At 46.0% G+C, this 57,671-nt stretch carries 51 protein-coding genes and 3 pseudogenes (1 of these 54 running past the window's edge); 27 read left to right on the forward strand and 27 right to left on the reverse strand.

Features of this window, described 5'->3' with window-relative positions:
* Positions 1-296: 296 nt before the first annotated feature.
* Complete coding sequence (locus QT973_RS17920) at positions 297-2,360, reverse strand: histidine phosphatase family protein (protein ID WP_333391845.1); 2,064 nt, start codon at positions 2,358-2,360, stop codon at positions 297-299.
* Positions 2,361-3,067: 707 nt separating this feature from the next.
* On the opposite strand from QT973_RS17920, the gene QT973_RS17925 reads away from it, so the two are divergent.
* From QT973_RS17925 to QT973_RS17935, 3 genes are all read left to right on the forward strand, one after another.
* Positions 3,068-5,545, forward strand: coding sequence for an ATP-dependent Clp protease ATP-binding subunit (locus QT973_RS17925; protein WP_333055947.1), 2,478 nt, complete (start codon positions 3,068-3,070; stop codon positions 5,543-5,545).
* Positions 5,546-5,950: 405 nt separating this feature from the next.
* Positions 5,951-6,544 (forward strand): signal peptidase I, encoded by a 594-nt coding sequence (gene lepB / locus QT973_RS17930; RefSeq protein ID WP_333055946.1) that lies wholly within the window; start codon positions 5,951-5,953, stop codon positions 6,542-6,544.
* A gap of 272 nt (positions 6,545-6,816) precedes the next feature.
* Positions 6,817-7,140 carry a DUF1825 family protein gene (locus QT973_RS17935; RefSeq protein WP_006632589.1) on the forward strand — a complete coding sequence of 108 codons (324 nt, stop codon included), beginning with the start codon at positions 6,817-6,819 and terminating at the stop codon, positions 7,138-7,140.
* Between the two features lie 337 nt (positions 7,141-7,477).
* Here QT973_RS17935 and QT973_RS17940 read toward each other — a convergent pair whose 3' ends face one another.
* Positions 7,478-9,397, reverse strand: coding sequence for a transglycosylase domain-containing protein (locus tag QT973_RS17940; RefSeq protein ID WP_333055945.1), 1,920 nt, complete (start codon positions 9,395-9,397; stop codon positions 7,478-7,480).
* Between the two features lie 317 nt (positions 9,398-9,714).
* Here QT973_RS17940 and tyrS point away from each other — a divergent pair, with 317 nt between their 5' ends.
* The 3 genes from tyrS (at position 9,715) to QT973_RS17955 (ending at position 12,539) form a co-directional block, all read left to right on the forward strand.
* A complete protein-coding gene (gene tyrS / locus QT973_RS17945) occupies positions 9,715-10,947 on the forward strand; it encodes a tyrosine--tRNA ligase (RefSeq protein WP_333391878.1) in 1,233 nt (410 codons plus the stop codon).
* Positions 10,948-11,062: 115 nt separating this feature from the next.
* Positions 11,063-11,773 carry an orotidine-5'-phosphate decarboxylase gene (gene pyrF, locus QT973_RS17950; RefSeq protein ID WP_333391847.1) on the forward strand — a complete coding sequence of 237 codons (711 nt, stop codon included), beginning with the start codon at positions 11,063-11,065 and terminating at the stop codon, positions 11,771-11,773.
* A gap of 166 nt (positions 11,774-11,939) precedes the next feature.
* A complete protein-coding gene (locus QT973_RS17955) occupies positions 11,940-12,539 on the forward strand; it encodes a hypothetical protein (RefSeq protein WP_333391849.1) in 600 nt (199 codons plus the stop codon).
* A gap of 256 nt (positions 12,540-12,795) precedes the next feature.
* Here QT973_RS17955 and QT973_RS17960 read toward each other — a convergent pair whose 3' ends face one another.
* Positions 12,796-13,482, reverse strand: coding sequence for a uracil-DNA glycosylase (locus tag QT973_RS17960; RefSeq protein WP_333055940.1), 687 nt, complete (start codon positions 13,480-13,482; stop codon positions 12,796-12,798).
* A gap of 193 nt (positions 13,483-13,675) precedes the next feature.
* Between QT973_RS17960 and QT973_RS17965 the strand changes: the two genes are divergently transcribed.
* Positions 13,676-14,347 carry a phosphoribosyltransferase family protein gene (locus QT973_RS17965; RefSeq protein ID WP_333391850.1) on the forward strand — a complete coding sequence of 224 codons (672 nt, stop codon included), beginning with the start codon at positions 13,676-13,678 and terminating at the stop codon, positions 14,345-14,347.
* Positions 14,348-14,410: 63 nt separating this feature from the next.
* Positions 14,411-14,680, forward strand: coding sequence for a hypothetical protein (locus QT973_RS17970; protein ID WP_445251563.1), 270 nt, complete (start codon positions 14,411-14,413; stop codon positions 14,678-14,680).
* 293 nt (positions 14,681-14,973) lie between these two features.
* Here the strand turns inward: QT973_RS17970 and QT973_RS17975 are convergent, their stop codons facing one another.
* A complete protein-coding gene (locus QT973_RS17975; RefSeq protein WP_333055937.1) occupies positions 14,974-15,345 on the reverse strand; it encodes a VOC family protein in 372 nt (123 codons plus the stop codon).
* A gap of 60 nt (positions 15,346-15,405) precedes the next feature.
* Positions 15,406-16,026: a histidine phosphatase family protein gene (locus tag QT973_RS17980; RefSeq protein ID WP_333055936.1), complete on the reverse strand. Its 621-nt coding sequence runs from the start codon at positions 16,024-16,026 to the stop codon at positions 15,406-15,408.
* Positions 16,027-16,081: 55 nt separating this feature from the next.
* On the opposite strand from QT973_RS17980, the gene QT973_RS17985 reads away from it, so the two are divergent.
* Entirely contained in the window at positions 16,082-16,549 is a 468-nt protein-coding gene (locus QT973_RS17985) for a hypothetical protein (protein ID WP_333055935.1), read from the forward strand.
* A 148-nt stretch (positions 16,550-16,697) separates the two neighbouring features.
* Here QT973_RS17985 and QT973_RS17990 read toward each other — a convergent pair whose 3' ends face one another.
* Positions 16,698-17,024 carry a hypothetical protein gene (locus tag QT973_RS17990; RefSeq protein ID WP_333055934.1) on the reverse strand — a complete coding sequence of 109 codons (327 nt, stop codon included), beginning with the start codon at positions 17,022-17,024 and terminating at the stop codon, positions 16,698-16,700.
* Positions 17,025-17,496: 472 nt separating this feature from the next.
* Between QT973_RS17990 and QT973_RS17995 the strand changes: the two genes are divergently transcribed.
* The 7 genes and pseudogenes from QT973_RS17995 (at position 17,497) to QT973_RS18025 (ending at position 24,037) form a co-directional block, all read left to right on the forward strand.
* Positions 17,497-17,778, forward strand: a complete 282-nt coding sequence (locus QT973_RS17995; protein ID WP_333082156.1) for a hypothetical protein — start codon at positions 17,497-17,499, stop codon at positions 17,776-17,778.
* A gap of 317 nt (positions 17,779-18,095) precedes the next feature.
* Positions 18,096-18,923, forward strand: coding sequence for a PHP domain-containing protein (locus tag QT973_RS18000; RefSeq protein ID WP_333055932.1), 828 nt, complete (start codon positions 18,096-18,098; stop codon positions 18,921-18,923).
* 331 nt (positions 18,924-19,254) lie between these two features.
* Positions 19,255-19,464 carry a CsbD family protein gene (locus QT973_RS18005; protein WP_333055930.1) on the forward strand — a complete coding sequence of 70 codons (210 nt, stop codon included), beginning with the start codon at positions 19,255-19,257 and terminating at the stop codon, positions 19,462-19,464.
* 216 nt (positions 19,465-19,680) lie between these two features.
* A pseudogene (locus QT973_RS18010) lies at positions 19,681-20,022 on the forward strand (transposase family protein); the annotation flags it as partial.
* Positions 20,023-20,104: 82 nt separating this feature from the next.
* The gene (locus tag QT973_RS18015) at positions 20,105-21,064 is read left to right on the forward strand and encodes a DUF362 domain-containing protein (protein WP_333055929.1); all 960 of its coding nucleotides are present in this window, start codon (positions 20,105-20,107) and stop codon (positions 21,062-21,064) included.
* Positions 21,065-21,757: 693 nt separating this feature from the next.
* Positions 21,758-23,017, forward strand: coding sequence for a glycosyltransferase (locus QT973_RS18020; RefSeq protein ID WP_333055928.1), 1,260 nt, complete (start codon positions 21,758-21,760; stop codon positions 23,015-23,017).
* An 852-nt stretch (positions 23,018-23,869) separates the two neighbouring features.
* Complete coding sequence (locus tag QT973_RS18025) at positions 23,870-24,037, forward strand: hypothetical protein (protein ID WP_333055927.1); 168 nt, start codon at positions 23,870-23,872, stop codon at positions 24,035-24,037.
* Between the two features lie 113 nt (positions 24,038-24,150).
* Here QT973_RS18025 and QT973_RS18030 read toward each other — a convergent pair whose 3' ends face one another.
* The gene (locus QT973_RS18030; protein WP_333391852.1) at positions 24,151-26,253 is read right to left on the reverse strand and encodes a M3 family metallopeptidase; all 2,103 of its coding nucleotides are present in this window, start codon (positions 26,251-26,253) and stop codon (positions 24,151-24,153) included.
* A 181-nt stretch (positions 26,254-26,434) separates the two neighbouring features.
* Positions 26,435-27,271, reverse strand: coding sequence for a hypothetical protein (locus QT973_RS18035; RefSeq protein ID WP_333055925.1), 837 nt, complete (start codon positions 27,269-27,271; stop codon positions 26,435-26,437).
* A gap of 449 nt (positions 27,272-27,720) precedes the next feature.
* Between QT973_RS18035 and QT973_RS18040 the strand changes: the two genes are divergently transcribed.
* Positions 27,721-27,855, forward strand: a complete 135-nt coding sequence (locus QT973_RS18040; protein ID WP_333309027.1) for a hypothetical protein — start codon at positions 27,721-27,723, stop codon at positions 27,853-27,855.
* 222 nt (positions 27,856-28,077) lie between these two features.
* On the opposite strand, the gene QT973_RS18045 is transcribed toward QT973_RS18040, so the two are convergent.
* The 3 genes and pseudogenes from QT973_RS18045 to QT973_RS18055 form a co-directional block, all read right to left on the reverse strand.
* Positions 28,078-28,521 carry a hypothetical protein gene (locus tag QT973_RS18045; protein WP_333391854.1) on the reverse strand — a complete coding sequence of 148 codons (444 nt, stop codon included), beginning with the start codon at positions 28,519-28,521 and terminating at the stop codon, positions 28,078-28,080.
* Positions 28,502-28,978: a type II toxin-antitoxin system antitoxin SocA domain-containing protein gene (locus tag QT973_RS18050; protein ID WP_333391856.1), complete on the reverse strand. Its 477-nt coding sequence runs from the start codon at positions 28,976-28,978 to the stop codon at positions 28,502-28,504. Before QT973_RS18050 ends, QT973_RS18045 begins: the two co-directional genes overlap by 20 nt.
* 276 nt (positions 28,979-29,254) lie before the next feature.
* Positions 29,255-29,401, reverse strand: a pseudogene (locus QT973_RS18055) (ATPase); the annotation flags it as partial.
* 61 nt (positions 29,402-29,462) lie between these two features.
* Here QT973_RS18055 and QT973_RS18060 point away from each other — a divergent pair.
* On the forward strand, positions 29,463-29,843 hold the full coding sequence (locus QT973_RS18060; protein ID WP_333271443.1) for a hypothetical protein: 381 nt from the start codon (positions 29,463-29,465) through the stop codon (positions 29,841-29,843).
* On the forward strand, positions 29,840-30,166 hold the full coding sequence (locus tag QT973_RS18065; protein WP_333055918.1) for a hypothetical protein: 327 nt from the start codon (positions 29,840-29,842) through the stop codon (positions 30,164-30,166). Before QT973_RS18060 ends, QT973_RS18065 begins: the two co-directional genes overlap by 4 nt.
* Before the next feature lie 5 nt (positions 30,167-30,171).
* Here QT973_RS18065 and QT973_RS18070 read toward each other — a convergent pair whose 3' ends face one another.
* Positions 30,172-31,578 (reverse strand): ATP-binding protein, encoded by a 1,407-nt coding sequence (locus tag QT973_RS18070; RefSeq protein WP_333391858.1) that lies wholly within the window; start codon positions 31,576-31,578, stop codon positions 30,172-30,174.
* A gap of 196 nt (positions 31,579-31,774) precedes the next feature.
* Between QT973_RS18070 and QT973_RS18075 the strand changes: the two genes are divergently transcribed.
* Entirely contained in the window at positions 31,775-32,323 is a 549-nt protein-coding gene (locus tag QT973_RS18075; protein ID WP_333391860.1) for a hypothetical protein, read from the forward strand.
* A 55-nt stretch (positions 32,324-32,378) separates the two neighbouring features.
* On the opposite strand, the gene QT973_RS18080 is transcribed toward QT973_RS18075, so the two are convergent.
* Complete coding sequence (locus QT973_RS18080; protein WP_333271434.1) at positions 32,379-32,597, reverse strand: hypothetical protein; 219 nt, start codon at positions 32,595-32,597, stop codon at positions 32,379-32,381.
* Positions 32,598-32,615: 18 nt separating this feature from the next.
* Between QT973_RS18080 and QT973_RS18085 the strand changes: the two genes are divergently transcribed.
* Positions 32,616-32,801: a hypothetical protein gene (locus QT973_RS18085; protein ID WP_333271431.1), complete on the forward strand. Its 186-nt coding sequence runs from the start codon at positions 32,616-32,618 to the stop codon at positions 32,799-32,801.
* 20 nt (positions 32,802-32,821) lie between these two features.
* On the opposite strand, the gene QT973_RS18090 is transcribed toward QT973_RS18085, so the two are convergent.
* Positions 32,822-33,190, reverse strand: a complete 369-nt coding sequence (locus tag QT973_RS18090; RefSeq protein ID WP_333271429.1) for a hypothetical protein — start codon at positions 33,188-33,190, stop codon at positions 32,822-32,824.
* Positions 33,191-33,232: 42 nt separating this feature from the next.
* Complete coding sequence (locus tag QT973_RS18095; RefSeq protein WP_333271426.1) at positions 33,233-33,616, reverse strand: papain fold toxin domain-containing protein; 384 nt, start codon at positions 33,614-33,616, stop codon at positions 33,233-33,235.
* A 25-nt stretch (positions 33,617-33,641) separates the two neighbouring features.
* Here QT973_RS18095 and QT973_RS18100 point away from each other — a divergent pair, with 25 nt between their 5' ends.
* Genes QT973_RS18100 through QT973_RS18110 form a run of 3 tightly spaced genes read left to right on the forward strand, consistent with a single transcriptional unit; the run spans position 33,642 to position 34,437 of the window.
* A complete protein-coding gene (locus tag QT973_RS18100) occupies positions 33,642-33,857 on the forward strand; it encodes a hypothetical protein (RefSeq protein WP_333391862.1) in 216 nt (71 codons plus the stop codon).
* Complete coding sequence (locus tag QT973_RS18105; protein ID WP_333391864.1) at positions 33,854-34,120, forward strand: hypothetical protein; 267 nt, start codon at positions 33,854-33,856, stop codon at positions 34,118-34,120. Before QT973_RS18100 ends, QT973_RS18105 begins: the two co-directional genes overlap by 4 nt.
* On the forward strand, positions 34,117-34,437 hold the full coding sequence (locus tag QT973_RS18110; protein ID WP_333250380.1) for a type II toxin-antitoxin system RelE/ParE family toxin: 321 nt from the start codon (positions 34,117-34,119) through the stop codon (positions 34,435-34,437). The genes QT973_RS18105 and QT973_RS18110 overlap by 4 nt, the downstream gene beginning before the upstream one ends.
* 180 nt (positions 34,438-34,617) lie before the next feature.
* Here QT973_RS18110 and QT973_RS18115 read toward each other — a convergent pair whose 3' ends face one another.
* From QT973_RS18115 to QT973_RS18135, 5 genes are all read right to left on the reverse strand, one after another.
* On the reverse strand, positions 34,618-34,911 hold the full coding sequence (locus tag QT973_RS18115) for a TIGR03792 family protein (protein WP_333055914.1): 294 nt from the start codon (positions 34,909-34,911) through the stop codon (positions 34,618-34,620).
* Positions 34,912-34,937: 26 nt separating this feature from the next.
* Complete coding sequence (locus tag QT973_RS18120) at positions 34,938-37,148, reverse strand: PAS domain S-box protein (RefSeq protein WP_333055913.1); 2,211 nt, start codon at positions 37,146-37,148, stop codon at positions 34,938-34,940.
* Between the two features lie 326 nt (positions 37,149-37,474).
* On the reverse strand, positions 37,475-38,683 hold the full coding sequence (locus QT973_RS18125; RefSeq protein ID WP_333263252.1) for an AAA family ATPase: 1,209 nt from the start codon (positions 38,681-38,683) through the stop codon (positions 37,475-37,477).
* Between the two features lie 71 nt (positions 38,684-38,754).
* Entirely contained in the window at positions 38,755-39,300 is a 546-nt protein-coding gene (locus tag QT973_RS18130) for an RNA 2'-phosphotransferase (RefSeq protein WP_333208122.1), read from the reverse strand.
* A gap of 321 nt (positions 39,301-39,621) precedes the next feature.
* Positions 39,622-40,305: a methyltransferase domain-containing protein gene (locus QT973_RS18135; RefSeq protein ID WP_333208123.1), complete on the reverse strand. Its 684-nt coding sequence runs from the start codon at positions 40,303-40,305 to the stop codon at positions 39,622-39,624.
* A gap of 516 nt (positions 40,306-40,821) precedes the next feature.
* On the opposite strand from QT973_RS18135, the gene QT973_RS18140 reads away from it, so the two are divergent.
* Together QT973_RS18140 and QT973_RS18145 are read left to right on the forward strand one after the other, a co-directional pair.
* A complete protein-coding gene (locus QT973_RS18140) occupies positions 40,822-43,692 on the forward strand; it encodes a diguanylate cyclase (RefSeq protein WP_333391868.1) in 2,871 nt (956 codons plus the stop codon).
* Positions 43,693-43,842: 150 nt separating this feature from the next.
* Positions 43,843-44,401 (forward strand): annotated as a pseudogene (locus tag QT973_RS18145) (hypothetical protein); the annotation flags it as partial.
* A gap of 562 nt (positions 44,402-44,963) precedes the next feature.
* On the opposite strand, the gene QT973_RS18150 reads toward QT973_RS18145, so the two are convergent.
* The 5 genes from QT973_RS18150 to QT973_RS18170 form a co-directional block, all read right to left on the reverse strand.
* Entirely contained in the window at positions 44,964-45,809 is an 846-nt protein-coding gene (locus QT973_RS18150; RefSeq protein ID WP_333312668.1) for a nitrate ABC transporter ATP-binding protein, read from the reverse strand.
* Between the two features lie 296 nt (positions 45,810-46,105).
* Positions 46,106-48,106, reverse strand: coding sequence for a nitrate ABC transporter ATP-binding protein (locus QT973_RS18155; protein WP_333391870.1), 2,001 nt, complete (start codon positions 48,104-48,106; stop codon positions 46,106-46,108).
* A 373-nt stretch (positions 48,107-48,479) separates the two neighbouring features.
* Positions 48,480-49,325, reverse strand: a complete 846-nt coding sequence (gene ntrB / locus QT973_RS18160) for a nitrate ABC transporter permease (protein ID WP_333391872.1) — start codon at positions 49,323-49,325, stop codon at positions 48,480-48,482.
* Positions 49,326-49,405: 80 nt separating this feature from the next.
* On the reverse strand, positions 49,406-50,818 hold the full coding sequence (locus QT973_RS18165) for a CmpA/NrtA family ABC transporter substrate-binding protein (protein ID WP_333263242.1): 1,413 nt from the start codon (positions 50,816-50,818) through the stop codon (positions 49,406-49,408).
* Positions 50,819-51,576: 758 nt separating this feature from the next.
* Positions 51,577-54,342, reverse strand: coding sequence for an HAD-IC family P-type ATPase (locus tag QT973_RS18170; RefSeq protein ID WP_333391874.1), 2,766 nt, complete (start codon positions 54,340-54,342; stop codon positions 51,577-51,579).
* Between the two features lie 400 nt (positions 54,343-54,742).
* Between QT973_RS18170 and QT973_RS18175 the strand changes: the two genes are divergently transcribed.
* Positions 54,743-55,765, forward strand: coding sequence for a cysteine peptidase family C39 domain-containing protein (locus QT973_RS18175; RefSeq protein WP_333055903.1), 1,023 nt, complete (start codon positions 54,743-54,745; stop codon positions 55,763-55,765).
* Between the two features lie 422 nt (positions 55,766-56,187).
* On the opposite strand, the gene QT973_RS18180 is transcribed toward QT973_RS18175, so the two are convergent.
* A complete protein-coding gene (locus tag QT973_RS18180) occupies positions 56,188-56,676 on the reverse strand; it encodes a hypothetical protein (RefSeq protein WP_333055902.1) in 489 nt (162 codons plus the stop codon).
* A gap of 296 nt (positions 56,677-56,972) precedes the next feature.
* On the reverse strand, positions 56,973-57,671 hold the 3' portion of the coding sequence (locus QT973_RS18185; RefSeq protein ID WP_333274347.1) for an isochorismatase. It continues 330 nt past the right edge of the window; only the last 699 of its 1,029 coding nucleotides appear in the window; its start codon lies off the right edge, out of view; the stop codon is at positions 56,973-56,975.

Consider the following 57,671-nt stretch of genomic DNA (forward strand, 5'->3'; position numbering starts at 1 on the left):
TATCAATTACGCACTTGATTTAGCTAAACACTTCATCTTATCATGTTTGAGGTTGAAATTAAGATGCGTTTACCCTGTCCACCAATCTTGGTAAAGACTTGTCGCAATTCCTCTAAAATTTTTCTCGGAGTATCCATCGTGAGATTAACCTCGGTTTTTTTTGTTTTCCAATTTTTCGCCAGTTATGGAGCCAGCTAAAACTATCATTCTTGCATTACTGTATACAGCAGTCGGACAAATAAGCATGACATCATTTTTCAAATTTGAATATGATGTCATGCTTATTGATCCAAAGTTTAGATTTGAGCAACGTTAAGGTTAGCAACCAACCCATACGTTGATATGTACTCTTCTAACTCCGCTAAATCAACACTGCCATTTTTATCGGAGTCAAGAGTATTAAAAAGATAATCAGTGATGTAGCTTCTGACTTCTTCAGAGCTACGTTCGCCTGTTGTCATATCTTCGATTAGCCCTAACAACTCCATAATCTCAGTTCGTTCTAGTGCCTTACTTCCATCCGTATCCAATTGCAGGAAAAGCTTTTTGATATCTGCTGTTGCCACTCTCGAAGAACGCAGTGTTTCTCTCAGTATGTCATTGCCAAATGAATTCATGAACAATATCTGTTCGATGAGTGGTATGCAGAAGAACCCCAGCGCTGCCCAAAAAATTGCATATCTTACGGCTTCTGGATTTGCAGTTGTACTAACTCCGATGAAAAGAGCCGCCCAAAGGAAAAAGTTTGGATTCACAAGCAGGATGTAAGCATCACGAGCTTCTGCCTTGCTAAGCTTGCCCTTTGTAAATGCTGAGGTTAATACAGCCAAAACCCGCATTGAGACAAAGACCAAAGTTGCCAATGCTAGTTGTTGCAGACAAGCGAGCGAGCGATTCGGATCGGTTGAAGAAAATAGATCCGAAATGAAGGTTGATGGAGTAAACTGAAAGCCTGTTGCCAAGGCCATGAATGCGACAGCAAGCACTCCGATGAATTTCCAGTTTTTACTGTGGTGGTTTGATTCAACCGGGGATTTGTCGCGCCAAAACTGGGCGATCGCACCCGGTATTGCCAGACCTAAAATTAGAATAATGCCGAAAAAGATCAGGCTGTCAACGTTAATGGGTAAATTGGCAACCTTCAATGTAGCCAGAAGCGCCAGTGGAGCAACGATTGATAGCGTTCTTGACAAAAGAGCCGACGGATAAAGATTACCGCCCCAAAGCACGGATAAAACTGGGGAAGTAAGGGCTGGCGGAACCATCCAAAACAGCACCCACAAAACTTTGTACAAATCCGCTTCAGTCTGATACAAAAATCCAGAAAATATTAAAAATAGCCCAACTGCCCATCGCACTGCCATCCACCCGTAAACGAGATACTTCACAGTTGAAGTTACTTTGCGTTTACTCGCTGCAAAGTCAATGTCTAAGTAGGTATAAAACGTTGAGGCGGCAAGACACGCAACGATTATTGCTCGAAATAGGACTGACGGAATCCCTGCTTCTGAGGTGCTGATTGCCCTTGCCAAGCTTCCCAGCAAGAAGGCGGTGGCATAGATCAAAATTGCCCACATAATTGAAAGATCGTTGATCTCTTTCCGCAGGGAAGCAGCACCGCCGGATTCCTTATCGCGAAACTTGACGAGATCCACACCGCTGAGAGCTTTACCATTGGGGAGTTTCAGGTGTTTATAAGCAGTAGGCGGGAGACCGCTTAAATAAAGTGCTAGAGGCTCCAATACATATTGGTGGCACACTACTAGAACTGTTTCTTGGCGTTCCAAGTGCGGTACTATTTTGTCTTCGTAGAAACGGGCTGCGCGAGAGTAAACTTGGGCAATCTTTTCGCCAGCCGGAGGTGCTTCGTTGTGCGAGTGCAACATTTCCTCGAAGCCTTCGTAGCCCAGTGCTAGACGCAGCAGATTTAGGTTACGACCCGCAAAAATGCCAAAGGATTTCTCGCTAATTCGATGGTCTATCTCAACGGGGGTATTTGGCGACTTTAGTGCTTGACTTTCAGCAAGGGCGATTTCACAGGTTTGCCTAGCGCGTCTCATGTGGGAGACATATACTGCGTCAAACTTTGTACCTTTTTTCTTCAGGTCAACACCTGCACGGCGCGCCTGCAATCGACCAAAGGATGTGAGGTCAACATCCAGAACTCCTGCAAAAATATTGCGTTCGTTACTGGTACTTTCACCGTGCCGAATAAAGTAGACACGTCCTAGGTGTTCTGGATTGAATTCTTTTGGTGAAGCTGCAGAGGTTGTTGTAGCTGCATCGTGGAATTTACTTGTAACTTCGATCGATCCATTGTCGGTACTTTCTACCTGGTCATCTAAGTTTTTAGTGTTCATTATTTACTTTAAGTACGCCTTAAACAGGATTTAGATTCTTTTCCACGATTGAAGTTTGAGACTTTTAAGTCACACGAGTTAACGACCACAGCACTCTGCTACGAAAGCAAGGTCTTGAACCATGCTGAGTATAGTCTGAGCCAAACCCCTCGGACTGTAGTAAGACTCACTAATTGATCGGGAGCGATCGCACAACTGACAACAGGAAGAATACCCAAATCTTCAACGAATCGGGGGCAAAATTTTAGATGAAGAAAGCCCAGCTCGCTGTCGCCATCCCAAACCAACATATTCGGGAGATGGGCTGCTGCTTAAGGATGAGTTTAGGGGATCGATCGCCCATATAACCAAGAACTTTTGTAAAAAAACTGTCCTACACTTCGAGAAATATCCATTTGGCACCTGCATGACAGCCAAAAAGATTATGCTAGAATCCATCAATACGCAGTCGTAGGTTGGGCACGGGCCGAGAAGAGCAATCTTCTTGCAGTCTAGGGGAGGTTGTAGGTCAGCCACCATTTGGGTCTTCCCAGTTGAAAGCCACCCTGCAACATGAGCCTGGAATCTGCAACCGCAGCCGAGTGCGGCAGATAGGTTGGGAGTGTCGCGCTAGAATAAGCAGTACGAGTTAACACTCGAACACAAACGCTCGTTGTGCGAGCGTGACCTCGAAACGGGCACATAGCAGCAGGTGATGGGAATAAATCATGTTTGAACGCTTCACAGAAAAAGCAATAAAAGTAATCATGTTGGCCCAGGAAGAAGCTCGCCGCCTGGGTCACAACTTCGTAGGGACAGAACAGATCCTCCTGGGTCTGATCGGAGAAGGAACCGGGGTTGCAGCGAAAGTCCTCAAATCAATGGGCGTCAACCTGAAAGACGCGCGCATTGAAGTGGAAAAAATCATCGGGCGCGGTTCCGGCTTCGTAGCAGTCGAAATTCCGTTCACTCCCCGCGCCAAGCGGGTTCTAGAACTATCCCTAGAAGAAGCTCGCCAACTCGGACACAATTATATAGGTACTGAACACCTGCTGCTGGGCCTGATCCGCGAAGGTGAAGGAGTAGCGGCCAGAGTCCTGGAAAATCTGGGAGTAGACTTGTCGAAAGTCCGCACCCAAGTGATTCGGATGCTGGGAGAAACCGCAGAAGTCGCAGCCACGGGCGGCGGTGCCCGCACCAAGACTCCAACCCTGGATGAATTTGGAGCCAACCTGACTCAAATGGCGGTCGATGGCAAACTAGACCCAGTAGTCGGACGCCAAAAAGAAATCGAACGGGTAATTCAAATCCTCGGTCGCCGCACCAAAAATAACCCGGTGCTCATCGGCGAACCCGGAGTCGGTAAAACCGCGATCGCCGAAGGTCTGGCCCAGCGCATCGCTAACAACGACATCCCAGACATCCTCGAAGAAAAGCGCGTCGTTACCCTCGACATCGGCTTGCTCGTCGCTGGTACCAAATACCGGGGCGAATTTGAAGAACGCCTCAAAAAAATCATGGACGAAATCCGCACAGCGGGTAACGTGATTTTGGTGATTGACGAAGTGCACACTTTGATCGGTGCTGGTGCGGCGGAAGGCGCGATCGACGCGGCGAACATTCTCAAGCCGGCTCTGGCTAGAGGCGAACTCCAGTGTATCGGCGCTACAACTTTAGACGAGTACCGCAAGCACATCGAGCGCGATGCAGCCCTAGAACGGCGCTTCCAGCCCGTTATGGTCGGCGAACCGACTGTAGACGAGACGATCGAGATTCTCTTCGGCTTGCGGGAACGTTACGAACAGCACCACAAGCTGAAAATCTTGGACACGGCCCTCGAAGCCGCAGCCAAACTATCTCATCGTTACATCTCCGATCGCTTCCTACCAGACAAAGCAATTGACTTGGTAGACGAAGCTGGTTCTAGAGTTCGCTTGATCAACTCCCAACTGCCCCCCGCAGCCAAAGAACTTGACAAAGAACTGCGCCAAGTCCTGAAAGATAAAGACGAAGCGGTGCGTTCTCAAGACTTTGACAAAGCCGGCGAATTGCGCGATCGAGAAATGACGATCAAAGCCGAAATTCGCGCAATTTCCCAAGCTAAAAAAACCGACTCGGCCCGCACCGGCGAAACCGACCCATCGCCAGTTGTCACCGAAGAAGACATTGCTCAAATCGTGGCAAGCTGGACGGGCGTCCCGGTCAACAAACTGACCGAATCCGAATCCGAAAAGCTGCTGCACATGGAAGATACCTTGCACCAGCGCTTGATCGGCCAGGAAGAAGCAGTGAAAGCCGTTTCCCGCGCCATCCGTCGCGCTCGCGTGGGCTTGAAAAATCCCAATCGCCCGATCGCCAGTTTCATCTTCTCCGGGCCTACCGGCGTCGGCAAAACCGAACTCACCAAAGCCCTAGCAGGCTACTTCTTCGGTTCCGAAGATGCGATGATTCGGTTGGATATGTCGGAATACATGGAACGTCACACCGTCTCCAAACTCATCGGTTCTCCGCCTGGGTACGTCGGCTACAACGAAGGTGGGCAACTCACAGAAGCAGTCCGCCGCCGTCCTTACACCGTCGTGCTGTTCGACGAAATCGAAAAAGCCCACCCCGATGTCTTCAATATGCTGTTGCAAATATTGGAAGACGGCCGCTTAACAGATGCCAAAGGTCGCACCGTGGACTTCAAAAACACGCTGCTGATTATGACCTCAAACATCGGTTCTAAGGTGATTGAAAAAGGCGGCGGCGGTCTCGGTTTCGAGTTCAGCGACAACCAAGCCGATGCTAATTACAACCGCATTCGTTCTTTGGTTAACGAAGAACTCAAAAACTACTTCCGCCCCGAATTCCTCAACCGACTCGACGAAATTATCGTCTTCCGCCAGTTGAACAGGGAAGAAGTCAAAGAAATCGCCGTCATTATGCTCAAAGAAGTGTTCAGCCGTTTGACAGAACAGGGCATCACCCTGGAAGTGACCGAAAAATTCAAAGAACGGCTGGTAGAAGAAGGCTACAACCCCAGCTACGGAGCCCGACCCCTGCGCCGCGCCATTATGCGCTTGCTGGAAGACAGTTTGGCTGAGGAAATCCTTTCTGGCCGCATCAAAGACGGCGACACCGCTGTTGTTGATGTGGGCGAGGACGGAATTGTTAAGGTGCTGCAAGGTCAAAAGCGGGAATTGCTGCCCCAAGGCGTTGAGTAAGTTTGAGTAAGTGCGATCGCGAGTAAAGTTTTGAAATAACCAATCTCGCGATCGCAAACAACTCAAAATCCTCACATAAAAAAGGTAGAGAATTTAAATTCTCTGCCTTTTTTATGAGTTAATATCAAGATGAGAGTTATTGTATAAATCTTTGATTGATAGGGAAATCGCAGGTGCAACGCCGATGCCTTTCTAGATACTTTGCAACTTTGCAAATGCCTGCACTTCACGTCTAGTAATTAACAGCGACATACTTCAATGGTAAGCTGTACTGCATTTAAATTGTATATTTTGGGCTGGTTCGCGTGTGCAGCTAGTCATGGTTTGATGATTTGTAGAGATGCAATTTAAATGCTGAGCGAGCTTAATCAGATAATTAGTGGCAACTATTTAGCGAGGACTTTCATGACATCTGAAAAAAAGAATTTGGGTACAGAAGTAGCAGAAAATCCGCCTGAAAGCTGGTGGCAGAAAGCGTGGAAGTCACAGCGAGAAAATCTTCAGATAGTGATTATTGCTTTAAGTTTAGCAATAGTGATTCGAGCCTTGGTCGCCGAACCGCGCTACATACCCTCAGATTCTATGGTACCCACTCTGCACGTGGGCGATCGCGTCGTAGTCGAAAAAATCTCCTACTACCTCGAACCTCCAAAAACTGGCGACATCGTAGTATTTGCCCCGCCCGAAAAGTTGCAAGAACAAGGCTTTACCCAAGACCAAGCATTCATCAAGCGGGTAATTGGCTTACCGGGTCAAACAGTCGCCGTTAAAAAAGGTTTAGTTTATCTCAACGACAAACCCCTGGTCGAAAAATATATTGCCGAACCTCCTAAATACCAGTGGGGGCCTTATCGCGTTCCAGAAAATGAATACTTTGTGATGGGAGACAACCGCAACAACAGCAACGACTCCAGCAGGTGGGGATTTTTACCTAAGCAGAATATCATCGGCCGCGCTGTAGTGCGGTTTTGGCCTCTAGAACGCATCGGGGAAGTTTGAAGAAGTCATTAGTCATCAGTTATCAGTCATTAGTTATTGGTTATTGGTTGGTTGTTAGTTTGAATAACCAATAACCAACGCTTTTGGGGCCCGATGCCCTGCGCGGGCATCGGCCCTGCGCGGGCATCGGCCTCTCCTGTACGGAAATTTCTACTAATTCTTGTACCTTGAGGGGTAGGGACTTCCTCCGGCAACTGATAAAATGGTACAAAAAGCAGCGGGTTTTCTCGCCTCGATCAAAATTAGTTGAATATTAAAAAATTAGGAAAGCTATGGGATTTTTTGATTCGGAAATTGTTCAGCAAGAAGCCAAGCTGTTGTTTGAAGACTATCAATCTCTCATCAAACTAGGTGGAAATTACGGCAAATTCGATCGCGAAGGCAAGAAAATGTTCATCGCTCAGATGGAATCGATGATGGAGCGCTACCGTATTTTTATGAAGCGCTTTGAGCTGTCTGAGGACTTCATGGCTCAGATGACTGTAGAACAGTTAAAAACACAGCTCAATCAATTTGGCATCACGCCCCAGCAGATGTTTGAGCAAATGAACTCAACGCTGGAGCGGATGAAATCTGAGCTGGAAAAACAATCCTAGTGTCAGAAGGAAGAAGGAAGGCACAACACGGATGTTGATACGGATACACGGATTAATTATCGAGTGTGAGCCAGAAGCCAGAAGTCAATCGATTTTAGATTTTAGATTTTAGATTTTAGATTGAAGCATTGACCCCACGCATAAATACGTTCGGCAAGTTTCATCTGATACAGGTTTTTTATTTCTCCACGGATGAATCACGTGGCGGGTATCCTGGATTCTTTCGGTCAGAGGAGAAATAATGGGTAATTGTCAACTGCCAAGTGTCAATTGTCAACTGTCAAACACCAACTGCCAACAGTCAACAGTCAACTGACAACTGACAACTGACTGATAATTAAGGCCGCTCAAAAGATGAAGCAGGTTTGAAACTTTCTGCGGGAACTCCCTGCAAAGCTTGGCTCATAAAATCACGCCAAACAGGGGCGACAATCCCACCGCCAGTAGCACCGTAGCTCATCGGTCTATAATTGTCGTTGCCCATCCAAACAGCCACCGACAACTGGGGCACGTAACCCACAAACCAGATATCGCGTTCTGAGGAAGTTGTACCTGTTTTCCCCGCAGCCGGCCGGCCAATTTGAGCCGCCCTTGCAGTTCCGCTGGTAATTACTCCTTGCAGGGCGCTGTTGACAGATGCCGCCGCCCAGGAATTGAGAACTAATTTGGGTTTGGGCGTATTGTCGAGCAAGACGTTGCCACTGCTGTCAGTGACTTGCACGATAAACGTGGTGTCAGAATGCCAGCCGTTGTTGGCGAAGGTAGCAAAAGATCCGGCCATTTCTAAAGGAGTGAGGTCAACTGCACCCAAGGGCAAAGAAATCACCGGTTCCATCGGACTTCTGATGCCGAGCACGCGGCAAATCTCAATCACTTTATTCAATCCGACTTCTTGGCCAAGCTTGACGGCGGGAATGTTCAGAGAGACTTCCAATGCTCTGCGGATGCTGACAGCACCGGAGAAGCCGCCACCGTAGTTTTGAGGGTAGTAGTAGCCGTCGCCGTCGCGGTAGCCGACAGGGGAGTCGTAGACAACTGAATCGGGGGCGTATTTGCCGCTAGCAAAGGCAGCGTAGTAGATAAAAGGTTTAAAAGCAGATCCGGGCTGGCGGCGTGCTTGAATGGCGCGGTTGAACTGACTCTTTTCGTAATCGACGCCGCCAACCATTGCTTTGACGAAGTGGGTGCGGGGATCGACGGCGGCTAGGGCAATTTGACCTTCATCGCGATCGTAAAACAGCCCTTGGTAGTAAAGCCGATTGTGCCACGCTTTGACGGTTTCTTCGGCTATGCGCTGCATTTTGAGGTCGATCGTGGTTTGAACGCGCATTCCTCCCTTAACCACGGCATCTCGCCCAAAACGCCTTGTCAGTTCTTGGACTACGGCTTGTGTTACGTAAGGAACTTGAGAGCCGCCAAAAGAGGTAATTTTGCCTAGCTTAATTTTTTCCTGTCGGGCTGCTGTCTCTTGGGCCGGCGTAATCCATTTAAGATCCTTCATGCGGCCTAAAACGAGGGCTTGCCGCTCTTTTGCCAATTTGTAATTGACGAAAGGACTGTATTCTTCGGGGGCAGAAATTAAGCCGGCCAGCATCGCTGCTTCTGAAAGAGTCAAATTACTTGCGGATTTGTTGAAATAGCTTCGAGAGGCTGTCTCTACGCCGTACAAGTTGTGACCTAAGTAGATTTGATTCAGGTATAGTTGCAGAATTTGGTCTTTGTTGAGAATTTGCTCCAAGCGGATAGACATTACCGCTTCAGCTACCTTGCGACTAAATTTTGACTGGGGAGAGAGAAACAGGTTCTTGACTAGCTGCATAGTCATAGTCGAGCCGCCTTCAACGGTTCTACCTTTCTCTAGGTTGACCATCAGAGCTCGGGCTATCCCGCCGGGGTTGATACCTTTGTGGGTGAAGAAGTTGCTATCTTCGATCGCCAGAACAGCTCGTTTCAGGTTCGGGGAGATTTGGTCAAGGGGTACGACATCCCGGTTGGCTTCGTCGTGGATGCTGGCTAGCGGCTTGCCGTTGATGTCGTAAATGTGGGTAGTTTCTGTGGGAGAGTAGGTTTGCAAGATCCGAACATCTGGCAAATTGCGGAAGCTGATCGCTAAGCCAACCAGTCCACCAGCGACTACGGAACTGGCAAGCATTGTCATGCTGAGTATGGTTCCGGCGGTCACTTTACTGACTGACTGAACAAACTCGAATACGGGGGCTGAGTTTTCCGTGTTATTGCGGACTGCGTTGGTTGACACGTGGATTTCACTTCCTCACTCGATTTGGGGTTTAAGACTTTTAATTTTAGATGCGAAACCTAGAGACTGTCAGTCGATCGATTTTAGATTTTAGATTTTAGATTTTAGATTTTAGATTTACTCCACAGATCAATTTAGGAGTTTGAACTAGCGTCTAAAATTGTGGGATGTCGGCGACTGTTGTCGGGGCTGGTATCCGTTTTTGGGCGGGGTCAGCTAATGAAAGCCGGTCAGGTTTCGGATTATAGTAGCGTGATAGTTATGTTTTTATGCGTCAACCAGTGAGTGTAACTAATTCTGCTGCACTTTGGCAAAATATGATGAACGATCGCTCCCCGATGATAACTCCTAACCTTTCAGCGCTTTACCGCGGCATCAGCGAGATTTTTCCAGATCGACCTGATTCTAGCAACTCTGACGAAAATTTAGCCCAACTGCTGGCCCAAGTCGATCGACCCTTGCGAGTCAAACTGGGAATCGACGCCACAGGGGCGGACATTCACTTGGGACACAGCATTTGCTTCCGCAAACTGCGGGCTTTTCAGGATGCCGGTCACACAGCGGTACTGGTCATCGGAGATTTTACCGCAAGAATTGGCGATCCGACAGGGAAGTCCGAGATGCGAAGCCAGTTGACAGCCGAACAAGTGGCGGAAAATGCCAAGACTTATTTAGACCAAGTGCGTCCGATTCTAGATTTTGACACGCCCGGACGTTTGGAAATTCGCTATAACTCCGAGTGGTTGTCGAAATTGGACTTGGCGAAGATTTTGGAACTGCTGAAGACGATGACGGTGCAGCAGATGCTCGCTAAAGAGGGATTTGATAATCGGATGCAGCAGGAAAATGCGATTTATCTGCACGAGTTTCTGTACCCACTAATGCAGGGTTACGATTCGGTGGCTTTGGAGGCTGATGTGGAGTTGGGGGGAACTGACCAAAAGTTTAATATTGCGGTGGGGAGAGATTTGCAGCGGCATTTTGGGATGAAGCCGCAGTTTGGTTTGCTGATGCCGATTTTGATAGGGACTGACGGGGTGCAGAAGATGTCGAAATCTTTGGGCAATTATGTGGCTTTGTCGGAAGACCCGCTGACGATGTATTCTAAGTTGGAGAAAATTGCTGATAGTTCGATCGCCCAATATTTTGAACTATTGACAGATTTACCAATTGATGAATTGCCAGAAAATCCGCGAGAAAAACAGAAACTTTTGGCTTTGGATGTGGTGCGCCAGTATCGGGGGCAGGAAGCGGCGGATCGCGCACAACAAGATGCAATTGCGCTGGTTAAAGGTGCTGCGGGACAAGCTGATGCTGTGGCGGAGTTTTCTTTGGCAAACGTGCAGTTTCCGGCTAAGTTGTTTTATATTCTCAGTGCTAGCGGGCTTTGTAAAAGCAGCGGTGATGCGCGGAAGTTGATGCAGGGCGGCGGGGTGAAGTTGGAGGGCGATAAAGTTTCTGATGTTAACCTCACCTTTGAATCACCTGCTGATTTATGCGGTAAGGTTTTGCAGGTTGGGAAGAATAAGTTTGTGCGATTGGTGTCTTGAATAGACATCTCCAATAATTATTGTGGAACAGGCATCTTGCCTGTTCAAAGCAGGCAATTATTGCGATGACTAATCTATTTTTTTAACCGCAGATGAATACTGAAGATGAACGCTGATGAACGCTGATAATCGAATTATTGTTGCTTTGGATGTTTCGAGTCAAGAAGAGGCGATCGCACTTCTGGACAAACTGCCGCAAGTATCTTTCTGGAAAGTGGGTTTGGAACTGTTTGTGAGTTCCGGGCCGGGGATTTTGGAAATTTTAAAACAGCGGGAAAAGCGGATTTTTCTCGATTTGAAGTTTCACGATATCCCGAATACTGTGGCTGGTGCTTGTCGGGCTGCTGCTAAGTATAATGTGGATTTATTGACTATCCATTCTACTTGTGGTAAAGATGCTTTGAAAGCGGCACAGTTGGCTTTGACTGAAGGGGCGGCGGCTGTGGATAAACCGAGTCCTAAGTTGATTGCTATTACTCTATTAACGAGTTTGAATTCGCGACAGTTGGCTTTTGAGTTGAAAATACCTTTGGAGTTGCCGGAATATGCTTTACACATGGCATTGTTGGCTAAGGAAACTGGTTTAGCTGGGGCTGTTTGTTCTCCGCAAGAAGTGGAACAGTTAAGAATGAGTTGCGGGGATGATTTTGTGTTAGTTTGTCCCGGTGTACGTCCGAAATGGGCCGATGGAGGCGATCAAAAACGATCGATGACTCCAAAGGCCGCTTTGAAAGCTGGTGCGGATTATCTGGTGATTGGGCGGCCAATTACTGCTTCGGATGATCCGGTGGCGGCTTTTGCGCGTATTTGTGAAGAGTTGGAGTAACAATATGAATGTTGTTTTTAACTCACATCTTGCACCATTCTCAAGAACAGGCAAGATGCCTGTTCCACAAGAAAATTCACTCTTTGTGGAACAGGCATCTTGCTTGTTCATAAAAGGCTTATTGAGAATGGTGCAACATCTCAGTTTTAACCGCCGATAAACGCCGATGAACGCCAATGGAATTTTATCTGCGTTCATCTGTGTTTATCTGCTGATATCTGCGGTTGCAACTCCGACTTGGGCAGTTAATTTTGTGACAAATCATACTCACAGTATCAATGCCAGTCGGTATGATTTGTTAGTGCGATCGCCCTGTCCCGCTGATTTAGAAACTTTGGTCGATCGCCTGTTGCAAGATTTGCCGAGTTATGCTAATCGCGTAATTGTGCGATCGCACTTTTCTCCTAACACTAATACACCGCCCGGTTACGCGCTGCCGCAAATAATTTTAGCCGGCCGCCCGGAGTTTGAACCGTTACCTTTAAATTCTGGGGATGCACTTCCTGAAAATGCCAGTCAAGTTTTCATTACTACTTTGGAACGGCAGTATCGCGGGGAAAAACGAGTTGAAATTCAGCAATATCATTGGTTGTTTTTAACTAAAACGGAAAACGGTTGGGAATTGGCAAAAATTGTTTCTCGGTTTGGTACTGCGGCGGATATTCGTCCGTTGTTGCGGCAAGAGGGGGAGAAAAGCGAAATTGCTGAGGCGATTCGTTTGTGGCTGCGAGATTGTCGTGCAAAAAATAAGTTGTCTCGCAACTAAATTGTATTTTTTGGGCGGGCGAGACGCCCAACCCACATGAAATAATTGTGATTGTGGAACAGGCATCTTGCCTGTTCCTGACAGACAATAATTTTATTGTGGAACAGGCATCTTGCCTGTTCCTGACAGAAGGTATCAGAAAATTCACAAATTTTCGGTTGAGGGATTTACCCTGGGGGGCGGGTTTACGAGATTATCGGTTTTAGGCACTTATTGTTCGTGAAACCAGCCGCGACAAATCAACAAGAAAAATTGATTAGACTTGCTCTTTGAATTCATCCAATTTAGCCTTGATTAGTTGCATATCTTGCCACATATACCATTTTGGAGTTTCCGGTTCGCGGGAGGGGTTTCGCAACAAGTACGACGGGTGAAAAATTGGCATACACAAACGATTTTCCCATTCAATCCACTGACCTCTGATTTTACTAATGGGTCGCTTGTCGCTTAGCAAACCTTTGAGGGCTGTTGCACCGGTTAATAAAATAATTTTGGGGTCTAAGATGCGAATTTGTTCTAGCAAGTATGGTTTGCAAGCTTCGATTTCTTTTGCTGTCGGAGGGCGGTTGTTGGGAGGGCGACATTTGATGACGTTGGCAATGAATACGTCGGTTTCTGCACTCAATCCCACGGATTCTAAAATCTTATCTAACAGTTTGCCCGATCGCCCGACGAAGGGCAATCCGGTTTCGTCTTCGTTTTGTCCGGGCGCTTCTCCCACAATCAAAATTGAGGCTTGAGGATTGCCGCGCCCGATGACGGCGTGAGTGCGGCTGTTGCCCAATTCGCAGCGGTAGCAGCGGTTGCAGTGCTCGGCGATTTGTTCCATATTTTGATAAGTGCCGGGAGGGATGGGAATTTTGGCATTTGCTGGTATTGAGTCTGTTTGGAAAGTGGCACTTTGATTGTTGTCAAAAAGGCTGAGTTGCAAGTCGCTGGACATACATTTTACAATTAGGGAGATTTTTTCGAGCCTAGAGTTTATAGTTTAGATCGGGTTGTGTGATTTGAGATTGGCTAGAAGCTTGTGTGCGATGCTGTCGATTCCCTACGGGATAGCTACGCACGCGCGTACAATCTCCAATTAACACTCGCACAATCTCCAATTGTTTGGTTGAGCTCGTACAGGCAAAAATATGTTCTCTAACCCGTTTTTTGACGATCGCGCCGATGCAGGCGAAAAACTGGCCGAGGCAGTTGTGGACGAGTTCGGCAAGTTGAGTTTAATGACGCAGAAGGCGGTGAAACCGATTGTTTACGCCTTGCCGCGCGGGGGTTTGCCCGTTGCTGTGCCGATTGCGCGCCGCTTGGGCTGTCCTTTGGATGTGGTTGTCGCTAAGAAAATTACTCGCCCAGATAATTTAGAATTGGCGATCGGGGCTGCAACTGCTGATGGTCATGTCCTCTGGGAAAAGCAAAAGCAGCACAATTTACGCTTGCAAAAATCAGCATTGCCCGTGGCTCAAAATAATGCTCAATCTCTGCTGGCAGACTTGTCTCCGGGACGCCCAAATATCAGTGCGGCGGGGGCTTTGGCGATTGTGGTAGATGACGGCATTGCGACGGGGATGACAATGGCTGTGGCGGCTAAGGCTTTGCAGTCGCAGCAACCGGCGGCTTTGTGGATTTGCGCGCCTGTCGCCCCGGCAGATTTGATGGGATTTTTGGCCCAAATGGGCGATAAGGCGATCGTCTTGGAGACTCCTCACCCTTTTTACAGTGTCAGCCGCTTTTATGGGCAATTTCCGCAGGTTGAGACGGCGGAGGCTTTAAGGTGTTTGCAGCAACAAACTGAATGGCGATCGTAGGTTAAGCTAGAAGGCTAAATCCAAAAGCTCGATCGCTAAAACATGAGACCTTGGCAATATTGGTTGGACACTTTAATTCTGTCTACTCAGCACAATCCGCCTCGCTTTGTTGAGTTGGTGATGTTGACTTTGGCGATGATTTTGCTCGGGCTGTGGAGTGTAACATTGCAGTGGCAATATTTAACGCTGTCTCTGAGTTATATAATTGGTTCGTCTTTTTCAATTTTGGTGCGGGAATCGATCGGCCCACGGCCTCAATTTCAGCTAACTCACCTAACAGCCTTGTTGTTATTAATTATCAGTTTTTATAGTTTTGCTGAACTGATGAGATAGTTAAGGCCGTTTTGATTTGTAGACGCGGGTTTGACAATGTGATTGCGAAGGTGGTGAAGCAATTGCATAATATCAAATCCGTTAGCATCGGAATTACATCTCTCTGTTCTCTTCCTCTGCGTTCTCTGCGTACTCTGCGGTTTAATCATTCCAATGCAACCGGAATTGATATAACTTATATAGCAATCCTCAGCGGGTTTTGAACTAGATGTTTTTTTGAACGAACCGCGAAGACGCGAAGAAAGAGAAGAGAAGATCGAGAGTTCACCAATAATTAGCCATCATCCTACATTCTAATGGGATTGATGTAAAATTATGCGGTTCCCAGCAGGATCGAAGGCATAGATTTCTAGACCGTGAGAAGCTTTGATAATTTCTCCGCTGGGCGGATAACCTAAAGCCCAAATTCGGGCGATCGCAGTTTCGATATCGCTGACTTCCAAACACAAACTCATGCCTGTTTTTGCTCGATTTGCAAATTCCGATTTGTGGGAATCTTTGGGTTTGAAGATGCCGAGTCTTAAGCCGTTGAGTTGAAATTCCGCATAAGTATTGGGAATGTAAGGGTTTGGTTCTATGTCGAGAAATTTTGTATAAAATTTAACGAGAACTTCTTTATCAAGGTCTGCTAAAGTCACTAGGGCGGCGCTGTATTGGAAACTCATATAAATTGGCACTGCGTAGTTGGTGATGGGGAATTGATAATATTATAACTTTCTATCTATTTAAAATCCTCCAATTCGTCCGAGTATTTGGATTTTACCTTGTCGATCGCTTTTGAGAATCACAGCTTCGCCACTTTGCGGTACAATATCAGTAATCGCGGTAATATTTACTTGATGAGTTACCAGAATAATCGCGCCTTTTGTGTTGCGATTATCAACAATTAATTTGCGGATTGTCGCTGTTTGTCTGGCTTCTGTGCTGCTGTCCCTAAAGAACGAGTTCAGCGCTGGGAAGGGTTCGACTTTGCCTAACTTTATCAATTTTGCTGTTTCCAAACACCTACACCACTGACTCGATAAAACTCTGGCAACTTTGATGTTGCGGTTGCGAAATTCGGCTCCAATTTGCTTGGCTTGGGTTTGTCCCTGTGCTGATAAATTGCGCTGGGTGGAACAGTCGCCTAACTTAAAGTTAGCAGGATCTCCCGTACCTGGGGCGATCGCGTGTCGCATTGCTACCACCAACCCTGTCTCATCCCGCTGCAACAATTGCCACCCTGCTTGAGTTTGGGCGTTGGTTGCTGCGTCAGAACTTGCAGTTGCAATCATTAAGCCGATCGACAATACTAAAGCTAGCGACCGGAAAAACCATTTCCAGTTAAGGTAAATCCGTGCAGCCATTGTTGCAGAAGTTAGGAATTAACTTATCATATTATAATACAACAAATATTGCTCTATGGAACTCACCAATTTTATTGCTCTGTCTGTCATTATTGCCCTTGTGCTGGGGATTGGGTTTGGAACAATGACTTGGGCTTACTTCGGCAAGGGCAGCATTTCTGTAATATTTAAAGAACCAATTTTAAATTCCCCAGAATTTCCCGATACCGACAGTGGCAGCAAAGCTTCCGTTTATTTTCAACAAGGAATTGAGGCTTATCAGTCGGGAAAGTACCGCAAAGCCAAAGATAAATTTAGCAGCGCTGTAGAACAAGTTTCAACTTTGGCAGAAGCTTACCACAATCGCGGCTTAGCTTTTGCAAATTTGCGATCGGATGACGAGGCTGTTGCAGATTTGATCCGTGCCAGCGAATTATACCAACAGCAGGAGGCTGGATTTGCGATCGACACGATTAAACAAAATCTGGCAGCCTTGAAGCAGCGCAAATTAGAACGAGAAAAACAAAAAGCAGTAGCGAGATAAATTATTATGTTCAACCAGTTGGACTCAACTCACACCTAGATTTGAGGTCTGAAAAACCCGGTTTCTTGAGTGTGGTTGGGAGAAACCGGGTTTGTTTACATAATTTTTATTAAAGTTGAAAATCAAGATTTAACCTTCTCCTTCTCAACTAAATTGTTCTGGTATCTTCTATTTGGTCGATTTTAGCAATCATCATTTCTCGGCTAGGTGCCACAACTCGATAATTAGTAATGGGATCGTAAGCTTCCCATTCTTGAGTCACTTCGCTGTCTTGCCACAAAAACCATTCCCGGTAAATTTCGCCGTCATCAATGTCGCCGCACAAGGGAAGCCAATCATCTCCTCCCAAGCTCTCAAAATCTCCTCCTACTAAGTCAATCCAAGCTGTAAGGATACAAGAGTCAATAACATTATTATTAACAGTGACTGCGTTAGAGTGAAGAGAAGTTTCGGGAAAACAAAGTGTGGATTTCATAAGCTGTACCTGAATGTTATGTTATTAATTTATAAAAAAATCTTCTACGGCAGTGAAAGCAGAATGCCACTATCCTAACCTCCACAGTTCCCACCTCGAAAAACCTTGACACCCAAAGCGCTCAAATGCCTCTGCTGTAAGACTTGAGACCGCTTTGAGTCAAGTCGCTACAGAGGCTAAATTGAGCCACTTTGCCAACTGGCATAGAAGAAAGCCCGATCGACCAAATATTGTTGGCGAAGGAGCTCGCGCATTAAGGAGCAAAGACAGCGCGACTGGCAATTCTATACTGGGTAAGTTGGCGAGTTTCCGTACAGTTTTTGTGATAAAATTAGCAGTAACCGGACTTTCGTACCGACAGCCTGGTCTTGTCAAAAGCTTTCCAACGAGCTTTCCAATCGTGGTGCGATCGCCAGTTTTGATTTATTGTTAATTTTGCCAAGTCCCGATCGACTGTTAGGGGGAAAAAATTATGCAAGCAACCAACCAAGAAGGAATTATCAATCTGACAATCCACTATACCAACGGCAAACAGCAACACTTCCAGTTCATTGCGCCAGAGGGAACAGTAGGAGAGCAAGCAACTTTAGGCACTCGCCTGCACAAAATGTTGACGGCAGACCCGATAATTCTCGAATTGGCAGATAAACTGGTAGTTATCCCAGTTCACAACATACAAAGTATTGAAATATCGCCGGTTCCTCCCAAATTGCCAGAGGGTGTGCTTTACCCAATGCGAGAAATCAAGAAATAGCTAAGGTGTTCTGCATCTAAATTAAACTGCAAAGGCGGGCTGAAACCCATGTCATGCCGAGTTTGAATAAGCATAAATGTGTACCCATTAAAGGCGCAAGAAGTTATTACAAATAACGATAAACATAAAAAAAATGTTGCTGGTTGTGAAACCAGTTACGAAAAAAAATGCAACAGTAGACAAGCTCCCAACCCTTATATTGTCACTCATGCCCAATCTAAAATCTAAAATCTAAAATCTAAAATAGTATGACGATATATGTGGCGTGAGTGAGGGGAATAATTGCAGATTTCGCAGACTTTAACTTACCAAAAAAAATGCTAGAACTCCACTGTCACACAACTTATTCCGATGGCACTCTCACTCCTGCCGAACTCGTAGCCGCGGCCGCTTCATCGGGGGTTCGCGCCTTGGCTGTCACGGATCACGATACGATGTCGGGTTGGGATGAAGCCTTCGCCGCTGCTGCTTTGCACGGTATTGAAATAGTCCCCGGACTAGAACTCAGCACCGTTCACAACGGCCGTTCCCTGCACATTTTAGGTTTTTATCCTGATGCAAATAAGTTGCGCGTTCCTTTGAACGATCGCCTGGAAGGAAGGTTTCGCCGATCGCAGGAAATGGTCGAAAAATTAGCAGCAATGGGATACGCGATCGAACTGCCAAAAACATCGCCAGGAATGGCACCGGGAAGGCCTCACATTGCCTCTGCACTTGTAAAAGCAGGTCACGCGAAATCATCGCGGGAAGCATTCGATCGCTGGCTGGGAGATGACGGCCCGGCTTATGTGCATTACGAGAAATTCTCGATCGTCGAAGGCATTGATTTATTGCGAAGTTGCGGCGCAGTACCAGTTTGGGCTCACCCTTATTTATTTCGCGGCGGCGGTGTTGAGGAAGTTTTACAAGAATTAGTAGATGCTGGTTTAATGGGAGTTGAAGTATACCATCCCACCCACAGTTCTAGCCAAATCCAAAAGTTAAAAGATTTGTGTCTTCATTACGGTTTGCTAGCAACTGGTGGCAGCGATTATCACGGCCCCGATCCGGAAAGGAAAGCCGCAGATAGCACCCAATTGAATATGCTGCATTTGCCGTTAGAATTACTCGAACCGATTAAAGTTGCTGCGGCGAGTTTGAAATAGTTTTTTAGGACTCATATTTTACACCATTCTCAATTAGGCTTTTATGAACAGGCTTTTCGGCCTGTTCCACAAGAAAATTTATCTTTTGTGGAACGGGCCGGAGAGCCCGTTCTTGAGAATGGTGCAACATCTCAGTTATGACGAATTTGGCCGACGTATTCAGTGGTAAAAAAAAGGAAGCCTTCGCTTTGTGAGTGAGTAATTTGCACAAAGTAAATCATCAGCAGAAGACCGAGGTCAAGCAGAATATAAATTAATATGAAGTTAAAGGCAATTGCAGGTGAGTTAATTTTACAATGTTACTATAGCAACTTGCCAAACGGAGCTTATCATGACTACAGAAGACAGAGCGAAGGCGATCGGCAAAAATTTAGAAGGCAAAGCTCAGGAAATTTTAGGTAATATTACGGGCAACAGAAAAGACCAGGTTGAAGGCAAAGCCAAACAAGCCGAAGCGGCTGCCCGCCACGCAGCAGAAGATGCAAAAAATGCGGTTAAAAATCTGGCAGAGCAAGCCAAAAGGTCGATCGACAAATTGTAGAAACCGCGCTATACCCAATCCTGGCGAAGAGTATTCGCTTCATATCAAATCCTTTGCTATCAAGGATTTGATATGATTTATTTTTGGAAGGTGCAAAAAAATGGGTGACTCCTGCGATATCTCCTCAAAAGCGCACTGGAGAAGTCCCTATTAGACCTCTTGCAAAAGATTTTTATGATATAATGAAAATGTTTGCTTTAGTTGATTGAATCCCAACTCCTCACTGCTTTTGGCTCGGAGCATTACCACGATTTTAATTCGACTAAAAAAATAAAATTAATTTTCATCCCGAAACAAATAGCTTACAAGATAGTGGCTATCAAGGGATAAAGAATGAGCGCACCAATAGTTATCTCCCTAAAAATCAACCTAAAAAGGGGAAACTGTATCTTTGAGAAAAAGACTACAATAGAGTTTTAGCACAGGAGCGAATAGGGAATTGAACAGGTTAATCGAAGTCTCAAATTTTTTAAAATATTGTCGAGTCGTTATGGTCTGCTTTGTAATTTGTTGTCAGCAATTTACAATTATGAGTTGGCTCTAGGGGATTCAATTTAACACCTGTGATGATAACATATATCTTTTTTGCAAGAGGTATATTATTCCAGATCGATAACCAATTACCAAGGAATTCATAATTATGTCTGCTGTTAGCTTAATTCAGGCCAATTCCTACGATCGCCAAATTTTACAAACATCTTTAGAAAGTTTGCTCGCACCCTTGGGCGGAATCTCGGCTTTTGTCAAATCGGGCGATCGGGTTTTACTCAAACCCAATCTCCTCACCGGTTCTCGCCCTACAAAAGAATGTGTCACCCGCCCAGAATTGGTTTACTGCGTCGCTAAAATGGTCATTGAGGCGGGAGGAAAACCCTTTTTAGGCGATAGTCCGGCTTTTGGTAGCGCGATGGGTGTGGCAAAAGCTAATGGTTATTTGCCTCTGTTGGAAGAACTGAATTTGCCAGTTGTTGAGTTTCAAGGAAAACGCTACGAAACAGTCAGCAAAGATTTCAATCATCTGCGAATTTGCAAAGAAGCAATGGAAGCGGATGTAGTGATTAATTTGCCCAAACTCAAATCTCACGTTCAATTAACGGTGACAATGGGCGTGAAAAATTTGTTCGGCTGCGTTCCCGGCAAAATGAAGGCTTGGTGGCACATGGAAGCTGGCAAAGATAGCGCCAGATTCGGTGAAATGCTGGTAGAAACTGCTCGGGCAATTAACCCAAATTTGACGATTTTGGATGGAATTATCGGTCACGAAGGTAACGGGCCAAGTGGCGGCGAACCTAAGTTTTTGGGAATTTTGGCCGCCTCTGATGATGTGTTTGCTTTGGACAGAACTTTAGTGGAAATTATTAATGCCGATCCGGAGGCGGTTCCCACTGTAGCTGCGGCGATGAGATTGGGGCTTTGCTCGAATTTAGAGGCGATTGATTTTCCGCTTTTGCAGCCGGAAAATCTCAAGGTTTTGGATTGGAAGTTGCCCGAAAGCATGATGGCGATCGACTTTGGTATGCCCCGCGTGGTGAAGTCGGCTTTCAAGCACCTTTATATCCGGTTTATAAAAGAAAAGTTCAGCATCAAGGCTTCGCATTAGCGAAGACAGAAGGGGTAAAAATTTTTTTTACTCCTTCTACTTCGCCAGGGTAATTGTCAAAAAATATTATTATATTACAAGATATATATTTATGTAAAGTTTATAATAAATTTGTTATAAATCTATGGTTTCATTACGTAGACCTGCTTAAACCGCATAATGTAACACCATGTAAACAGGTTTAAGTCAGCCATTAGAGAGCATTTGGAGACTTTGCCCTCGTTTACCTAGGGGCGTTTTTTCCCATCGACTTACTTAAAGCATTGAGATCGCCGTATTCGCAACTCGCGCTCATTCTTGCTAGTTAGATGATTTTACTTAAGTAAAAATACTTAGAACAGCCATTGCTTTAACCAAATTCACCCTAAAATTGCACTTTTCTTTATAATTTACCCCTAAACTATAAAGATTTAGTAAAGCTCGGAAAAGATTATTGACACTTATACGTAGATCGCAGATGATTGCTACATATCAAACAGACCTCCCATTAAATAATAAAGGTCTAATCCAGTTGCTGAATCAATCTTAAGTATTAGATATCTCCGAAACCGAGTCTGAAATGCTTCTCGTATCAGGCGGCGAAATTAAAATTCGGTAAATGTCTGTTATATTGATAAACAGCCCTTGCCAAGAACAGCAAAGATTCACTACCGCATCAACCGTAAAAACTTACAATCAGGGAGTCCCTAACCTATGCTTACTAACAACAATCTGACTATCGTACAGCCACTCAAAGTAAAGCTTTTGCCAAACGGTGAAGTTTTACTCACCCGCAAATTGATTGAAGCAGTTGGTGAGTTAGCCGAGTATTGGTCGGGATCTATTACGGTGATGATGGAAGAAACGAAAAAAGACAACGACCAGATAGATTCAAAAATATTCAAACTTGATGAATTGCCATTCAAACTGGAAATAATTTCTTTTGACAAAATCACCCCAGCTTTACTACATCAGCATCAGAGTTCGCTGGTATTGGCAGCCCCGGAATACAGACAGAACCATATCAGTAAAGTGTGTAAAATAGCGGGAGTACCGTGTATTTACGTTTCCGAATACAGTCTGAAAACTCGCAAACAAATCGTGAATGTGAGTACGAGCAATCCCTTGCTCCGTTTGCGAAGAATTATTTGGACTTACATTCAGGAATATAAGCAGCGCAAGGCAATCGCAATGGCAGATGGATTGCAGTGCAACGGCACCCCTACTTACCAAGAATACAAGCATATCAATCGCAATCCACAGTTTTTCTTTGACACGCGGATTAGCGAGGATATGTTAGCAACAGAAGCTGATATTGAACGGCGCACTGAAAACCGCTCTCCAGATATGCCTCTGCGGCTAGTATTCTCAGGTCGCCTAATTAAGATGAAAGGAGCAGATCATTTACTTGAGGTCGCTAAAGAACTCAAACAACTGAAGGTGAAATTTGAAATGTTCATCAGTGGTATTGGTGAATTAGAAGAGATGATGCACCAGCAAATAGCGGCCAATCAACTTAATGATTGTGTAAAAATGCTTGGAGTGCCTGACTTTAAAACAGATTTCTTCCCCTTTGTGAAGAACAATATTGATTTGTTTGTTTGCTGTCACCGGCAGGGCGATCCTTCTTGTACTTACATAGAAACTATGGCTGCTGGCGTGCCGATTGTTGGCTATGCTAACGAAGCATTCGAGGGAATTGCAGAAATGTCGGAGACGGGATGGGTTGTGCCAATGAATCAGCCTAAACAGATGGCGAAGAAAATTGCAGAACTCAGCCACAACCGGGAAGAAATTAAATCGATGTCGTTCAAGTCCCTCAAGTTTGCTCAACAGCACACATTTGAGAAGACTTTTCAAGCTCGCGTAAAACATATGCACGCTATTGCCTACTCAACGCGGCCTAATCCAGTCACCGAAAGTCAAGTATGTGATGCTCCCGATATGGTTTTGGCGTACAGTCAACTGCCTTAAGAATCCTTCTGCCTATGATTGAGACAGGTTTCATTAAGGTAGCCACGGAAATCGGAGGTTTTGTAAAGGCAATGGTTGAGGCGAGCGATCGTCATTAGATTTAGATGTTTTTCTCAAACTTAATAGCATCCAACTCGACTGGGCGATCGCACTTGTTCCATAGGTTATCAAGTATTCTTTAGTGGGTTACATTTTCTTGGCAACTATCAGATCCCACAGCAACTATAAACAATGGAGCGACCAACTCATTTTCCTTTCCACCGGAACTGGCAAAACTAACAGGGGTTTTAAGTAGGTAGGCGGGATTAAACCGAATACTGTAACAGTATGTAAATAGGCTTAAGTTAGCCAGTAGAGATCATTTAGACATTTTACATCGTTTACATAGTGGCGTTTTAAAGCGCCGACTTATAAGCTGTTGCGGCCTTTAAATTGTATGTCAAAAAAAAATCAAAGTCTTGTGGGATGGGCGTCCTGCCCGCCCTGAATATACAATTTAAATGCGCGACTGCTTACCAATTTCCTAAAGTCCTGCTACAGAGATATCCTATCAAATAAATTTCCATCCCCTCAAAGAAGCAATAACTTCCAACGTCAACTTATTTAACTATTTTTTCTCCGCTGCTCTCAACTCTTCTATTTGGTCAAATCTCAACCATTTCAATGTTTTTTTACGTAGCCCGACAGTCATTCTATGGGGTTTACTTCCGGACTGTATGGGGGTTGAAACAGCAGGGTAAGCTCATCTAATTTGGGATAAATTGTACTTGACTTTAAGGGCAAGATATAAAGGATCATCGTGTCAAGAGTGGTTCTTTTGAACTCATTTGAGATACAGCATATTCCATGTAGATGTGGTACACACAAGAAGAGCGATCGCCTGCTGTTTGGTGCGGATACACCCGTCAATCTGTAAGTTTTATCGACCTTTTAAATAGAACTTGCAGATTGATGGGTGTATCCGCACCTTATTTACTACAAGATAGTGTGTACTACATATACATGGAATATGCTGTATAAACACCCTAAACATACAGCATATGCCCAAATCTTATTCAACAAAAAAACAGGGATTAATGCAAAGAAATTCACCCGCATTAATCCCCAATTATTCCAGATTAGATTAAGCCAGATTAAGCAGCAACTAAACCGCTGTGTCTCAACAAAGCTTTAGTGCTCGGTTCGCGTCCCCGGAAAGTTTTAAACACTTCCATCGGGTGCAAACTGCCGCCCAATCCTAACACTGTATCTCGGAAGCGCTTGCCTGTAGATGCGATCGCACTTTCATCTTCCAAACCCGCTTCCTCAAACGCCGCAAAAGCATCAGCGCTGAGCACTTCAGCCCATTTATAACTGTAATACCCCGCCGCATACCCGCCCGCAAAAATGTGTCCGAAAGCGCACAAAAATGCGTCTTCTTCCAGAGGAGGCAAAACAGTCGTAGTTTTAGCGATACGGTTGCGGACATCGGCCACAGTTTCGTTGCCGCCCGATCGATAGCGGTGATGCAATTCGATGTCAACGCTGCTAAAATGTACTTGCCTGAGCATGACGGTGCCGCTCATGTAGTGGCGCGCTGCTAACAGTTTTTGGTAGTAGTGTTCCGGCAAAGTTTCCCCGGTTTCGTAATGCTTTGCCATTCCGAACAAAGTCGCGCGGTCGTAACACCAATTTTCCATAAATTGACTGGGCAATTCCACCGCATCCCACTCAACATTATTGATGCCCGAAGCCCCCGGATAGTCTACCGTTGTCAGCATATGCTGCAAACCGTGACCGAATTCGTGAAACAAAGTTTCGACTTCCAAGAAAGTCATTAAACTCGGTTTGCCGTCAACCGGAGGACTTTGGTTGCACACCAAATAAGCCACCGGCAACCGCGTAGTTGTTTTTCCCGCTTCGACAAATTTAGCGCGCACCACGCACTCGTCCATCCAAGCACCGCCGCGCTTTTCTTCGGGGCGGCTGTAGGGGTCTAAATAGAAATTGGCGATCGTATTTCCTGCTTCATCATCTATTTGGAAATAGCGCACATCTTTGTGCCACACAGGAGTTTGACCGTCCGCCGCAGTTACTGTCACGCCGAACAGCCGTTTAACTAATCCAAATAACCCCTTTAATACCTGTGGCAAAGCAAAATAAGGTCGCAATTCTTCGGCACTAAAAGCAAACTTTTCTTCCCGGCGCCGTTCCGACCAAAAACCTACATCCCAGTGCTTCAAATCCCCAGATTCCGCCGCGCCTTTTTCGGCAGCAAAAGCTTTCAATTCTTCTAAATCTTTGACAGCAGCATCATAACTAGCTAAGCGCAATTCTTCTAACAAAGCTTCCACTGCTGTAACGTCGGGAGCCATTTTGCTCGCCAGACTCAATTCGGCATAACTACTAAACCCCAGCAAAGCAGCTTTTTCCTGGCGCAAAGCTAAAATGCGATCGGTTAACGGCCAGTTATTCAATTCTCCGCTACTTGCTCTGCCGATAAAAGCTTTGTACAACTTTTCGCGCAAGTCGCCGCGGGTGCTGTGCTGCATGAAAGGGCCGTAACTCGGAAAGTCTAAAGTAATCCGCCAAGGGCCGTTTTCGGCATCCGCATTTTCTTCGCCAGCGCTGCGAGCGGCTTGAGCGGCTAAACTCAACAAACTCGGCGGCAAACCGTCAATTTCGTCTTTGTTTGTGAGGGTGATGCTGAATGCTTTGGTAGCGTCGAGGACGTGATTAGAAAATTGGGTAGTAATTTCGGCTAATTCTAATTGAATGGCATTAAAACGATCTTTTTGCTCGCCTTCTAAACCGACGCCGGAGAGTTGGGCGTCTCGGAGAGCGGCTTCGACAATTCGCTTTTGAGCTGACTCTAAGCTGTCCCAATTTTCGCTAGCCCGCAGTGCTTTAAAAGCTTCATAAAGCGGTTTGCTTTGACTGAGCTTGCTCCAAAATTTTACTACTTCCGGCTGAACTGTTTCGTGAGCCGATCGCAGTTCCGGGCTATTTTTCACGCCCATCAAATGTCCGACAATGCTCCAGCTCCAATTTAAACGCTCTCCGAGTCGCTGCAATGGTTCTACTAAGCCGCTCCAAGTCGGCTCTACAGAGGCTTCTAAGGCAGCTAGCGAGGCTTCTAGTTCGGTCAGCAGTTGGGTGATGGCGGGGACTACGTGTTGTGGTTCGATCGCGTCAAATGGGGGCAATCCTTGACCGATTAGTAACGGGTTATCAGCAATAGTTACGGTTGCAGTCATTGATTTTTCTTGTAACAGGTTGAAAACAGTTGAACTAGACAGATTAGCTTTTAATCTTTTAACACAGTTGTCGAAAAAGTAGGACTCGATCGGGCGTGAGTCGGAGAGTCGGAGAGTGTCGAGCGTGTCCGAGGGCAAAAGTATTCCTTCTGACTGATGACTAATGACTGCTGACTAATGACTACTGACGGTTCTCTGGTGTGTGCTGCAACTCCTTGACAACTGAGATTAAGCGCTTGAGGTGAGGTTTGACAACTTCTTGCTGCTCGTGTTCCAAACGGTGGATTTGAGCTTGGACAATCGACAAATCCGCACTCGATTGGTGTGCGGGAGCTTGCAGTTGGCTTTGCAAATTGGCCATGACTTTCTGGATTTCCAAAAATCTAGTATTTACTACTTCCCAGTCGTCTCTGGTGATAGAAGTTTCTGCCAAGCCTTGCGTCGCACTTTGCAGTTGCTCTATAGCCTGTTCCACAGCTTGGAGATTCGCCCGTTGGCCAACCGATAAATCTTGCAGTTGTTCGCTCACCTGCTGGCGGACATCGAGCACAGCAGACGCCACGATTTCTTGCAAAGAAGCTACCGACTCTCCTAAACTCAGTAACTGCCGCTGAATATCGATCGACTCCTCAACAGCCTCATGCCTAGGTAGTGCAGCCATTTGCTGGCGCAGCGCTGCAATATCTGCAGACAACTGCTTGCGTAATTTAACAATTACCGTCACCGCCGTTTTTTCGACTTTATTGACAGACTTTTGGACTTGGGCCATTTCCGAATTTTGATGCACCCGCACTTGCTGCTCGAACCGATACCGGTTAGCAACATTCAGCGACAAAGCCAAAGTTAGGGGAGCAACCCCGTAAAAAGCTTGACCCGACACTGCCACCGCCAGGGAACCCACACCAGAGGCCGCCAGAGAGGCGTACTCTGCCATCTCCAGCCAGTGCCTTTGAGGAAAACTTGGTCTCAAGTGGTTTGCAACAGAGGGTTTTGGCTTCCGCACGGCTCTTTGGGTCATAGTATTTGCTCGTTGTGGGTAAGGTTGCGAGACTGGGTGGAGCATCGATTTCTATCCTTTTTTCAGTTATATGTTTTAGATTATTTCTTGGCACTCTTCTATTTTTACCTTTGTGAGTAAGTTAAGGATGACTGACATATTATTATGTATTTGGGAGCCTGTGGCGATCGCCCCTAATTTCGGCTGTTAAAAGCTTCGCCCCCACGCGCCCTCTATTTTACAGGAGTTAGCGCGATCGGGTTCGGGCGATCGACTTCGGGCTGCCCAGGCTCACCGAAAAATGCCTAAGACTATTTTAGATTTTAGATTTTAGATTAAAAGTTAAAAAATGCGACCTACTCAGGGCGATCGTCGTTTGGAGCTTGTCGGGAGTTGCCTTTTTGTTCGCCCATTGGTATAATCTACTCTTTCTCAATTCCCCCTCTCAAATTTACTGTAAAAATTGACCAATGAACTCAGAAAAACCCGGAATTGGCGATCGGCTAAAGTCTATTTTCAGTATCGGCATCTTTATCATTCTCGTACTAGGAGTAGGCTTTTTAAGCGTTAATTTTATTTCAGCTCTCTATGCAAAACTTTCTTAAAATTAGGACTTACGCATGGGGTTCAGAAACCAAGTTTTTTTACAAAAATACTTCGTCGCAGCCTCCTGATAAGGTAAAAAACCCGGTTTCTTTAGTCGGAGTGAGTCCCCGACTGTTTGAGATTCCCAACTTCTTCAAGAAGTCTCGCATCTTAAGCACGAGATCAGTTGTTTGGATTGCATTCTCCCTTCTTCCTTCTTCCTTCTTCCTTCGGCTATAATTTCAACTGTAAAGATTGTGGTCTGGGTCTAGCCAGACAATATAAAAAACATTTTCACTAAAAAAGCCATGCACCCTGCCGTATTCATTAGCTGATATTTGAAACTGGTAGGGGATATTGATTAGGATATCTTCATTGGGAATCCCAAAGCCATTAGGTTCAGTAGTATTTTTCCAAACTATGCCATGACAGCGCAGACTTTTACTTTGATTATTGATAATTTCTTGAGCGTTCAATTGTGACAAATCGCGCAGCCTTCTCAGTAAAGATGCTAGATACTTAGCATCTCTACCGCCTAGTGAAAACTTATCTTTATCATCCTGATAATACCTGAAAGAAAAACTAACTCCTTCCGGTATTTGTATTTTCACAACCTCTCTCGGTGCGGAAGATGGCTGACGACGAATATCTGTATCTTGTCTTTTTTTATGCTTCTTCGATGACACGGGTTTTGTAAAATTCTCGCATTGATTCCTTCGTAATAATAGCATGAGAAGGTTCATCTCTTGGCAACTCACCTCTAGCATTAATCCAAGGGTCTTCACGTCGCACCATCAATTCTAACTCATAAGCGTCCCGGAAGAAATAATCGTCAGCTAACTCGTCTAAAAACTCTTGTACTTCTTCTGGAAACGCTGGTTTTTCGACTTCTTTCAGAATTGGCTTCCAGTCAAATTGTTCTTTGTATTCATAAAATAAAGCCGGGATAGTCGGCCCGTGCACCCAAGCTTCAAAATCTTCATCAAAAAGCGGTGTATCTTCAAAGGCTAAATACCATGCTTGGGCGTAGTACAATAGTTTTTGTAGCTTGTGGTTGCTGAGATAGGAGCCTACATCATTCGCGAACCAGATGTAGTAATCAGCGAGTTTTGAGGCTGTTGTGACTGTAGTTATTGTGGTCATATAACTCGACTCAATAAGTTTTGTATTCTATGATAGCACAGTCACCACTCTTTATGATGGGGCGGTTGAAACCGCTTCTTGTCACACAAAGTCTGCCTCCGCAGACTAAGAAATAAAGGAGGTATTTAAGCCGGATTGGGTATAACTGAAATCTTACCCTCTGTCAAAAATTTGTAGGGGCGGGTTCACCAACAATAATTGCCTAAAACGAACAATCTCGTAAACCCGCCCCCACCCACGAAAAAGCCCCTTATTGATATTGGTGCGACATCTCCGTTACAACCCTTTGATATATTGCTTCAGTACAGGTGGCAAAGTGTAAAGACTTTCCTGTTTTTCGCTCGCACAGCGCCGCGATAGAGATTGCAAGGCGTTTAGCAAATCTGATGATGATATTTGTCCGTTTTGTAGCAATTTTGCCATAATGCCCAATAGGTTATGATATATTTGTTTGCAGTTCAGTTTTTCTCAGATAAGGTTAAAGTTGATTTTTGACGAAGGTAGGCAATTAGAGGTTGTGCAGGCAATTGAGCGGGTGAGAGACGGAATTCTCTGGAAACCTGGAAAAGCAATGTCTCATTTACTCAAAAGGATTAATTTAGGCCATTTAGGGCCGGACGCGACCCTTGAAGAATATAATAGACTTATCAGTTTTATTGTTAGGAATGCTGATGCTAAAGTTTATGTCTATGTCTACGGAAAAACGTTTTATCCGACAGTTACCAGCAGTGTAAATAACACAATATGGCTGGTAATGATGGGCTTGGATGGAGTTTTAGAAACGGCTTTTCCTCCAAAGGAACCGGAAAGCTACCTGGCTAATTCAATGTTTATTTATGTAGGTTTAGTTAAGGATTTGTTATGAATACTTTGGTAAAAAACTATTGTGTAATGGTTGAATTTCCTGATGTGAGTGGGGCTGAACATTTAGAAATGTTGCAACTTAGAGATGAGTTGGCAAAAGTTGAATCTCAACTGAGTGAGGAAGAGAAAGGTGTATTAGCAAATGCAGATCGACGGTTAGTTGAACAAGCAAGGGAGTTTTATGAGGAGTTGTCGAGATTTGTGGATTTAATGCAGAAGCGCAAATTTGAGGAGATTACACCTCAGCGTTGGTGGTGGTATTTGGATGTTTTGGCATTGTTGCCGAATTTGAGGAAACAAGAGTTGACAAGCGGTGTTGTTTGAAATGTTTATTCACTGTCGATGTTTGTTAAGTGCGATCGTCTAGTTTTGATATACTGCTTCAGTACAGGTGACAAAGTGTAAAGACTTGCTTCTTTTTCTATCAAGCAGCGCCGTGATAGAGATTGCAAGGCGTTTAGCAAATCTGATGATGATATTTGTCCGTTTTGTAGCAATTTGGCGAAGTTGACTGGCTGGTTTTCTGTCGCTAACAATGACATGACTTGTTTTTCGAGTTCGGAAGTGCGATCGTACTGCTGTTGTAAAACATCTTTCAAATCTTCGGGTAACAATATGGTATCATCTATTAATACCTCAGTCGCGCCGATTCCCAACTCTTGAATCAAAGTCGCCACGCTTTTTAACCAGAAGGGGTTGCCTTGGTAGCGGTGAATGAGTGCTTCGCAGTTATCGATTTCTACTAATCCTTTATCTCTGAGAATTTCTCCTGCGGCTGCGGTGTCTAAGCCAGTGAGTTGTAAGGTACGAATGGGAGTATTTTCGCTGGTGAGTTGAGGAACTTCTTTCGGCGGTTCCCAACCGACTAGCAGAAAGCAACTTTGATGGGATAATTTTTCTATTTGTTTGAATAGGGAGCGATATTCTTCGTATTTTGGTTTATATTTTCCTGCCAATTCGCCACTACAGAAAAGGTTGTGAATGTCATCTAAGACTATTAAACAGCGATGGTTTTGTAAATATTTAATCAGCGGTAAGGGTTTCTGGTTTGTTGCGGATGAATCAGGGTTTTCTGACTGGGAAAAAAGCTGTGTTAGGTTGGATTGCAATTTATCTATGGTGGGGAATTCGTCTAGTGTGTACCAAACTGCGTACTCAAACTCGTTTTTGATTTGTTGTACGAGTTGTACTGCTAGGGATGTTTTGCCGATGCCGCTGATACCGGTGAGGGTGATGAGGCGGCAGTTTTGTTGTAGAATCCAGGTTGTGAGGGTTTGGAGTTCGTGGGTGCGCGAGTAGAAGTCGCCCAACTCGGGCATTTCGCTTAAATCTTGATGTGGAGTTTTAATTGGTTTTGAATTAGATGTTTCCTGATTTCGTGGGTGGGAGTTTGGTCTATCTGGCGGGTCTCTGTTTTCTCCACAAAAATTAACGAAGCCTATTTGCACAGAGTCTTGTGCATAATGTGAAACTATCGAGACTTGCAACCTCTCCATTGCCGATCGAACATTCGTTTTATTAACATCTTCTCCCAACTCTTCTGAAAGTATCTGCCATAATTGCGATCCAACTTGCCTAAGATAACTCTCGTTAAAGTGAATATCCTCGGCAATTTTGGTATATTTCTCACCTTGCATGGTTCCTCGCAGAATGGCCTCTTGTAAGTTATCGAGGTGCTGACCAGTTTTGGCAAATACCATCTCGTCAGCCATTTGTAGCACTTCCTTAAGATTCATGCAGTATCGTGGATGTTGTGATTTTCCGTATTATACCTAACATTTTCCAACATTTTCTGGCATATTCTAACATTTTTTACACAGGGCGGGTTAGATTAGCAGACAAAATTGCCAACAAAATTAAGCTTTTTGGCCTAGACAAAGCTGGGATTTTTGAAATAATGATAGGAGAAATATCTATCAACAAAAATTAACAATGCTTTTCAATTTAGTCAAAGTAGTCGATAGAGCTAACAGTTTGGCGTTTTTTTATAAAAGCCTTCTTTTGGCAGCACTGGTTTTACCTTTTTCAGCTATTCCTGGGCAAGCTTCTCCTAACTATCAAGAACGAGACGGAATCAATGGCGAAATAAAATTTGCTGAATTCTGTAATATATCTGGTAATCTGAGGGCAAGAGTTATTGCCGAAGCGGGTAGTAGAGATTCAAGAGTTCAGAGCGTCGAATTTCAAATGTACACAAGATATAGTCTCGGTGTAAATGCATTAGGACAACCATTTGGTCTTACTAGTGGTGAAAACTGGCGAAGGCTGAGGATTGAGTCTAATAGTAGACGGCGTGATAAAAGATTCTACGACACAAGTTCACTGTTTTTCCCACTTCAATCAATTGTTGACTCACCCGTCAAATTTTCGATTCACGTTAATCATAGTAGAGGTAGAACAATTGACCTGGGAGGCATTGTTGATATGGGAAGAATTGAACCAGGAAAGTGCAGAATATATGATGATGGTAATTTCAGATAACCTGATGGTTGTTATTACGAACTGATTCACAGCGCGATCGCCCTTCTTATTTTTTTCAAATCAGATCGATCGCCACAGCAAATAAAAGGGCGATCGCCCATCCTACATATTCCCTTAACCCTCCTGTCACCCCAACCTCTCTTTCCACTGACAATCCGATCGATTTCCACCATCCCAAAGGGCGAGGATTGCACGCAGGGTGTGAAGTGTAGCTATCCCGTTGGGCGATCGCCACAGCGAAAGAAAGGGCGATCGCCTTTCTGATTCTTTTCAAATAAGAGCGATCGCCCTGATGATTTTCTTCAAACAGGTGCGATCGCCCTTTCTTGTTTCAGATGACCGATCGCCTAAAATGAAAGAGCGATCGCCCCTCACACCAAATACCAAACACTGCAATGATTTTACCAAGAGCGATCGCCCTTCGCCCATCAAGATCGATCGCCCTTTCTTGTTTCTGACGATCGATAGCCTAAAATGAAAGAGCGATCGCCCTTTCTATCAACTCCTAAGAACTTGCGCTTTTTCCTCTATATCTAATCCGCCTTCGCTTAAAGTATCAGCCGAAGCATGACGATCCATAAACTCACATAACAGCTCAAAAAACTTATCAAGTGCTTTGCTTTCATCCTCAGAATAAAACAGAATGACATTAGCCCAAGATTGGCTAGTCTGCACGTTGAATCTTTTTCGTATCCACTCAGGAAACTCCCTAAAATCGCTATCTTGTTTCGTTGGCTGTTCTCCCAACTCATATTTAGCGACGCTGTAACCCGATAAAAAAGCCTGAAGACAAATAATTGAATGTCGTCCCAAGTACATTGAAGGAGCTTTCTTTATTTTCTCAATCAGGGTATATAAATCGTGCATTTTTTACCTCAATATTTTTAAAATAACTGCAAATTTTGCAGTTCAAAACTCCTCTTCTATAATCTTAAAGCTTCCCATGCCCAGTTCCAGAGTAGGAGATGTTAAATTTTGCAGCCATTCCTGCCGAGTCACACCACTACAATCTATATTATCAAAAACAATTTCCTGTTCGTCGATGGTAATTGATATCCCTTGATGGTAGCCATTAGTAGCAATTTGCTGCTGTCGTCGTAAATCATAAATCACTGACCAAGGTAGGTCTTGCCTTTCTAAATCCAGTTTAATCTGCTTACCATGTAGGTTTCTGACCGTCAAGAACTCTTTGATAGCCTGACTACATTCAACACACTGAAAAACCCCATAGCGACTGGCAATTTTAGCGATATCTTCTCGAATTTCATCTAAACTACTCCGATCTAAACTCAAAGTGTAAAGTTTACCTCCTATATTTATGTACAAGTATATCTCAAAATCATTGCCCGCAGAGCGATCGGCAGATTGCGTAGCGTGCGATCGCGCTCTTTCAAGGCTTGTCCAAGGGAGCCAGATCGCCCTTGGCACCAAATACCAAACACTGCGATCGTTGTACCAGTTGCGATCGCTTGAGTTAAAAAAGAGCGATCGCCGTTATACTCAAAGTATCAATCCTCGTGAGATGCCACGATGACCATCAAAGAACTCCTCATCCAAGAAATCGAGAGCACCCCTGACGAACTACTCGCGGATCTTCTCAGTTTGGTACGATCGCTAAAATCGACTCCAAACCCCCAACTTAATACCTACGAACAACTGCTAGAGCGTATCGACTACCTCGAAGCTATCATCGGCATCCGCAAAGGACTTGAAAGCTTCGATCGAGGTGAAGGTATTCCAGCCGAGAGAGCTATGACAGCGCTACAGCAGCAGTTCAACATCCCCCCTCGTCTATGAGTTATCAAGTCCTAATCCAACCACCCGCCTTTCAAGAAATTGAAAACGCCTACCGTTGGATGTGCGATTATCTGAGTGCTGATGCCGCAAATCAGTGGTACTACGACCTCCAAGATGCGATCGCATCCCTGGAACAGTTTCCTTACCGTTGCTCAGTTGCACCCGAAGCTGCCATCATTGGTAGGGAAATTCGACAACTGTGGGTTGGTAAAGGAAGAACCTATCGAATTCTGTTTGTGGTGGAGGGCGATACCGTCGCAATAATACACGTTCGTCACCGCCGTCAAGCCCCTCTAGGTACTGAACCGCCAGAGTAATCGCATGAAATAGTCAATCAAGGGCGATCGCCCCTAACACCAGATACCAAACACTGCGATGATTGTACCCAGCTCGATCGCCCTTCACACCAAATACCAAATCGATGTCTGCGGTACAATCAAGGTAAAACGCATGATTAATCTTTCAAAAATTACCACGCTCAACTGACTGGTGACTAACTAATGTAAAAACTTGCGAACTTGATATTCGCGACTTTCGGCGATCGCAATGTGCAAATCGCCCATTTGGGCATCCAACTCATCTATTGTGCTTTGCGGAACCGACTTCCACTTCTCCCTAGTTTCCCAGCGAATCAACATCACCACCTCATTTTCCACCGGATCTACCCAAATTTCTTTGCCTAAAAAACCGTCCCAACTTTTTAGTCCCGCCGTCCAAACTTCCTGATCTCGTTGAATAAACTGCTCCCACTTTTCTTGAGGTACTTTAAATTTTAGCCACTCAATTACCATCTTATTTCCTATTTGTAAATAGCCAATTAATCGTTGCCGATCGCAATTTTAATTATCAACTCCGTTCCCTCTCCCGGACGCGAAACACAGTGCAACTTACCGCCGTGCTTTTCTACTACTAAATGCTGGGAGATTGCTAGACCCAAACCAGTGCTCGTGTCTGAACATTTAGTGGTAAACAAAGGGTCAAAGATGCAGTCGAGGACTTCTTCAGTCATGCCAGGGCCGTTGTCACTAATGGCGATCGTAACTTCGTTTTCCCCTACCACGGAAGTCCGAATCCGAATTTCGGGATTGAATATTTCAGATTTCGACTTGGCTGAAGCTAAGTAAGACTGATTTTGAATTTTACCATACTTTTCGGCATTTCTCCCCCCTTCTTCCAAAGCGTCGATCGCATTTGTCAACAAGTGCATGAACACTTGGTTTAAGTGTCCCGCATAGCAGTGAACTCGTGGCAAATCTCCGTACTCTTTAACTAGAGAAATTCCTGGCCGTCCCCCTTTAGCTTGCAGGCGATTTTGCAAAATCAGCACAGTGCTATCCAAACCTTCGTGGATATCAGCCGGCTTCATTTGGGCTTCGTCGGTACGCGAGAACAAGCGGAGCGATCGCACGACATCGCGAATCCTTTCCGAACCGACTTTCATGGAATTTAGCAGTTTTGGCAAGTCTTTTTTGATGAAGTCTAAGTCTAATTCTTCTATCAAATCTTGAATTTCCCGCACGGGATGGGGATAATACTTTTGGTAAAGCTCGATCGTTCGCAGCAGTTCTTGAATGTAGCCAGTGGCGTGGCTGACATTGCCAGAAATAAAACTAACTGGATTGTTAATTTCGTGGGCTATTCCTGCTACCAACTGCCCCAGAGATGACATCTTTTCTGTTTGAATCAGTTGAGTTTGAGTTTGCTGCAAAATTAACAGCGTCTGCTCTAATTTTGCCGCTTGTTGTCGCAGGCGTTCTTCGGATTCTTGCAAAGCTAAAAGAGACTGTTTGCTGTCTGTAATATCCAATCCCACAAATACCGCCGCCGTATTATTATGGTATTTTTGAGCCACTATTAGATAAGTTTTATTTTCTCCTCTGATGCTCGCTGTTACTTCTTGAGATGTTTTCTTTTTATGGTTTGCAAAGAAATCGTATACTAAATCGTTAAATTTGGGACTTGTCTCTAAAAAACCTACTTTTTGACCGAAAAATAGTTCGGCTGGCATTTTGTAAGCGCTAGCTAAATGTCGGTTTACTCCCAAATAACGCAAATCGGAACTTACCCAAGAAACTAATCCCGGCACCGCGTCCAAAACTGCTTGAAGTTGCTCTTTTGCCTCTACGAGCGCTGATTCTGCTGCGAGGCGGGCGGAAATGTCGCGGGCGATCGCGCAGCGGTATTCGCAGCCGCCGTATACTAAATAATTGACTTTAACTTCGACGGAAAAACTGGCGCCGTCTTTGGTTTTGTAACTGGTTTCAAAAGTGAGGTTGTTTTGTTGCTTGAGAAGAGCCCAGTGTTCTCGCCAATCCGATGCTGGCAACCGCGAATCGATGTCGCTAACCCTCATGTTTAGCAGTTCCGATTCCGAGTAGCCAAAAAGATGGCAAGCGGCTTTGTTCGCGTAGCAAATTTGACCGTCGGAGGTACTAAAAAAGATTGTATCAGCAGCATTTTCGAGGGCAATTTGAGTTAGTTGCGGTATTGTTTCTAACTGCTTACTTTTGACCTCGGACTGAAATTTATTATAGCAATTGGTTTGAGCGGAAGCCTCACCTACCTTAGATGCAAACAAAATCAAACCGCCGATCGCACCTTCGTTATTTTTCCAAGGTTGAAATACCCATCTTACCGGCTCGCTAACACAGCCGCTTGCGATTTTTCCTGATACAGATGCGATCGATCGCCCTGCCACAAACTCGCTGTATTCCAAAACTCCCCTCAAACAAGCCTGGGCATTTTGCTCCCAATATTCCGGGAGATTCGGGAACAGTTCCCAATGAGATCGGCCGATGGCCTCGCCGTCGCCCAACCCGCAATCTGTTTCCCAGCGACGAGAAACCGACAGATAGCGCATTTCACAATCTACCATTGCCACGGCCTCGGCGGAGCGCTCCACAAACCGCCGAAATCTGTCTTTACTCTCCGACACGGTTGCCTCTGCGGGTTGTTGGGCGATCGGGAAAGTCCCGTCAACGTACCTTCCCAGTCCCTGAATTTTTTGCTGAACTGGCTTAGTTTGCACGGTTTGGGATTTCCTCCATAGCTGTCAAGTTTGAAAAATTCTGTTTGAGACCAAAAATGCTGTTTTTCCCTGATTTGCTCTCTCGGACGATACCCTTAGAGGGTATCACCCATCATTGATATCATTTTTGATGGGGATATGTCTATAGGCATTAGTGTCAATTTAAGAGCAAATCTAGTGCCCGCCTGCTGTTTGACCATTAGGCATAGATCGCGTCGGCGCCGCCGGAATAGTCGGAGGGGACTGGAGTGCTCTGTTTTGTCCCCCGACTATGAGATCGTGTAGCCAGTGCGATCGCCAGATAGCTTGATAATCCAAGATAGCGCTCAAACAAATTTGTGCGTAAATTCACTGGTAAAATCCACTCTCCCTTTCCGTAACATTGCAGGATCTAATCTTTCCGTCGTGTTACAAGTCATCAAAACTACGAGTTTTTGCTGAAATTGAATGCCGTTTTCGTCGATAACGCTTTGATACAAAGTGCCATCCAGCAAACTCAAAATATGTTCGGTTTTGTTAGTGCGTTGTGCTTCTGCAGTCGATCGATCTTGAGCCAAATTATCAGCCTCATTGATAATAATACAAATCCGCTCCAAATAACTCGGTGGCACAAAATTTTCCACAGCATCGTGGTCTAAGATAAAAATCACATAACCCAGCGGCACTAAAATTTCCTTGGCTACCGCTTGCGTCCAAGCAGTTTTGCCTGTTCCCGGTTCGCCACTAACCAAAACAGCCAACTGATTTTGATCCAAAATTGCCTGCTGAACTGTATCAGTAAAACTTTGAACCTCCGCAGAAAACGTGCGAATTGGGAACTGGCTGTGAACCTGTCCGACGCGGCTTTTGTACCCGCCCAGAATCACCGCTAAATTATAAGTTGCCTTGCTAACGAGCGGCGCCATATCTTGGCAAATCAGAGTGTAACAGCGTCTTCCCCTATCGTAGCTGTCAATTTGCAGCCAGCAGCCGAATCGAGCCCAAGAAGCATAAACAGTACCCAAAACTTCCAAGCGTTCCCAGCTAACAAACCGCTCCGGGGGATAAGAAAAATGTCTCTCCATAAAAGACTGGGTAATTGCATCCGGTTTCCCTAGCAAATCCAGAACTTTGAAAACAGTAATTTCTTGGAGTTTGTTGAGAACGTAGTCGATGGGAATGCTAGCGCGGCTGACCAATTGCACCACAGGCGTTTCGGTAACTAAAACATCTTTGTAGCGGTAATCCGGGTAAACTGGCTGCGGAGTAATGTAATCCCAAAATTCATCAATTTCGTAGCGAGTATTTTCCGAAAATACATTTAAAATATTGGCCCACCAAGTATATTGGTGTCTTCCCATTGCGTCGGCAATATCGCTAGCTGCACCTAAAGTTTTTTGAGCTAGTTCTTGGGGGTCGCTAGACGCTAAATGTACCAGGTGTTGCCAATCAAATTGACGGTAAAAAGGTCGCCAACCAGAGCCTAGCAGACCTCTATTTTGAGAATTGTTTTGATGAAAATTGTTTTCGCGATCGCCCATATATTCCGCACTCATTTTGCCAAAGTCCTACTTACTCTTATTTTACATTTTTTGTGGCACACATTCTACAAAAAGAAGGAAAATTATCAAGTTATTTTGAGATAAGCTGGCGGCACAAAATCTACTAACCACACTTTGTTTTCCGAGCAGTAAAATGTATGACCGTCGCGTTGCATTGCTGCGGCATCTACAGTAAAGACGGCCGGGATGCCGTGTCTTGCACCTACTTGGCGCGCCGTCGGGATATTCACGGACAAATGAACATGATGCCGCGACATTTTCCTAATTCCTTGAGTGAGAATAGACTCGACGGCGGTGCTACCTGTTCCGTGATATAAAATATCCGGGGGAACCGCGGGTTCTAACTGCAAGTCAACCTCTACACTGTGTCCTTGGTTGGCACGAATTAGAGTGCCTGTGGAGTCAAATGAAAAGCGCTGCTTGTCGTTTTGCGCGACTACTTTTTTGAGTTCTGCAAGCTGAAGGGTAAAGTTATTTTTTTGGCACGCATCGAGGAGTTCGCTAACAGGAACCCAGCCACCGGGAGCGAGTTCAATGCCGATGCGCGAGGGCGCGTGACGCAGGTGTTTGCTGAGATATCTGCTGATTTTTACTAATCGAGAATCGTTCATAGTTTTACTTTATTTATTGAGCTTTTAAATCACCTTTTACAAAATCTCAATAGCGGGTTATCTTGTTGATGGGGTGCGGGTTTGTTGAATCTGTTTGCACTGCCAGAGGGCGCTTGAGTGAACCTGACTAAACAGGTTTCCGGAAAATGCTTCCCGGACGTAAAAAATGGTCTTACGCGCGAATTATAGCGGTAAGGTGCGGCCTTACGCACCTACATAATTAGGTTAGGCGACCGGGAACCAGAAACTGTTCTGGGTGCAATTTTCACGAGTTTTATCTTTTGATAATTATCAAAAAATTTGCCTTCTGCCGAATGCCTTCTACCTTGGAATAACTCCGCCAAAAACAGCAAAATTCAGATAGCGCCAGTGACATCCTACTTCGGCAAAACCTGCTTCTGCAAGCCAGTTTGTCTGCTCTTCCACAGAGGAGGGAATATCTTCTTCTCGATATTTTTGAAACCAGGCTGCATCGTCTTCTCCGTTAGCTTTCATGTACTGCCGCCACAACTGTTCGTATTGCTCAGTCAGCCGGGGAGTAGCACCTGTCACAATATCTCGAATTAGCAAAATTCCCCCTGGATTCATCGAGTGGAAAAGTTTGTGAAATAGCTGTTGTTTGCCTGCGCTGTCGAGGTGGTGGATTGCCAAGCCTGAAACTACCAAATCGTAACCGCTGCCAAAATCATCTTCGGCAAAGTTTCCTTGCTGCAAGGTCAGCCGTTCTCGGAAAGCGGACAAGTTAGTTTGGCAAGTTTTCAGCATATTTTGGGCCATGTCAAAGGCTAGGACTTTTGCTTGAGGAAATGCTTGCAGAATCATAGCCGACAGTATGCCAGTTCCCGCGCCTAAATCCAGAACTTTTATGTTAGCATTAGTTTCAGAAGGGATGAGCTGCAATATTACATCGTGTTGCTCGCCATAGCGCGGAATGAGGCGGGGAATTAAGCCGTCATAATCAAAGGCTCTTTGTTCAAAATGGTCGCGTACAGCGTCTAAATTCACAGACGATTTTCCTCAAATTGTTAATAGTTGAGTGCGTCAAGCCAGTTGAGCGGTTTTCTTCTCTGAAGGCATATTACATTTGATAATACAAAAAATATACAAACCTGTCAAGATGTTGAAGAAAATAATTTAAAAGAAGTTACGGACGATCGCCAGACAGGGACTTTGTGCGCCCAAACCCGCCCGTGATTTGGGAACTGTCTAGCCCTGCACATATATCTCCTTCAGTGCAGATGAGGCAGAATGCCACAGACGCGAAAGCCTGCCGAAGACCAGACTTTGTGCCAGATACTAGGAGTAATTGTGAGCAAAAAGTTGACGGTTATGATACCAGTTTTAAACAAGAATGCAACTGTCGGTGTGTGATCCACACCATAAAATTATCAGTGATTCCCCTTAGTAAAATATAAAAGATACCAGATAAAAAGGAATGAGCCTGCAGCCGACGATCGGCTAGACATGAAAAAATCAGTCCTCAGATTGACAAACTTTAGCCAACTATAAACAAAAATTAAGGTGACTCCCGAGTGGATGTGGTACCTGCCAATTTGTCAGGAAGATGAAGAGATACAAAATATTACACCCGCCGGTGCGGGAAAGAAAATTGTGATAATGAATCAGGATGCGAGTAGATTAGGTGTCAGCCGTCAGGGGAAAATAGAAGCAATGGAAATCCAACAACGGAGTAAGGATAAGCCCGATCGCCCGCAACAAAACGCGTCCGATCGGCTCGGTCAATTTTCTACGACAAAAGAACTAGATTGGTCGCTACAAGAATGTTTAGATTTTAAAAGAGCGATCGACCGATCGACACTGGCGCTGAGGACTGACGCGCGAGGAATTATCAACTATGTCAGCGATCGAGTTTGCTCAATCTCCAACTATTCGCAAGCCGAACTAATCGGCTGCCACTTCGGCATCCTCCATTCGGAATATAAATCTTCGGAAATAATCAAAAATCTGCTATTAACTGTTGCCAAAGGTGAAGTTTGGCAAGGAGACATTCAGAATAAAGCCAAGAATGGAAGTGATTATTGGGTGTACGCAGCAGTAGTTCCACTGTTGGACTGTAAGGGAAAACCCTGTCAGTATTTGGCGATCGGATTCGACATCACCGATCGCAAAGCCGTGGAAGCAGCCCAAGCCGAAGCCAACCGGGCAAAAGACGAATTTCTGGCGATCGCCTCCCACGAACTGCGATCGCCCCTGAGCGCGATTTTGGGATGGGCGCAGCTAGCTCGATCCCGCAATTTAAACGAAGCCACCACCACCCGCGCTTTGGAAATCATCGAGCGCAACGCCAAATTACAAAACAGGCAAATAGACAATCTCCTCGACCTCTCGCGGTTGCTGCGGGGGAAAGTGTGCCTGAACATCGGCGAAGTTCACCTCCCGTCGATCGTGGAATCTGCGATCGACACCCTCCGTCCCACCGCCGATGCTAAAAACCTCCGCGTAGAAAAACATTTCGACCCCGCCGTCAGCTACGTTTTGGCGGATGCAGAACGCTTGCAGCAAGTAGTCTGGAACCTCCTGGCCAACGCCATCAAATTCACCCCAGAATCCACACCATACCCAGTTCAAGTGCGGATCGAGCCTACTGAGTCGGGCGTGTTGATTCGGGTCAGCGACAGCGGTTGCGGCATCGACCCCAAATTTCTGCCGCACATCTTTGACTACTTCCGCCCTGCAGACAACTTCCAGAACAAGGAACAAAATCGGCTTGGGCTCGGACTCTCAATTGTGCGACAGTTGGTGGAACTGCACGGGGGAAGTGTTTGGGCTTCGAGTCCCGGTCTCGGTCAGGGGGCGACCTTTGATGTGCTGCTACCGGGCGCCAACAAAAATGCACCCGACGATCGCACTGCTGCGATCGCCCAAAGCGAAAGCAGACCCGGATCGGTTTCCAAACCCCTAGCGGGAAAGCAAGTCCTGGTGGTGGAAAGCAGCGCCGAAATCCGGCAATTTCTCAAAACTGGCCTCGAAGCATTTGGAGCCAAGGTAACAGCGGTGGGTAGCGCCGCCGAAGCGATGGCGGAGTTGCAACAGTCGCGCCCCGACGTGTTGGTGAGCGATATGACGGTATCGGGAGCCGACGGCTGCGATTTAATCCGCCGCATCAGAGCCATGGAAATGTCCGAGCACAGGGAACTGCTGCCGGCCGTGGCGCTGACGGGAGGGATTGAGGAAGAAGATTCGGCCGAAGCGCTGGAGGCGGGGTTTCAGAGGCATTTGTCGAAGCCGGTGGAAGCGAATCAGTTGGTGAGTGCGATCGCCCAATTGGCTGGACTGACTGGATTCGGATCTGGAGAGTGGGGTTCGGGAAATATCCGGGCGGCCACACCCCAGGCCACGCTGCCGGAACCTAACAGTTTTGACGACAAAAATTATCTAGAACAATTAACAAGTGACAGCAGAGAATTACCGCTGTTGCTGGTAGTAGAAGACAACAATTTTCTGCTGGCTTACCTCCAAACTTTATTAACTCCGTACTATCGAGTCGCTGTGGCGAGGGACGGGGTTGAAGGTTTAGAAAAAGCAAAAAGTTTGCAGCCAAATTTGATTGTGAGCGACCAAATCATGCCCCGACAAAACGGACTGGATTTGCTCAAGGAGATTCGGAACACGCCAGAATTGAAATCTACTCCGGTAATCTTTTTGACAGCGCGATCGGGGATGGACGCTCGGATCGAAAGTTTGGATGCGGGTGCTGACGATTACATTTCAAAGCCTTTTGACGAGAGGGAATTGCTGGCGAGGGTGAGAAATTTGTTGCGATCGCACTCAGCCGAACAGCAGTTGGCGGAGCTCAACCGTCAGTTGCAGCAGCAGAAACAGCAGTTAGAAACAGTGAATCGAGCCTTGCAGTATTTGGCCAATTACGACAGTTTGACTGAGGTAAGAAACCGCCACTCTTTTAATGAATACCTCGATACGGAATGGCGGCGTTTGGCGAGGGAAGAAGCACCGCTGTCATTAATTATGTGCGACATTGATTATTTCAAACTTTTCAACGACACTTATGGGCACCAAGCGGGGGATGAATGTTTGCGGCAAGTGGCGACGGTGATCCAGCATTCGGTAAAGCGAGCGGCAGATTTAGTAGCGCGTTACGGTGGAGAAGAATTTGTAGTAGTTTTGCCGAATACCGATATTGAAGGTGCCACTTCCGTAGCTGAAATGATCGCACAACAGGTGCGGGGTTTGCACATAGCTCACGATAAGTCTGCTGTCAGCGAATATGTAACGCTGAGTTTGGGTGTAGCTTGCTGCATTCCGGGGGCGAAATCGCAGCCGGGGGAGCTAATTGCAATGGCCGATGAGTCACTTTATCGGGCGAAAGAAGCAGGGCGCGATCGGGTTTCGGTTGCCACATTTCAAGGATAATATAATAGTTAAATCAACTTGTATGGTGCGTCAGAAATCTATCGTTTCGATTTAAATATCTTTTTTGGGATCGGACACACCATACCAATGTGCTGGCAAACTTTGGTGAATTCAAATTGCTATAAATATAGTTAAAGGAGGTCGTGCCATGACAGCAACCACCGCTTGCACGCCGAAGGAAAACCAGCGGTACAATTGGCCGACGGTGTTTCGATTTATGCCTATCACGGCGTGATTTTACCCGAATGGTAAGGTAGCCTGCACCCGCACCAGTCGCAGTCTAAGGAATGAGAATTAAATAACTTCCACAAGATTGTGGGATGGGCGTCCCACAATAACAATTAAAAGTGTAAGTTATTTAATTCGCGATCCTAAGTGGGTGTTGAAGGAACAGAATGCAGAAATTCGGCGCGGGTTAATTCAGGGAATTACTTACGATCGCATAATTCAAGAATTCGCGGTGACAGAATTAGATAGTTGGCAGGAATACACTTTATTAAGCATCGAGTTTGACGATGATTTTGATCGGGTGAATAGTGCAAATCCTGTTTATTTGTTAAAAATGACTTGTCCAAGTACGGGATTTATTCACGCTTTGCGAGTGCCGCCTGATGTGCGATCCTCTTCGAGGGCTTCGCTAACGGCTAAAGAGGCAATTCGCTGGGTAAATTGGGGAATCGATCCAGAGGAGTTTTCCGTGCAAACCTGAGTGATACCAATTGTTAAAAGTCACAGAACCCCGCGCCACAGTTAGGATCAGCCGTTTCCCTACCCGATCGTCTGTACTTCACTCCACTGAAAACCGCTATATTGACAACAGCCTTAACCCATGAAACACCGATAAACGTTCCCGCAGTGTGCCACTTCCAAGGGTGGAATGTACCAACCACCGATCGCCCACAAACGGTTAATAACATCAAGAAGAAGCCCACCCTCGGATCGAAGGTGGGCTCTGTTCATGCCAGCTTACCGACAGCTAGGCAATCGGGTCTCTTCGCTGGTAGACGTAAAATATCGGAAAAAGATCCGAACGTCTGAAAAAACTTCTCGCCCACCATTAAGCTTCAGTTTACCCAACCGGATCGGGAAAATTGCGCCCGCAGCGCTGTTCCCCTGAAATCGGGGAACACTGGGGCTTCAACTTTTCAATAGACTTTTGCAAAAAAAGTAAGTCAAGGGCCTGCAGGATGCCTAAAACCACCTTCCCACAAGAATTAAAATTGTTCGAGAAGTCTCATAATTCTCCTCTTTAACTTTGATTTCCCAACCGATTAGGCATCGTGATCGTGTGCAAAACGACGGAACAGGAAATCTAGGGCGTAGTTCCGCAAATTGTAGTATTCTGGATCTTCCATCATTTGAACCCGATCGCGCGGACGCGGAAAAGGAATCTCCAAAACTTCGCCAATTGTCGCCGCCGGGCCATTAGTCATCATCACCAGTCGATCGGCCAAAAACAGCGCTTCATCAATATCGTGAGTAATCATCAACACCGTACAGCGGTGATCGTTCCAGATTTTCAGCAACTCTTCTTGCAATTCCTCCTTAGTAATTGCGTCCAGAGCACCAAAAGGTTCGTCTAAAATCAACACTTTCGGGCGAATTGCCAAGGCGCGGGCGATCGAAACCCGCTGCTTCATCCCCCCCGAAATTTGCGGCGGTCTTTTCTGGGCAGCTTCAGTCAACCCCACCATCGCCAAATGCTCGTTGACGATCGCATTTTTTTCCACCTTCGACTTATTCGGAAATACAGCATTAACCGCCAGATAAACATTTTCAAACACCGTCCGCCAAGGCAGCAAAGCGTAACCCTGAAACACCACCATGCGATCGGGGCCCGGCTTCTCAATTTTTTGCCCGCTAATTCTGACGCTGCCTTGAGTCGGATGGCTAAAACCCGACACCATATTCAACAGCGTTGACTTGCCACAACCCGAGTGTCCGATCAGCGTAATAAACTCTCCCTCAGCTACAGTCAAGTTAACGTTTTCTAAAGCCTTGTAACCATTTGGGTATGATTTGTGAACATTTTCCATCACCAAAAAAGGCTTCCGGCGATCTTTCTTAGACTTGATTTGGGTTTTGGTATTCGTCTGGTTTGTAGTGGTGTTGAGCATAATTTGGGAACTTGTTAGTGGGTTATTGGCAATTGCGAATAATGGAATTTTGAACGGTGAGTTGCGATTTGAGACTACTTAAATCCTCTGTTTTTCTCGTTTGTATTGAAGTCTCCTTTCCCCTAAATCCCCCTGGTTGTTGGGGAGTAGGGGTTGACTTTGAACTCTCTTTTTCCCCTTTTTTAGGGAGACTTTGAACTCTCTTGTTCCCCCCTTGTTAAGGGGGGTTAGGGGGGATCTTCGGGTTTAAAAATATCCCCTAGAGAGAATCGAGTTGCTCATCGTCAGACGCAACTCTAAGCAACTCTACGGTCGGAATCAAGTACAACTTCCGCCATCGTGAAATCGCGTTTAATCGCCAGACTGTTGAGATAGCCGATCGGATCGTCTGCATTAAACACCGAGCCGTCAAACAAGCTGAGAGAACCGCGAGTGTAAGTAATATCCGACATCCCCAACTCTCGCGCTGCGGTGCTGAACGGGCCAACCCGCACCATCCGCTCCAGAATTTCCACCCAGTTGCGCGGGAACACGGTATCGCCCCAGCGCGCCATCTGCACCATGTGCCACAACTGTTCGGTACGGCTCGGACGGTTCACCCCCTCTCCGCTGAACAAGTGGTGGGCGTATTCCCGCATCGGAGTATCCAGGTTGCAAGCACCAGAGCCGGGATCGCCAATTTGAATGTAATTCTGGTCAGTACCGATGTACTCCCGTCCCGCGATAATTTCGGCAACCTCGGCGGCGCGAGCCGGATTGGCGCAGTATTGGCAAGCTTCCAGCAAAGCTTTGATCAGAGCGATGTGAGTGTTGGGATAAGCAGCCGCCCACTCTTCCCGCACTCCCAGAATTTTCGCGGGGTGTCCCGGCCACAGTTCCAAATCTGTAGCTACCGTAAAGCCGACTCCTTCCATCGAGGCCCGCAAGTTCCAAGGTTCGCCGACGCAGAAACCGTCAATAGTGCCACCCTGCAAGTCCACGATCATTTGAGCCGGTGGGATATTTTTCAGCAGCACATCGCGATCCGGGTCAATGCCGCCGGAAGCCAGCCAGTAACGCAGCAACAGGTTGTGCATCGAAGAAGGGTGAACGATGCCCATGCGGTGCGTTTGCGCTGGCGTTCTCTGGAGCATTTTTTTAAAGTCTGCCAGAGTGTAGATTCCTTGGTCGTAAAAGCGCCTCGCCAGGGTAATTCCGTTGCCATTGCGGCTCATGGTGAGGGCTGTAACCGTTGGAATCGGCTGCTCTTGGTGGCCCCCCAAGCTCAACCACATCGCCATCCCAGAGGGCATTTGGGCTGCGTCTAAGTAACCTGCGGCGATGCCGTCTACGATGCCGCGCCAGCTTGTTTCCCGCACGAGGTGGACTTCATCGAGGCCGTGCTTGGCAAAAAAGCCTTTTTCTTTGGCGACAGCTAGGGGAGCACAGGCTGCGAGGGGAATAAAGCCGAGTTCGAGGTTGACTTTTTCCAGGCCGTGGCGGGCGATCGCGGGTACTTTCCGCGCCCGCAGTTTTTTGACGCGCTTCTGCTGGTTGAGGAAGTAAATCATTTCGCTACGTAGAGCGTAGTAGCTGGGGTGTGAGACTACTTCCATCCGCTTGCGGGGGCGGGGGATGTCTACTTCGAGAATGCCGCCAATCTTCGATTCTGGGCCGTTGGTGAGCATGACGATGCGATCGCTCAGCAAGACTGCCTCATCCACATCGTGCGTTACCATCAGGGCGCTGATTTCGTACTCTTGGCAAATTTCCATCAACTTTTCTTGCAAGTTGCCGCGAGTCAAAGCATCCAAAGCGCCGAAGGGTTCGTCTAGAAGTAACAGTTTGGGGCGCAGGGCCAGAGCACGGGCGATCGCCACGCGCTGTTTTTGTCCCCCTGATAGCAATGCAGGTTGTTTTTCGGCGTGGGGAGTTAAGCCCACCATGTCGATGTGTTTTTGAATGATTTCGAGGCGTTCGGCTTTGGGTAAGCCACTCATTACCGAGTCTACGGCTAGGGTAATGTTTTCTCTGACCGTCCGCCAAGGTAGCAGGGAATAGTTTTGGAATACTACCATGCGATCGGGGCCTGGTTGGGTGATTCTTTGTCCTTCAATTGTCACCAATCCTTCTGTCGGCAAATCCAAACCTGCCACCATATTTAGCAGCGTAGATTTGCCGCAGCCGGAGTGTCCGATTAAGGAAATAAATTCGCCTTTTTCAATTTCCAGATCGATGCCTTTGAGAGCAACGTATGTGCCGCCGTCTGATAAATTAAATACTTTTTCCAGTTGTTCTATTTCAATCAAAATAGACATGATTTTCTTGCCTTTTTTGTAGGTTTGTTATTTCGCTAAATATTGATTGTTGACTGTTGACTGTTGACTGTTTGCTGTTCGCTGTTTGCTGTGGACTGTTCGCTGTTGATATATAATAGCGGTTCTCAAAAAAGTGAGGTATGCCCACGGAGGCCTATTCCCTATGCCCATGAGTACCTCATCTTTCTGAGAAAGGCTATATAACAGCTAATAGTTAATAGTTAATACATTCCTGGATGGCTAAAACTGGTCTTTAAACTAACCAAAATACTTTGTTTAATCCCTCAACCATAGTTTAAGAAACTGGTTTCATAGCCTCGGACTTCGTAATTACTGTAACAGTCAACAGTCAACCGTTAACCCATCGAATTGGCTACTTTCCTTGAGATGGAGCAATTTTTTGCTGCAACCAAGCCATCATGCGATCGAGCAGCAAACCAACAGCCCCGATGTAGACTACAGCTAACAAAATTTCGCTGATGTAGTTTTGCTGGTAAGCGTTCCAAATAAAGAAGCCGATACCTGTAATCCCGGACATCACAATTTCCGCAGCGATAATTGCCAACCAAGCCAAACCGATCGCAATTCTCAATCCTGTGAAGATGTAAGGAAGTGCCGACGGAAACAAGATATTGAGGTAATACTCTTTCCGAGTAAGTTGCAGCACTTTCGCAACGTTGTTATAGTCGTCTGGAATTTGGCGCACACCTTCAGCCGTGTTGATCAAAATCGGCCAAACTGAAGTGATAAAAATCACGAACAAAGCAGCAGGTTCGTTTTGTTGCAGTGCAGCCAGGGCGATCGGCACCCAAGCCAAAGGAGCCACCATCCGCAAAAACTGAAAAAGCGGATCTAAAGCCTTATTTAGAAAAGGATTTGTACCTACCACAACCCCCATGCCAATTCCCACAGCCGCGGCGAGAGTATAGCCTTTTGCCACCCGTTCCAAACTAGCTAAAGTTTGCCAAAATAGTCCGACTCCGTAGGTTTTGGAGTTCATGAAAGGATACATCAGCAAAATCCGCGTCCGTTCATCTGTCCAAACGCTTGTCGGCCCCGGCAATTTAATAATTCCAGAACTTGACAGGAATTGCCAAACAAACAGAAATCCAATTACCCCCAAGATTGGCGGCAATATATTCGGGGAATTCTTCTTCCAAAACTCGCCCAGCGCCGCTTGCGGAGCGGCTCCACCTCTCCGACTTGTACTTACAGCCATCCTGCTTATCTCCTCTGTTTCTGCGGTGTTTTCTTTCGAGAGTAAATTTTCGAGGCTAAATTATGGGAAGCTTTTACCCATCACACTTTTTTAATCGCCAAACTGCTCAGATAAGCTTCGGGCTGATCCGGGTTGAATTCTTTGCCGTCAAAGAACTTCTCAATACCGCGAGACGTACTTTTCGGAATATCAGCATCAGCAACTCCGGCTAATTTGGCTGCTGCTTTCCACAAATCTTCGCGGTTGACTTTATCGATGAGTGTCTTTTTGTCTGCCAAGGTTTTTGTTGGCAAGAAACCCCAGCGAACGCTTTCGGTTAAGAACCACAAATCGTGGCTCTTGTAGGGATAAGAAACGTTGCCGACACCATCGTTCCAGTATAGGGGGCTGCTCTTGAAGTCGTTGATGTCGGGTTTGCCGTCGCCCATGACATACTTGCCTTCATAGGGAGGAGTCAAAACAGCCGGAGATACGTCAAAGAAGTTTTTGCCCGAAACAATGGCAACTAATTCGGCGCGATTTTCTGGCTTGTCGCACCACTGTTGCGCTTCGATGATTGCTGCTATCACGGCTTCTGTGGCTTTCGGGTGTTTGTCCACCCAGTCGCCGCGAATGGCTAAATATTCCTCTGGATGTGCTTTCCAGATTTCGCCAGTCAGGGCTGACATGAAGCCGATGTTTTCTTTGACAATCCGCAAAGGCCAGGGATCGCCGGTGCTGAAAGCGTCCATACTTCCGGTTTTCATGTTGGCCACGGTTTGGGCAGCCGGTACTGTTAGCAAGCTGACATCTGTATCGGGATTGATGCCGTTAGCTGCAAGCCAGTAGCGAATCCACAAGTCTTGGTTGGCTTTGGGAAAGGTGTAGGCTGCTTTGAAGGGGGTGCCTGCTTGCGCCAAACCTTTGATGTAGTCTTGGGCTGCTTGGTCTAGTTTGAGTCCGAGGCCTTTGCCTTGGTGTTTGCCCGCGATCGCAATTCCATTTCCGTGAGTGTTCAACTGGGCTAGAACATACATCGGGATTTGGACGCTGTTTTTGGTGATCAGGCCTTGACTAATTTGATAAGGCATCGGCATTTGCCACTGGCCGCCGTCTATGCCGCCGCCGGCCGATCCGATTTCTACGTTATCTCTGGCCGAACCCCAGTTGGCTTGCTTGGCAACTGTCACCTCAGTCATGCCGTATTTGGCAAAAAAGCCTTTTTCTTGGGCAATGATTAAAGGTGCTGCTTCGACGATCGGGATGTATCCCAATGCGATTTTAGTGCTTTCAATTCCTTCTACTCTTTTCTCGTTGGCCACAGCAACTGCTGATGTTGCCACCGGCACTGCCCCGCCACCAGCAGTGGCTCCACCACCGCCAGCACTAGCACCCGGTTCGGGAGGATTTCCCAAACAGCCTTTGAGCAGTATTGAACTGACTGCAGATGCACCTGCTGTAACGATAAATTTACGCCGAGAAAGCGCAGAAAATTCATCTGAAAATCTTGTCATAGTCTAGCCTCGCTGCAATTCATAATCTTCTGTAACAACATTCACTGAAGTTTATCAAGGCGCTTTTTTGCTGTTCGCTAATTGGGTTTAGCTAACTGTTTTGAGCGCTCCTTGGCAGGAGGGAGCAAAAGATTTATCGCTAGTATAATTCTTTAAACTATCCCTGCTGATTTGACTGGTTTGATTAATATCGATATTTCGATCGGCCCAGTTGTGTGAGGTGGCAAAAAGCGAGCAGCACATTTTCTTGGCTTCATTATTAGCTTACCGTACTCTTCCGGAAATTGTAAAACAATTATTAAATTTGATTGATAAGTAAAACTTTTCTAGTAATGGTATCGATAAGGAAGGGTTGGGAAGGGCGATCGGGTTTGCTTATCAAAACTGGTTCAAACCAAGGCTTCCAGGGTAAAGGTTGTAGCGAAGGGCGATCGGGCAGCCTTCAACTGTATTGTCAATAAGTTGCAAACATCGCAGCCACCGCACATTTACTTTGTTAATATACGTCTATATTTTTTTTAGAAAATTGTAGTTTATTATACAGAAATAATAAACTTTTTAGGATTCGGCTGTTTTAAAAGGCTTAACTGGTTTTCATTGGACTAAAATTGGCGCTTAATCGTAAGTGATTTACCGGATAGGATATGACGTGCGCTTTCAGGTTCGATTTCTGTAATACCGAGAAACCGGGTTTCTTCAAGAAACCCGGTTTCTAAGCACCCGAAATTACTAATCGATCGCAGTACCTACAAGTTCGATTAGTTGGGCGGGTCAAAGCGGTTGACGGAGAGAGCAACACCGATCATCGGCAGAGCGACACCGAAGCAAATCAGCCACTGATCCAGATTCATCGGAGCCGTCTCAAATATGCTATTGACAAATGGAGAATTAGCAAAGATGATCTGCAAAATCACCGCCACGACAATTCCCACACCGAGGGCGGGAGCACCGCTAACTTCTTCCTTAGATCCGCTAAATTTAGCCATCAAAGAAGGCAACAACTGGCTGAGGCTCAACAGGTAAAAAATTCTCCCCATTACCAAGGCTTGAATCGCCATCGTGCGGGCGAGTTGGATCGTTCCCCACTCGGCTTGGCGCACCCATTCAAACATTCCGAAAATCAAAGTCCAGTTGTAAAGAGAAATAGCGATAATTCGCTTGATTCGATTTGGAGTCAGCAAAGGTTCGTTTGCCGATCGCGGTTGTTGTTTCATCACTCCCGGTGACTTGGGCTCGAAAGCAAGCGGCACAGTCATCGTAATTGAGTTGAGCATATTCAACCAGAGAATTTGTAGCGACAAAATCGGCAATTCTCGACCGAGGAGGGTGCTGAGCAAAATTGTCATCGATTCTCCGCCGTTGACTGGGAGAATGAAGCTGATTGCTTTGAGCAGATTTTTGTAAACCGATCGCCCTTCTTCGACAGCAGATTCGATCGACGCAAAGTTATCATCGGTAAGAATCATGTCGGCGGCTTCCTTAGAAACCTCCGTACCGCTGCCCATCGCAATCCCGATATCCGCTTGTTTCAGCGCCGGCGCGTCGTTAACGCCGTCTCCCGTCATCGCCACAATTTCGCCTTGATTTTGCAAAGCTTCTACGAGGCGGAGTTTTTGTTCTGGGGCGACGCGGGCAAAAACTGAGCCGGCTTCTACGGCTTCGCCGAGTTCCTGCTTGCTCATGGAGGCGAGCTCGGCGCCGGTGTAGGCTACAAGTTCTCTGTGGTGTTTAGTTTTGCGGAATCCCATGCGGCGGGCGATCGCCTTGGCTGTAGCTATGTGGTCGCCGGTAATCATTTTGACTTGGATGCCGGCGGTTTGACAAGCTTGGACGGCTGCGATCGCTTCTGCCCGCGGCGGGTCAATCATGCCTTGCAGTCCCAAGAAAACCAGCCCTGACTCCAAATCCGAGTGATCGACGGAATTTTGGCTTTGCGGTACTGGCTTTTTCGCTAAAGCCAAGACGCGCAAGCCTTGATGCGCCATTTCATCGACTTGGTGGTGGATTTGTTCGCGATCGACTTCTACCGGATTTCCTTGGGTATCGAGACTGGAACCGCAGCGGCCGAGAATTGATTCTACTGAACCTTTGACGTACAAAATTTTGCCACTGGGAGTTCGGTGCAGCGTCGCCATGTATTGAAACTGAGATTCAAAGGGAATTGAATCCAGCCGCTGCATTGATTTGGACAAAGCTTGCTGACTCAATTCGGCTTTTTTGCCCGCAGCAATTAACGCTCCTTCTGTCGGATCTCCGACGACTATCCAATTATCGTCTTTGAATTCCAACTGAGAGTCGTTGCAAAGGAGTCCAGCTTGCAAACATTCTTGCAAAGTTGGAGCTTGGCTGACAGTAATTGGCAGTTGGTTGAGTTGAATTTCACCTTCGGGGCTGTATCCCGTACCCGTAACTGAGTAGGATGCGCCGCCAGAATAGATTTCTTGCACCGTCATCTGGTTTTCCGTCAAAGTTCCAGTTTTGTCGGAACAGATGACTGTAGCGCCGCCTAGGGTCTCTACAGCGGGCAATTTGCGGACGATCGCGTGGCGATTTGCCATCCGGGAAACGCCTACGGCTAGGGTGACGGTGATGACGGCGGGTAAGCCTTCGGGAATTGCGCCGACAATCAGGGCGACTGCGGGTTCGACTGCTTCTTTAAAGGCTGAAACTCCCTCTGGGACAGGTCTGCCCAATCTGACGGCGAAGGTCAAGGTTGCCATTCCCAACACGAATAACAGCCAGTTTTGACTGAATTGGTTGAATTTGCGGGTTAAGGGGGTGGTGAGGTCGATGTGCCGATCTAATAGTTGGGAGATTTTGCCGGTTTCGGTTTTATTGGCGATCGCAATTACGATGCCGCTACCTTGGCCAAAAGTGACAAAACTGCCGGCATAGGCCATGTTATCCCGTTCTGCTAGTGGCGTTTCTTTTGGCAGAACTATGTCTCCAGATTGTCCTAATTCTTTTTCGACAGCAACTGATTCCCCGGTGAGTCCCGATTCGTCGATTTGCAAGTCGCGGACTTTCACTAAGCGCAAGTCTGCCGGTACTTTGTCGCCGGAAGTCAGGGTTACTAAGTCGCCAACAACGAGTTCTTTGGAGGGAATTTTTAATTTTTTGCCGCCCCGAATAACTGTGGCTTCAGTGGTGACAGCTTGGGCGAGGGCTTCAATTTTTTTCTCGGCTCCAGCTTCTTGGATGAAACTAATAGTAGCGTTTGTGGTTGTTACGCCCCAAATTACGCTAGCGTTTAGCCATTCTCCGATCACTGCTTTGATTAAACCTGCACTCAGCAAGATGATCAGGAGGGGTTGGTTAAATTGCAGGATAAATTTTAACCAGGCTGGTTTCCCTGCTTTAACTGTTAGTTCGTTGGGCCCGAATTTCTGTTGGCGATGGTTGGCTTCTGTCGGTTCTAAACCGCTTTCCAGGTTGGTTTCTAAGATAGTTGCAACCTTGGATATTTCTAGGTAGTGCCAATATTGCTCTGCTACGTCTACATCGTTGGCGGATCTTGATGGCATTATTCTTCCTGAATATTGGGGGTGTGTGAGGAGCTTCGATCGCTCTTTAATAGGCACGCTAAATACAACTCAGCGCTCGTTGGAGCGTGAATATATTGAGCGGCTTAATTGTTTGTTGATTACTTTAACGGGCTGTGACTTACATCTATATTACAACGGATGTGGCCGTTTGTGGCAAGAGATGTGGGGAATTTTTTTCGGTGCTAAATCTGGTTTGGGACTTGGTGGCTAAGGTGGGGAAAAGTCGATCGAATCCCTTGACATTTTGCAAGTTTTAGGTGTGGTTGAAGAAAGGGAGGACACGGAAGTCACGGATAGACGGATTCATTATTGAACACGAGTCAGGAGTTATCGATCGCAGAAATGTTACAACCTAGTTAAGCAACAAAATTTTGAGTTCATGGAAATAGTAGTGACGCTGGTGCTGGGTTCAGTGCTGTTTGTCTGGGGAATGCGGTTCGGGCGGGTGTTAGTTCGATCGGGAGTGACGGCTAACGACTTGTTTAAGGGCAGAAATTCGATCGCCCTGCTGTTTTTGGGTTTTTATATTGCCTTGCTGCTACTGGCTCTAAATATGCCTCAAATGCCTGTTTTGCCGATCGAGTGGCGCTTTCACGGGATGCGAGTTACTTGGACTTTGCTCAGAGTGATGCTGATGGGAGTCTGCGGTATTGGGTTTAGTATAAGTTGGTTGACAGCGCGATCGCAAGTAATCGCAGTAATTTTAATTGGCTTGTTGGGATTGGGAGGATTTACAGGCGCTGAAAACTATTTTCTGGCGCCAATTTACGCTGATTTAATAGATAATTTGCGGCCAAACGGTGTATTTCGGCAAACATCTAACAGCAGTTGCGCGCCGGCGGCGCTAGCAACAGTGTTAAGGCGTTGGGGGATGGATGCGACGGAATCGAGTGTAGCTAGAGAGGCCGGCACGAGTCGCTTGGGAACTTCCATGCCACAGTTAATTATAGCAGCAAGAGCTTTGGGCGTAAATGCGATCGAACTAACGCCAACTTGGGAGCAAATTCAGCAAATTAATCGCCCCGGAGTGCTAGCAGTTTGGCTATTTGACGGCCCTCGGAAGCTACCCCACGCGGTCGCTTTGCTGGGAATGAATGACAGTGTAGCTGTCATTGGAGACCCGGCGCGGGGCAGGATTTTCTATTTAGATAGGGCAACTTTTGCCAAAGTTTGGCGCGATCAATACGTGCCGATTTTCCGGTCTGCTGATATCTTGTTAAGCAATCAGCAAGCTATTGACTATTTGAGTAAATTAGGATATAATGGCGGCAATTTAAAAGCAGATATCGAGCGCTTTCAAAAAGACAAAAAATTGCAAGTCAGCGGCAACTTAGACCGGATGACTGAGTTAATGTTGAGCGGCAGTTTTTTGGAAGAAGTCCCCAGATTGGATGGGAAATAGTTATTAAGGAATGAGAATTAAATAACTTCCACAATAACAATTAAAATTGTAAGTTATTTAATTAGCGATCCTAAAAATCATCAAGCGCCGAGGCACTCTTGACCAACAGAAAATAGGAATCATGCGGTTTTTTTTCAAACAATCTTTGAGTCATATTATGTTCGGTATATTACCCCTAATACCGTAGGGGTTCCCCTCACGGAAAATATCTGCTAATAATTGACAATCTCAAAAACCCGCCCTTTTAATCGCTCGATCGCACATGATATCATCCGTTCCTAGCGATCGCAAATATTCGATCGCCCCAGCAGATAATCGGCGATCGCACATTGGTAGCGTGGCTGCATGAAATTACCGTAAGCGTAGGCAGTTGCATCTAATTCCTGCTATATTTTTACGGTCGATCGCACCTTGGTCACGCCTCACCGTTTTTGACAGTTGGGAACAGTTGAATCCCTCATTTTAGGCTCAGACAGCTTGACTTCCCATCCAGGTAAATTCCACCAATTAACTCGCTGATTCGGCTGAATCCAAAAGTTTAGTTGTGTAATCTTACCATCCTCAAATCTGAGTGTGGGAAAGGTAGGATAACTGGTATCATCGGTTTCGCGATAAGTGCGTCCCAGGTAATTTAGGCACGTCGTTAATCCCTCATTAATTCCCAATTCTTCCACTCCCGTTCCCTTCAATTTGGCATCATCGTAAGTGAAAGAACCGTTGAATGTATTGCCCGCTAACCCGCCTTTGGTAACAGCGATCGTGAAATCGTAGGTGACGGGAACTGCGTCGGCTTGGGTTGCAGTTACAACTGTGCTCAGAAGAGTCGTGGCGATGGCTACAGAGAGTTTTAAAATTGCTCGCACACTCGCATCCCGAAACAGAACAACACTATAAATTCCGCTTTCAGCCATCGGGAAACTCCTTGATTAAACTTATATAGTCAGTGTGCATTTTGGATATGATATCATAAGCTATCAGTTACAGCATATTCCATGTAGATGTAGAGGGCGAGAAACCGGGTTTCGAGCAACAGAATCAGTAAGGATGGGAGAACTGTAAAGAAACCCGGTTTCTGGGGTATACTTCATCAACCTGGAATACGCTGTAAATGCGATCGCAGCCGAGTGCTAATCGAACAAAAATTACCGCATCTGGTTAATCATGGATACTTTTTTTGCTCTGAAAAACCCCACCTAAAAAAACGTCTTTAATCGCCCAAAATTAACTCAGTAGATTTAACCACATTCATTCCCGCCACCGCAAATTTTTGATAAGCTGCATCGGCTTGTTCCGTGAAATCAACAACACCCGGAACAACCACAGGCGAAGTGCAATCTTCCAGCAAATAAACCTTCTTTGCCAAACTCGGATCTCGCGCCAAAATTTCCGTTAACAAATCATCAATTGTCCAAGCAACGCAGTGACTTTTCGCTTGTCCGGCAATAACTACTGCATCAAAATCGAGTAATTTATCAATAAACTTAGCATTCTTTTCCGCAATCGGATTGCCGTCGAATCCCTCTAAAACTTCCGGCCGCAAAACCGAATAGTTTTCAGTCAGTGGATTCCCGCCTTTGATCTCAAAAAGTGCTTGGCTGTTGCGGGCTATAGTATGAAAAAATACAGCTTCTTCCACCGCAGAAACCAGCGCGTGTCCGATGCCACCTAACATTGAGTGATAGGGCCAAATTGTCAGGGGATATTTCCCATCGGCGCTGAGTTTTTTGACGTAGTGGAAAGCCTGTTTTTCCAGTGCTGAAAAATTAGCCCCGCTGATGCTATCGGCTACGGCGGGATTGACTTTCCAAATGCCTTTTTGGACATCTTCGAGTGTAATAGAAGTTGCGGCTGGTAGGGGGTGTTCGCCAGCTTCGTTTATCCAAAAGATTGGATGAAAAATTTGCAT

It is taken from the genome of Microcoleus sp. Z1_A1 (assembly GCF_036700305.1).
GTDB lineage: Bacteria > Cyanobacteriota > Cyanobacteriia > Cyanobacteriales > Microcoleaceae > Microcoleus.

Excerpts from the sequence above, each read along its gene's own strand:
- QT973_RS17920 (WP_333391845.1), bottom strand. The coding sequence starts at position 2,360 with ATGAACACTAAAAACTTAGATGACCAGGTAGAAAGTACCGACAATGGA.
- QT973_RS17925 (WP_333055947.1), top strand. The coding sequence starts at position 3,068 with ATGTTTGAACGCTTCACAGAAAAAGCAATAAAAGTAATCATGTTGGCC.
- lepB (WP_333055946.1), top strand. The coding sequence starts at position 5,951 with ATGACATCTGAAAAAAAGAATTTGGGTACAGAAGTAGCAGAAAATCCG.
- QT973_RS17935 (WP_006632589.1), top strand. The coding sequence starts at position 6,817 with ATGGGATTTTTTGATTCGGAAATTGTTCAGCAAGAAGCCAAGCTGTTG.
- tyrS (WP_333391878.1), top strand. The coding sequence starts at position 9,715 with ATGATGAACGATCGCTCCCCGATGATAACTCCTAACCTTTCAGCGCTT.
- pyrF (WP_333391847.1), top strand. The coding sequence starts at position 11,063 with ATGAACGCTGATAATCGAATTATTGTTGCTTTGGATGTTTCGAGTCAA.
- QT973_RS17955 (WP_333391849.1), top strand. The coding sequence starts at position 11,940 with ATGAACGCCAATGGAATTTTATCTGCGTTCATCTGTGTTTATCTGCTG.
- QT973_RS17960 (WP_333055940.1), bottom strand. The coding sequence starts at position 13,482 with ATGTCCAGCGACTTGCAACTCAGCCTTTTTGACAACAATCAAAGTGCC.
- QT973_RS17965 (WP_333391850.1), top strand. The coding sequence starts at position 13,676 with ATGTTCTCTAACCCGTTTTTTGACGATCGCGCCGATGCAGGCGAAAAA.
- QT973_RS17975 (WP_333055937.1), bottom strand. The coding sequence starts at position 15,345 with ATGAGTTTCCAATACAGCGCCGCCCTAGTGACTTTAGCAGACCTTGAT.
- QT973_RS17980 (WP_333055936.1), bottom strand. The coding sequence starts at position 16,026 with ATGGCTGCACGGATTTACCTTAACTGGAAATGGTTTTTCCGGTCGCTA.
- QT973_RS17985 (WP_333055935.1), top strand. The coding sequence starts at position 16,082 with ATGGAACTCACCAATTTTATTGCTCTGTCTGTCATTATTGCCCTTGTG.
- QT973_RS17990 (WP_333055934.1), bottom strand. The coding sequence starts at position 17,024 with ATGAAATCCACACTTTGTTTTCCCGAAACTTCTCTTCACTCTAACGCA.
- QT973_RS17995 (WP_333082156.1), top strand. The coding sequence starts at position 17,497 with ATGCAAGCAACCAACCAAGAAGGAATTATCAATCTGACAATCCACTAT.
- QT973_RS18000 (WP_333055932.1), top strand. The coding sequence starts at position 18,096 with ATGCTAGAACTCCACTGTCACACAACTTATTCCGATGGCACTCTCACT.
- QT973_RS18005 (WP_333055930.1), top strand. The coding sequence starts at position 19,255 with ATGACTACAGAAGACAGAGCGAAGGCGATCGGCAAAAATTTAGAAGGC.
- QT973_RS18015 (WP_333055929.1), top strand. The coding sequence starts at position 20,105 with ATGTCTGCTGTTAGCTTAATTCAGGCCAATTCCTACGATCGCCAAATT.
- QT973_RS18020 (WP_333055928.1), top strand. The coding sequence starts at position 21,758 with ATGCTTACTAACAACAATCTGACTATCGTACAGCCACTCAAAGTAAAG.
- QT973_RS18025 (WP_333055927.1), top strand. The coding sequence starts at position 23,870 with ATGTGGTACACACAAGAAGAGCGATCGCCTGCTGTTTGGTGCGGATAC.
- QT973_RS18030 (WP_333391852.1), bottom strand. The coding sequence starts at position 26,253 with ATGACTGCAACCGTAACTATTGCTGATAACCCGTTACTAATCGGTCAA.
- QT973_RS18035 (WP_333055925.1), bottom strand. The coding sequence starts at position 27,271 with ATGACCCAAAGAGCCGTGCGGAAGCCAAAACCCTCTGTTGCAAACCAC.
- QT973_RS18040 (WP_333309027.1), top strand. The coding sequence starts at position 27,721 with ATGAACTCAGAAAAACCCGGAATTGGCGATCGGCTAAAGTCTATTTTC.
- QT973_RS18050 (WP_333391856.1), bottom strand. The coding sequence starts at position 28,978 with ATGACCACAATAACTACAGTCACAACAGCCTCAAAACTCGCTGATTAC.
- QT973_RS18065 (WP_333055918.1), top strand. The coding sequence starts at position 29,840 with ATGAATACTTTGGTAAAAAACTATTGTGTAATGGTTGAATTTCCTGAT.
- QT973_RS18070 (WP_333391858.1), bottom strand. The coding sequence starts at position 31,578 with ATGAATCTTAAGGAAGTGCTACAAATGGCTGACGAGATGGTATTTGCC.
- QT973_RS18075 (WP_333391860.1), top strand. The coding sequence starts at position 31,775 with ATGCTTTTCAATTTAGTCAAAGTAGTCGATAGAGCTAACAGTTTGGCG.
- QT973_RS18085 (WP_333271431.1), top strand. The coding sequence starts at position 32,616 with ATGATTTTCTTCAAACAGGTGCGATCGCCCTTTCTTGTTTCAGATGAC.
- QT973_RS18090 (WP_333271429.1), bottom strand. The coding sequence starts at position 33,190 with ATGCACGATTTATATACCCTGATTGAGAAAATAAAGAAAGCTCCTTCA.
- QT973_RS18100 (WP_333391862.1), top strand. The coding sequence starts at position 33,642 with ATGTACAAGTATATCTCAAAATCATTGCCCGCAGAGCGATCGGCAGAT.
- QT973_RS18105 (WP_333391864.1), top strand. The coding sequence starts at position 33,854 with ATGACCATCAAAGAACTCCTCATCCAAGAAATCGAGAGCACCCCTGAC.
- QT973_RS18110 (WP_333250380.1), top strand. The coding sequence starts at position 34,117 with ATGAGTTATCAAGTCCTAATCCAACCACCCGCCTTTCAAGAAATTGAA.
- QT973_RS18115 (WP_333055914.1), bottom strand. The coding sequence starts at position 34,911 with ATGGTAATTGAGTGGCTAAAATTTAAAGTACCTCAAGAAAAGTGGGAG.
- QT973_RS18125 (WP_333263252.1), bottom strand. The coding sequence starts at position 38,683 with ATGAGTGCGGAATATATGGGCGATCGCGAAAACAATTTTCATCAAAAC.
- QT973_RS18130 (WP_333208122.1), bottom strand. The coding sequence starts at position 39,300 with ATGAACGATTCTCGATTAGTAAAAATCAGCAGATATCTCAGCAAACAC.
- QT973_RS18150 (WP_333312668.1), bottom strand. The coding sequence starts at position 45,809 with ATGCTCAACACCACTACAAACCAGACGAATACCAAAACCCAAATCAAG.
- QT973_RS18155 (WP_333391870.1), bottom strand. The coding sequence starts at position 48,106 with ATGTCTATTTTGATTGAAATAGAACAACTGGAAAAAGTATTTAATTTA.
- ntrB (WP_333391872.1), bottom strand. The coding sequence starts at position 49,325 with ATGGCTGTAAGTACAAGTCGGAGAGGTGGAGCCGCTCCGCAAGCGGCG.
- QT973_RS18165 (WP_333263242.1), bottom strand. The coding sequence starts at position 50,818 with ATGACAAGATTTTCAGATGAATTTTCTGCGCTTTCTCGGCGTAAATTT.
- QT973_RS18170 (WP_333391874.1), bottom strand. The coding sequence starts at position 54,342 with ATGCCATCAAGATCCGCCAACGATGTAGACGTAGCAGAGCAATATTGG.
- QT973_RS18175 (WP_333055903.1), top strand. The coding sequence starts at position 54,743 with ATGGAAATAGTAGTGACGCTGGTGCTGGGTTCAGTGCTGTTTGTCTGG.
- QT973_RS18180 (WP_333055902.1), bottom strand. The coding sequence starts at position 56,676 with ATGGCTGAAAGCGGAATTTATAGTGTTGTTCTGTTTCGGGATGCGAGT.